Genomic DNA, 57,671 nt, shown 5'->3' with positions numbered 1-57,671 from the left:
CACGGCGGGGGTCACCCACGACGCCCAGGGCGCCGTACCGGACTCGCCGCCGGTCTCGATCAGTTCCTGCGCCTCGTCCAGGGCCCGCCGGCAGCCCACGGCGTCCCCCAGCGCGGCGTGCGCCCTGGCCTGCCGGCTCGCCAGCAGTGCCTGCCCGGGCCCGGGGGCGTGGTCCTGGGTGCCCTTGCGGGCGATCTGGATCAGCCGCAGCGCCTCCCGGCCCTGGCCGCTCCAGGCGAACCGGTAGCTCAGGCAGGAGATGACGTACGCGGCCAGCGCGCGGTCCCCGGCGATCCGGGCGGAGCGCAGCGCGGCCAGGAGGTGGCGTTCGCTCTGGCCCGCCATGTCGAGGTCGGCGGCCATCCAGCCGACGACCTGGGCGAGTTCGGCGGCGGTGCGGTGCAGCCGCAGCCCGGTCGCGCGGCCGTAGCTGCACTCGGCGATGAGCTTGCGGGTCCACCGCAGCTCCTGCACGGCCCAGTCCATGACCAGTTCCCCGGCGCGCTCGTCGGCGAGCCGGCGCAGTTGGTCACTGCGGTCCTCCAGCACCGTCAGGATGCCGGGGTCGACCTCCTCGCCGCGCAGCCGGCAGGTCAGGGGCGGGTCGCTGCCCACGAGCCAGTCCACGGCGGTGGCGACCATGTCCTGCGCGGGCAGCGGGGCCGGGTCCGGGCCGGCCGGACGCTGCCGTGGAACAGGAGCCTTTTCGGCCACCGGAGCCGGGAACCTGTCCGGCCAGAGATCACGGACCGTGACCGGCTCCCCGAGCTTTTCGGTCAGAATTCTCGCCACGATTTCGGGAAGTTGCCGCCGCGGCAGGGAGCCTTTGAGCCAATTGTAGGGAGCCTTGTCGCTGATCGTGCCCCCGCCGCACACCCGGTTGATCTCACGGGCGAGCCGGTCCGGGGACCAGGACAGCCTTTTCAGGCAGGCGGACAACGTTATGGAGTCGCTCACGGCAGCCTCGTCCCGCCGCTTAATACGTGCATGCCCGGGAGAATCCGTTGGCTCTGCTCATACCGGTCGGACACACCGCTGTGCACAAAACCCCTCCAGCGCTCGCGAACGAAGCACTGGGCAGCCTAACCGGAGGCCGACAGCCGCAGATCACCACCAGCTGAAAATTATCGCAAAGTCGCTTTGCGTTATGTGCACGGCAATCCCGCAACCAACCGGAAGTGTGCTATAGGGCCAGGGCCTCATCCCCTTCCGTGCGGGGCGTGGCCGCGGGCGTCGTCCGCCCGGGGCGCGGCACGAGCAGCCGCCGGTACAGGAGGATCCCGGCGCCCAGGACGGCGGCGGCGAACACGAAGGGCGCGCCGAACGACCCGGTCACCTCCGCCAGCCAGCCGGTCAACACCACGCCCGCCGTGGTGGCGGCGGCGTTGGCGAAGTTCATCAGCCCGCCGGCCGCGCCCACCGCGCCGGGCGGCGCCAGCAGGCCGGGCAGGCTCCAGGCCGCCGGCGCGGCGACCGCGAGCCCGCCGAGGGAGAGCGCCATCCAGCCCACCGCGGCCGGGACGCTGGGCGCCGTACCCGCGAAGCCGACGGTCGCGCCCACCGCGAGGCCGCAGGTCAGCACGGTCCTGCGGACCTTCATCGGGTCGCGTCCGGCCCGTACGAGGCGGTCGGCCAGCCAGCCGCCGAGGGCGAGTTCGGCGACGGTGGCCACGATCCAGGGGACCGCCGAGTAGAGGCCGGAGCCCAGGGTGCGGGTGCCGAACTGCCGCTGGAAGAACTCCGGCATCCAGGTCAGGACGACGTTGATGGCATAGCCGTAGCAGGCGAAGCCGAGCGCCATCGTCCACATCCGGCCGGAGCGCAGCACCGGGCGCAGGACGGAGCCGCGCGGCCGGTCGGCGACGCGCGCGCCGCCGGCCGCCAGGTGCGCGCGCTCGGCGGCGCCCAGCCGGGGGTGTTCGGCCGGGTCCCGGTAGCGCCACCACCACACCGCGGCGAACAGCAGGCTGAGCACGCCGGTGAACTGGAACCCGGCCCGCCAGCCCCAGGTGCCGACCACGAGGGCGAGCACCGGCAGCCCGATGACGTTGGCCAGTTTCGTGGCCCCGTCGAAGAGGGCGGTGGCGCGCCCGCGTTCGGCGGTGGGGAACCAGGTGGCGGTGGCCTTCGCGGCGCTGAGCATGAAGGGCCCCTCGGCGACGCCCAGCAGCAGCCGTGAGACGAGGATCAGGCCGAGGCCCCCGGCGACCGCGAGCAGCAGGCTGGCCACGCCCCACAGCGTCACCGCGACGCGGTTGAGCCACTTGACGCCGATCCGGTCCACCAGCGCGCCGGCCGGCAGCTGCACCAGCCCGTACGACCAGCTGAACGCCGCGAGGACGACGCCCAACTGGCTCAGGCTCCACCCGAACTCGTCGGCGAGCTGCGGCGCCGCGACGGACAGCACCGTACGGTCCGCGAAGTTGACGAGCAGACCGCCCGCCAGAAGCGCGCCGATGCCCCACCGGGCACGTCCGAGGGAAGACACCGGGCTCCTTTCACCGGCCGCCGGTGGCGCACAGGACGACGTTGGCGCGGAACAGCCGGCGGGGCTCCTCCTGGCGGATCTGCCGCACGCCGATCAGGCCGCGGTAGGCGCCGCCGGTGCCGACCGCGTGCAGGCTCTGCCACTGGCCGGACCATACGGCGGTGGAGTCCATCCAGCCGGTGGTGACGACCGTGCCGTCCAGGAACTCGATCTCCTCGCGGTAGTAGGACAGCACATGGCCGTCCCGGGGGTGCTCGAACACCTTCCAGCCGCCGCCGGTGATGGTGCCGACGGTGGTTCCGGCGGCGTCGGTGAGGCGGTCCACGTGGGTGTTCCGGTCGCCGACCGTGGGCCCCGTCGCGGTGGCGGCGTGGAAGGTGATGTCCGCGTGCTCGGCGAGCCCGGTCCGTACGACGCAGCCCGTACCGCCCTCGGTCTGCCCGACGTCCGGCAGCGGGCCGTCGAGCGCGGCCAGGCACCGCGGGCACATCGCGGGAATGCCGGGGACCGGCAGCGGACTGGGGGTCGGGGTCATATCTCCCTCGTTTCACGGGTCGGTTCGGTCGGGCACGCATTTCGGCCGGGCGGCCGGTATTCAGCCGGAGTCCGGAGCACCGGGATTCTCCGAACGTGGTTCCTCGGAATTACCCGCAACGCTCGTCCGCACGCCGGACACATGCGTACGACAGCTCCGCCGACCGGCCCGAACAGCGCCCGGACATCGGGAAGGAGAATACTGGACGCCACCCGGGAAAAGAGATCGGCGGATCCATCGCAAATGCTGTGCCGCCCCCTTACCACTGTCAACCGTTCGAAGTCGGACGAGAATACGCGAAGCGGGAATTCGGCCGATCGTTCACGCCGTTCCCGGGACCTCCTTGTGGGTTCGCCCCCGGAATCCGAGGAGCCACATCGCCGCGATTCCGGCGGCCAGGGTGATGACGCCCGCGAGGAGGAAAACGGCGTCCAGTCCGTGGGCGTACGCCGTGCCCGAGGCCGGGCCGCCGTCCGGCACGTACTGGTGGAAGACGGTGCCCAGCAGGGCGATGCCCAGGGCGAGGCCGAGCTGGCGGGCGCTGTTGGCGGCCGCGGCGGCGACGCCGCTGTGCGCGGCGGGCGCGGCGGACATGGCGACGGCCGGCAGGACCGGCGAGACGAGTCCCGCGCCGACCCCGGTGATCACCAGTCCGGGCAGCAGCGCCGGCCAGGACGAGCCGGGCCCCACCGTCAGCAGTGCGAGGTTGCCCAGGCCGACCACCACGGAGCCGCCGCCGAGGGTCCAGCGGGCGGGGATGCGGTGCAGGGCGCTGCCGACCAGGGCGGAGGTGGCGAAGAAGGCGGCCGGCTGGACGGTGATGACCAGGGAGGTGGCGAAGGAGCTGAGTCCCACGCCGTTCTGGAGCCAGAGGGAGAGCACGGGCAGGAAGCCGAACGCGGCCAGGTAGTAGCCGCAGGCGGCGAGGAGCATGCCGTCGAAGGCGGGCTTGCGGAACAGTTCCAGCGGCAGCATCGGGTGGGTGACGGCCCGCTCCACCAGGACGAAGACGACGAGCAGGACGGCGCCGACGGCGAAGCCGAGCAGGGTGGTGGGGTCCGTCCAGCCCGCCTCGCCGCCGCGGATGAAGCCGAAGGTGACGCCGATCGCGGCCAGGGTGAAGGTCACGATCCCCGCCCAGTCGACGCGGGTGGGCCGGCTGGTGTCGTCGGCCAGCACCTTCACGGACAGGGCGATGGTGGCGGCGCAGACCGGCACGGCACCGTAGAAGATCCACTGCCAGGACAGGAACTGGGTGAGCATGCCGCCCGCGACATTGCCGATGCCGGCCGCCGCGCCGGCGACCGCGCCCCAGACGGCGAACGCCGTGGCCCGGTCGCGTCCGGTGTAGGTGAGGCCGATCAGCGGCAGCAGCGTGGCGAACATGGCGGCGCCCGCGACGCCCTGGACCGCGCGGGCGGCGATGAGCACCCCGACGTCCGGGGCCAGGCCGCAGGCGAGGGTGGCGGCGGTGAAGACGGTCAGCCCGATGACGTACAGGCGCTTGCGTCCCAGGTTGTCGCCGAGGGAGCCCATGCCGAGCAGCAGGCCGGCGAGGGCGAGGGTGTAGACGTCGATGATCCACTGGAGCGATCCGAAGCCCGCGTGCAGATCTCGCGCCATCTGCGGCAGCGCCACCGTCACGATCGTCGCGTAGACGAGGAGCATGAAGGTGCCCAGGCAGGTGGCGACCAGGGGGAGCCAGGTGCCGGGGGTGGAGCGGGGAGCCGCGGAGGTCTGTGCGGGCGTGGGCGCCGGGGGTGCTTCTCCGACGGCAACGGGGCGCCCGTCGGCCAGTGGTGAGTCCATGGGATCACTCTGCTGTAATGGTCTTATGCAGCTGAACCCTTACGGGGAGGACCCCGTCCGCTTCGTGACCGACCTTGCCAACTCCCCGCCCGCCAGCGCCTCCGAGCTGGCCGAACGCTGCGAGGCGGCGGGCATGGTGCTCGACCGGCCGGCGACGGACGACGACCTCGCCGAGGCACTGGACTTCCTCGCCCGGTGGGCCGAGGTCGTCGACGCCCCCACGGACGAGCGGCGCGCCGCCCTCCTCAACACGCTGCTCGCCGACGCGTCCACCCACCCCCGGCTCACCGACCACGCCGACGGCGGCTGGCACATCCACTACCGCGAGGACGGCCTCGGGGCCGCGGGCATCCTGCGGGCGGTGGCCAGCGTCGGCACCGCGCTGCACCTGACCGGTCTGGGCATGCACCGGCTGGGCCGCTGCGCGCTGGCCGAATGCCCCAACGCCTACGCGGACTTCACCCGCGCCGGGCGGCAGCGGTACTGCTCGCACGCCTGCGCCAACCGCGACGCGGTACGCCGCCACCGCGCCAAGCGCGCGGCCTGAGAATCCCGGCGGGCGGCGGCACCGACATCGCCGCCGCCCGCCGGGGTCCGGTCAGCCTTCCCGCCCGTCCAGCTCGGCCGCCAGCCGCGCCGGCGTGGCGTGCGCGAGCACATCGCGGACGGACACCTGCGTCCGCAGCACCTCGGCCAGGCGGTTGGCGATACGGGTGGCGAGCAGCGAGTGCCCGCCGAGTTCGAAGAAGTCGTCGTGCACGCCGACGGGTTCGTACTCCAGGAACTCCTCCCAGAGCGCGACGACTTGCTTCTCCGTCTCGCTGTCCGGGGCCGCGTACGCCGTCCGCAGGCCGCCGGGCCGGGCGGTCCGCGCCTGCCCCTGCGGCCGCGCGGGGGGCCGCTCCTCCGCACCGCTCCCCCGCGCCCGCTGTCCGCCGCCGCGCGGCTCGATCCAGTACCGCTCACGGGCGAACGGGTACCCCGGCAGCGCGACCCGCCGCCGCGGGACCCGGTGCAGCGCGCGCCAGTCCACCCCGGCGCCCGCGAGCCACAGGTCGCCGACGCCGGAGAGCAGGGTGACCCGTTCGCTCTCCGCCTCCGTGGGCCGTGGCATCGTACGGGTGACGGTGAGTCCCTTCCGCGCCCCGAGCGCCGCTCTGGCCAGCGAGGACAGGGTGGTGCCCGGCCCGACCTCGACCAGGGCGCAGCGGCCCGCGGGCAGGGCGGTGCGCAGCGCGTCGGCGAACCGTACGGGGCGGCGGATGTGTTCGCCCCAGTAGGCGGGGTCGGTGGCCTGCTCCGCCGTGATGGCGGCGCCCGTGACGCCGGAGGCGAAGGGCAGCCGTGGCGCCGCCGGGCGCGCGGTCCGTACGGCCTCGGTGAACGGCGCGACGGCCGGTTCCATCATCGGCGAGTGGAAGGCGTGCGAGGTGTGCAGCGGCCGGGCGGACATGCCCGCGGCGGCGAGGCGTCCGGCCAGTTCGGCGACGAGCGGGGCGGGGCCCGAGGCCACGCACAGTTCGGGCGCGTTGACGGCCGCGATGCCGACGCCGTCCACGAGCAGTTCGCGCAGCCGCTCCTCCGGGGCCTGCACCGACAGCATCGCCCCGGCCGGGCGCGCGGCCATCAGCCGGCCGCGCAGCGCCACCAGCCGCAGCGCCTCCTCCACGGTGAACACGCCCGCGAGGCAGGCGGCGACGTACTCCCCGAGGCTGTGGCCCACCATGCCGTCCGGCGCGATGCCCCAGGAGGCCAGCAGCCGGGCGAGCGCGTACTCGACGGTGAACAGCGCGGGCTGCGCCACCTCGGTCGCCGTCAGCCGCTCCGCCGGGGCGTCCAGGTCCAGCAGCAACCCCCTGACGTCGAAGCCCAGTTCGTCGCGCAGCACCTCGGCGCAGTGATCGAGGTGCTCGGCGAAGACCGGCTCCGCTGCGTGCAGTTCGCGGCCCATGCCCGGATACTGGGCGCCCTGGCCGGGGAACAGGAACACCGTCCTGAGCCGTCCGGTGCCGCTCTCCCCCGTGTGTTCGGCGTACGGCCCGCTCCCCGCGCGGAGGAGGGTGCGCCGGTGCCGCATCGGTGACCGGCCGGTTTGCAGCGTGTACGCCGCGTCCGCGAGATCCGGGGCGCCGGGCTCGGCGAGCCGGGCGGTCAGCCGTCGCGTCGCCGCGTCCAGCGCCTCGGGGCTCTTCGCCGACAGTACGAGCAGTTGCGGCGCGTCGGCCGCGGCCCCGTCGGCGACGGCCGTGGAGCGCGGCGCCTCTTCCAGGATCACGTGTGCGTTGGTCCCGCCGATGCCGAAGGCGCTGACCCCGATGCGGCGCGGGAACTCCGCCGCATCCCACTCCCGCAGCGCCGCGTCGACCCGGAACGGCGTCGCCGCGAAGTCGATCCGCGGGTTGGGCTCCGCGAAGTGCACCGTGGGCGCGAGCTGCCGGTGGCGCAGTTGGAGGACCGCCTTGATGAACCCGGCGATGCCCGCCGCCGACTCCAGGTGCCCGATGTTGCCCTTGACCGACCCGACGGAGCAGAAGCCGCTCTCGTCGGTGGAGTCCCGGAACGCCCGGGTGAGCGCCTTGATCTCGATCGGGTCGCCGATCGGGGTGGCCGTGCCGTGCGCCTCGACGGCCGTGACGCTGCGCGCGGGCACACCCGCGGTCCGCAGCGCCTCGCGGACCACCCGCTCCTGCCCGGCGACCCCGGGCGCGGTGAAGCCGACCTTGTCCGTACCGTCGTTGTTGACGGCGGATCCCTTGACGACGGCCAGGACCCGGTCGCCGTCGGTCAGCGCGTCGGCGAGCCGCTTGAGGACGACCACGCCGACGCCGTTGCCGAAGACGGTGCCCGCGCCGCGCGCGTCGAAGGGGCGGCAGTGGCCGTCCGGGGAGTGCACCATGCCGCGCTCGGCGAGGTAGCCCGCGCGCTGCGGCACCCGGACGCAGACCCCGCCGGCGAGCACCACGTCGCACTCGTCCACGAGCAGCGCCTTGATGCCCTCGTGCACCGCGACCAGCGAGGTCGAGCAGGCGGTCTGCACGCTGACCGCGGGCCCGGTGAAGCCGAGGCGGTGCGCGGTGCGGGTGGCGAGGTAGTCCTTGTCGTTGTGGATCTGCTGCTCGAACACGTCCGCGTCGAGCACGACGCGCCGGCCGCCCAGCAGGTTCGACATCCAGTACGCGGGCATGTTGGCCCCCGCGAAGATCCCGCCGCGGCGGACCGACGCCGGATCCAGGGCGGCGTCCTCCAGGGCGTGCCAGGAGCACTCCAGGAAGAGCCGCTGCTGCGGGTCGAGCAGGGCGGCCTCGCGCGCGCTGAAGCCGAAGAACCGGGCGTCGAACAGGTCGTGGCCGTCCAGGAGCGAGGCGACGCGGACGTAGTCGTCCCGCTCGAACAGCTCCCGCTCGATGCCCTCGGCCGACAGCTCGTCCTCGCTCAGCGCGGTGATCGACTCCACGCCGTCGCGCAGATTGGCCCAGAACGCGTCGAGGTCCGGGGCGCCGGGGAAGCGCCCCGCCATGCCGATGACCGCGACGTCCCGGGCGGCGGGCGTCATCGGGCGGCTCCGGGCGCGGGCCGTGCGGGCACCGCCGGGCCGGTCAGCGCGTGCCGGGCGATGTCGTACGACGTGCCGCCGTCCAGGGCGAGTTCCGCGCAGATCCGGCCGAAGAGCGGGACGAGCTTGAACGCCCAGCCGGCGACCGAGACGACCACGTTCTCGCCGCCGTCCACCAGGCCCGCGGCCGTGCCCAGGTAGAACTGCCGCGCCGGGTCGCCGGGCAGCACGGCCAGGCAGGTGGAGGTGCCGGTGGGCTCCGGGTCCACCCACGGCATGTGCGCGCGGACCCAGTCGGTGACCCGCTCGACGTGCCGCGGGTCCGGGACGCCGGTGGCCCGGCTCGCGTGCTCCAGGGCGTTGACCTCGAAGTCGGGGCCGAGGCGCACCTCGTCGGAGGTGGACCAGGGGTTGGGCGGGAAGCCGTAGAAGAGGTTGGTGTCCTCCTCGGTGGGCTTCTGGAAGGCGAACCAGAACGGCCGCGGTACGGAGGCGTCCCGCTGCCGCAGGGTGACCAGCGCCATCTCGTACGCGTGCAGGTCCAGCCCGCCGCCGCCCCAGGGGGTGATGAGGTCGTTGGCCTGCGAGCCGTTGGCGAGGACGACCTTGGCGGCCCGGTAGGCGGCCCGGTCGGTGCGGACCGTCACCCCGTCGCGGTCCGGCGTGGTCTCCCGTACGGCCTCGTTGCCGCGCAGCACCGCGCCGTGCTCCTGGGAGAGCTGGAACAGCGCGGCGAGGGTGCCCCGTACGTCGATGGCGCCGCCGTCGCGCTGGAGGAACCCCTCGAAGTGGCCGGGCAGCCCGGTGAAGCCGTAGCGCTTCTCGATGTCCCGGGCGGTCAGCCACTCGTACGCCACGGACATCTCGTCCATGGCCCGCGCGGTGTCCGCGATGTGCCCCTCGTTGGTCTCCACCCCGGTGTCGCCGAACCACAGGCTGCCCAGCTCGTGGATCAGTCTGCGGCCGGTCAGCCGCTCCAGCTCCGCCCACATCGGGCGGGTCTGCAACGTCAGCGCGAAGATGTCCTTCTGGGTGTACTGCACCCGCCAGTGGCGTTCGGCGCCGCTCGATCCGGCGCGCTCGTTCATGAAGCCGTATTGGTCCAGTACGAGGACCCGGTGCCCGCCGCGCCGGGCCGCGTGCCAGGCGGTGGACAGGCCGACCGGCCCGCCGCCGACGACGATCAGGTCATAGGTCTCGATGCCGCTCATGGACACAGCTCCTTAGGTGTACTGCCCGGTGGCATGCGGAAGCGCTCCGACGAGCGCGGAGATCACGGCCTGCCGGCCGTCCCGGAGGTAGAAGTGACCGCCGGGGAAGTGCAGCTGCTCGAAGGGGCCGGTGGTGAAGTCGCGCCAGCGGGCGACGTCCTCCGGGGAGACCGCCGGGTCGTCGCGCCCGCACAGGGCGGTCAGCGCGGCGGCGACGGGTTCGCCGTCGAAGGGCGCGTAGCCGTCCAGCATCCGGTAGTCGGCGCGCGTCGACGCGGCGACGAACGCCTTGAGTTCGGGGCTGCGGCGGACGTCGGAGACGGCGCCGCCGAGCCGCTCCACCACCTCCAGGACCCCGTCGTCGTCCCGTTCGTGGACGTCCTGGGGCGGCAGTTCGCCGGGCGCGTACTGGCCGGAGACGACCAGCCGGTCCGGTCCGGGCAGGCCCAGCCGCTCCCAGTGGCGGGCCACTTCGTAGGCGACCAGGGCGCCCATGCTGTGCCCGAAGAAGGTGACCGGGCCGCCGCCGAGTTCGGCGGTCAGCTGCGCGGAGACGCCCTCCACGACCTCCTCCACGGTCTCGGCGAAGGGCTCCTGGAGCCGGTCCTCGCGGCCGGGGTACTGGACCACCAGCAGTTCGGTGGCGGGCGGCAGCGTCTCCCGCCACGGCCGGAAGAAGGCGGCGCCGCCGCCCGCGTGCGGGAAGCAGACCAGGTGGTGGCCGGCGGGCTCGGCGCCGGGGAGGCGCTTGACCCAGGCGGAGCGGGCCGTGTCGCTCATCGCGTGCGTGCTCCTTGCGGTGGTGGGGTGGGGGCGTACCGGACCGGCGACCCGGTCCGGGAGTCAGGTCCCGGCGGCGAGCCGGGCGGCGATGTCCTCGCGCAGCGCGGCCTTGTCGATCTTTCCGATGCCGGTCAGCGGCAGCGCGGCCACGATTTCCAGCCGTTCGGGGAACTTGTAGCGGGCCAGTCCGCGGTCCTCCAGGAACCGCCGTACCGCGCGCAGGTCCAGGTCCTCCCCCGCCGCTGCCGCACCGGCGGCGGGCACCGCGTAGAGGCACACCGCCTCGCCGTACAGCGGATGCGGCATGGCGACGCCTGCCGCGTCGGCGATGCCCGGGTGCTGCCGGGCGATCTGTTCCAGTTCCTCGGCGGAGATCTTCTCGCCGCCGCGGTTGATGACGTCCCGCACCCGGCCCTCGACCAGGACGTTGCCCCGCGCGTCGAGGCGGACCAGGTCGCCGGTGCGGTAGAAGCCGTCGGCGGTGAAGGAGGAGGCCGTGGCGTCGGCGTTGCGGTAATAGCCGGCGACGGTGTACGGGCCGCGGGTCAGCAGCTCCCCCATCTCCCCGGCCGCCACTTCGGCGCCGTCCGCGTCCACGACCCGGACCTCGTCGAGGGGGGACGCGGGGGCGCCCTGGGTGCCGTCGGCCGTCGCCACGGGATCGTCCAGGCGGGTGTAGCAGAGCAGGCCCTCGCTCATGCCGTAGCACTGCTGGACCGTGGCGCCCAGGACCTCGCGCAGCCCGGCGGCCATGTCGGCGGACGGCCGGGCGCCGCCCACCTGGATCACCTCCAGGCTCGACAGGTCGTACGTCCGCTCGCGGGCCGCGGCGATCCACTGGAGGGCCAGTGTCGGCACCAGGGTGCTGTGGGTGACCCGCTCGCGTTCGATCAGCTCCAGGGCGCGCCGGGGGCTGGCGGGCGTGGTCAGGACGGCCGTGCCGCCCGCGGACAGGGTGCCCAGCAGGCCGGGGCAGTTCATGACGAAGCCGTGTTCGGCGGGCATCACGACGAGGTTGACGGTGCGCTCGGTGACCCCGGCGAGGACGGTCGCCGTCCGGATCATGTAGCCGTAGCCCTCGTGGGTGCGGGCGATGGCCTTGGGAAGGCCGGTGGTGCCGCTGGAGAGCAGGAAGACGGCGGCGTCGTGGGGCGCGGCGCCGGGCGCCTCGGGCGGGGGCGGCACCGGGCCGCTCGCGCCGGGCTCCGGGCGGCACAGCTCGGTGAGATCCACCCATGTGCCGTCGGCGTCGCCCGGGTCCGCGCCGCGGACCAGCAGGTGGCGCAGGCCCGGGTGCCGGGCGGCGAGGCCGCGGGCGGTGGCGAGCGCGTCGGACCTGCGGGTGCCGCGTTCGACGGCCAGCGCGACCGGGCGGGTGACGGAGACGATGTGGTCGAGTTCGTGGGCGCGGAACGCCGGGAGGACGAGGACCGGCGGGGCGCCGATCTCCAGCAGGGCGAGCACCAGCACGACGTATTCGGTGCTGTTGGACAGCTGCACGCCCACCCGGTCGCCGGGGCCGATGCCGAGCCCGCGCAGCCGTCCGGCGGCGGCCCGTACGGCGTGGCCGAGTTCCCCGTACGTCGTCCGGCGCTCGCCGTCGACCACGGCGCAGCGGTCCGGGGCGGTGCGGCAACGTTCGGCGATGCGGGCGCCGACGAGTTCGTCCGTCCACACGCCCGCGGCCCGGTAGCGGGCGGCGCGTCCGGGATCGATGGCGGGGACCATCGGGTCGAGCGGGGCGCGGGCGGTGGGGGCGGCGGGGGCCGTTCGGCCGGTCACGGTCATGACGGGCTCCCGGCGGGGGCGATGCGGTCGGCCAGCTGGCCGAGCGTGTAGTCCTCCTGGTCCCACAGGTCGATCTCCACACCGAACCGCTTCTTCAGTTCCAGCTGGAGGTCCGTCGTCTCGACGGAGTCCAGCCCCAGTTCGGCGCGCAGCCTGACGTCCGGGCCCGCCTCGTCGAGCAGGGCCGCGTCCAGCCCTATGTCCGACAGGGCCCGCAGGACCTCGTTCATGGACACAACCGACTCCTTCGCTGCCTTCGATTTCCTTGGGGCGCGCCGCCGGGCAGGTTCCTCCGCACGGCCGGCGCCCCGGTTCCACGCCGTACGCCGCTCCCGCGCCGTACCGCCCCGTCACTCCGCCGGTTCGCGGCGGGCCAGGCTCTCGGCGAACTCCGCCCACAGCCGCCCGCAGGCACGGGCCGTCTCCGCCAGCGCCGGGAGGCAGTGCGGCGGAACCTCGGCGGCCAGCCGGTCGCCGTCGGCGAGCACGGCTTCCTGGGCGATCAGCAGCCGCAGCAGGGCCCGGCCGGTGTTCGTGGACCGCAGCGCGACGTCCTGCCGCAGGAACGGCAGCCGCTCCAGGGGGACTTCGCCCGGGGCGCCGCGGCGGCGGGCGCCACCGGGTTCCGCCACGGCGTCGGCGGTGCGGCTGTGCACCTCGATCCGCCGGACGGCCGCGGCGGCCTCGCCCTGCTGTACGGGCAGCAGGTCCCGGCCGTTGCGCAGGCGCCGGCTGACGTCCTGCGCGGTACCCAGGGAGATTCCGGCCCGCCGCGCGACCTCCCGCAAGGGCGCCGTGGGGTTCTCGCGGAGGATCCGCCCGGCGCGCAGCCGTCCTTCGGCCGTACTGGCCGGGCGCACCCGGCCGTCCCGCCCGAGCCGCGCGGTGTTCAACCGCGGACCGTCCGCGCTCGAACGCCGGCGCAGCCCGGCGATGGTCTTCGCGGACAGCCCGGCGACCTCCGCCAGCGACCGGTCCGAGCAGTAGGGGAAGTCCCGCAGGATGCGCCGGGCCGCGGCCTTGCGGTCCGCCGTGGTCAGCGGCAGCCCGTGCGCGGCGTTGGCCCGTACGGCGTGCACGAACCCCTCCTGTTCCGTGCCCCGGAAGAGCTCCGCGCTGATCTCGGACCCGCCGCGCAGGATCACCGCCCGGACCCGGTGGGCGCCGTCGAGCACCCGCATCGTGGCGCGGTGCACGAAGATCGGCGGCAGCCCGGCCGGGTCCGCCTCGGCGAGGGCCCGTACGTGCGCCACGTCGCAGCCCGCGAGCCGCGGCGAGCCCGACAGGTCCAGCGCGCTGATACGTACGGTCACCGGCTCGCGCCGGGCCGGGGGCGGCGCCGGCAGGTGGGTGCGCACGTCGTCGCCCGCCGGCCCGGCGGCGGGCCCGGGCGGCGGCCCGGCCGGCAGTCCCTCTTCCCAGGGCATCGGTCGTCCTTTCCCCCTCGCGCTCCCCGCCGCTACCGGCCGAGGTGCGCCGTGGCCGACGCCAGCGGGGCCGCGGCGCCGCCGTTCAGCTCGGCCAGCGACTCGTCCAGGGCGTCGACGAGGTAGTCCACCTGGGAGGGCGTGAGCCGGGGGTGGCAGGGCAGGTTGAGGTGCTGGTCGAACCACAGGCGTTCGGCGACCGGGCACTCGCCGCGCAGGTGGCCGCGGTGGCGCCACTCGGGCAGCAGGTGCTGCGGGAAGTAGCGCAGCTGGATCTCGACTCCCCTGCGGTCGAGACCCAGTACGAGCTGGTCGCGCAGTTCCTGGCGGTCGGCGAAGCAGGTGTAGAGGTGGTGGGCGTGCACGCTGTGCGCGGGCGCCGACTGGGCCCGCACGAACGGGTAGCGGGAGATCACCTCGTCCAGCCGGGCGGCGATCGCGCGCCGGGTGGCGCCGGTGGCCGCCAGCCGGCCGAGCTGGACCTGCCCGACGGCCGCGGCGGCCTCCGACATCGTCGCGTTCGTCCCGGCCCGGCGCAGCCGCCGTACGGAGTCGCTGTAGACGGGCGTGGCGTACTTCATCCACGGCAGGACGATCGGCTCGACCGTGTCGCTCAGGTCGGACCGGACGATCTCGGCGTCGATGTCGTTGGAGCGCAGCCGGTCCAGCCGTACGGCCCAGTCGTCCCGGTCGCAGGTGACCATGCCGCCCTCGCCGAGGGTGGTGATGTTCTTGGCGTTCTGGAAGCTGAAGGTGGCGATGTCGGCCAGGGCCCCGGGGGCCCGTCCCCGGTAACGGGCCCCCAGCGCGTGCGCGCAGTCCTCCAGGACGAGGAAGCCGTGCCGTCGGGCCAGCGCCATGATGGCGTCCATCTCGGCCGGGCAGCCGCCGTAGTGCACCAGCAGCAGGGCCTTGGTGCGCGGGGTGACCAGCGCTTCGACGGCGGACGCGTCGATGTTGAGGGTGTCCGGGTCGATGTCGCAGAACCGGACCCGTACGTCGTAGTCGAGCAGCGGCTGCACGGTCGCCTGATAGGTCTGCGGGGTGGCGATGACCTCGTCGCCGGGCTCCAGGTCGAGCATGCGGATGGCCAGCTCCAGGGCGACCGTTCCGCTGGTCACGGAGATCGCGTGCGTGCTGCCGACCGTCTCGGCGAAGGAGCGCTCGAAACGTTCCCGCCGGCCGCCCATCGACAGCGGCGTGTCCTCGTGGATGAGTTCCCTCAGTACGGACACCTCGGCCTCGGCCAAGATGCTGCCCCGCTTGCCCCAGGGCACGACATAGCTCCGGTCCATCAGATCCCCCAGCTCGTCTCGTGCACGGCGGTCGGTTGCCGCATTCCATGACAGTCGAGGGCCGGGGGTTAATGAAGGGTCAGCGGAGGTCAGTAAGGTCAGTTAGGTCAGAACGGCGGGCCGCTGCCGGGCGGGGACGGTCAGCGCGCGGAGCGGGCGTCTCGGGGTGGCCGACCTCCGCGCCTGCGGGGGAACTGACCGAGCGCTGACCGCTGACCGCGGGTGAGCGGAGCGGGCGGCGCGGAGGTGCCCGCCGGGGAGTGGCGGGCACGCGGGCGGAGTTGGCGCGCGGTCAGCGGCGTCCGGATCGCCGGCTTTGCCGCGGAGTTCGGCACACGGTCAGCGGCGCCGGATCACCGGCCGCCGCCACCCCCGGTCGTCGGCAGATAGCGCGGCGCCTTCCAGGCATCCAGCCGGTGCTCCACCGCGGCCCCCAGGGCCAGCAGCGCGGCGTCCTGATGGTTCCCGGCGGTCAGGAGCACGCCGACGGGCAGTTCGCCCACGGAGCCGGCCGGCACGGACAGTGACGGGTAACCGGCCACGGCCGCGGGCGTGGAGGACGGGATCACGTCGTTGTCACCCCGCGCGCAGTCGGTCGTCCAGGCGGGCGGGTTCGTGGGGGCGGCGATGGCGTCCAGCCGGTGTGCGGCCAGGGTCTCGTCGATGGAGCGCCGGGAGAGATCCTTCAGCTCGGCGCGCATCGCCCGGTACTTGGGGTCCGTGGTGGGCGGCGCGGCGAGCGCCTGCTCGAACAGCTCCTGGCCGGGGAAGCAGGTCCGCTCGGCCGGGTGGCTCCGGGTGAACTCGATGAGCCCGGCGAGGTCGCGGGGGCCCTCGCGGGTGGCGAGGTAGGCGTCGATGTCCCGGTGGAACTCGCTCAGCAGGGCCGGGAACTCCAGCTCGGCGAGGCGCTTCTGGTACGGCGGTGTCACCTCGACGACCTGGGCTCCCGCCGCGCGCAGCTTCGCCGCCGTACGGGTCATGACGGCGTCCACCTCGGGGCCGAGTTCCGGCAGCCGCCACAGCCCGATCCGCTTGCCGCGCAGCCCGCCGGCACTCCCGGTCCCGTCCCCGCCTTTGGAGGAGGCCCCGTACCGCGTGCTGTCGCCGCTGAGCGCCGCGAGGGTGAGCGCCACATCGGTCACGTTGCGGGCCATCGGCCCCGCGGTGTCCTGCTCGGCGGAGATCGGTACCACGCCGTCCCCGCTGACCACCCCGAGGCTGGGCTTGAGGCCGGCCACCCCGTTCATCCCGGCCGGGCACACGATCGAGCCGTCCGTCTCGGTGCCGATCGCCACCTGCGACAGCGACGCGGCGAGCGCGGCGGCCGAACCGGAGGACGAGCCGCACGGGTTGCGGTCCAGCACGTACGGGTTGCGGGTCTGCCCGCCGACCGCCGACCACCCCGATGTCGGCTTGGTGGAACGGAAGTTGGCCCACTCCGACAGATTGGTCTTGCCGAGGATCACCGCGCCGGCCTGGCGCAGCCGGGTCACCAGCGTGGCGTCTTGGGCCGGCGGCCTGCCGGCGAGTGCGAGCGAGCCCGCCGTCGAGAGCAGGCCGCGGGTGTTCACGTTGTCCTTGACCAGGACGGGGATGCCGTCCAGCGGCCCGAGCGTGTCGCCGCGCCGGTGCCGGGCGTCGCTGGCGGCGGCCTGGCGCAGGGCGGTCGGGTCGGTCCGCAGCACCGCGTTGATCTTCGGATCGACGGCCTCGATGCGGCGCAGATACGCGCGGGTCAGGGCGGCGGACGTCAGGGAACCGTCCTCCATGCGGTCCTGCAGCTCCGGAATCGTCACGGTGTCGAGATCGACTCCGAGCGCGGTGGCCGGACCGGCGGGCGGCGCAGCGCCGCCGCCCGGCACGGCGGCCTCCGCGCGCGGCTCCGGTATGCCCGTGACCAGAGAACCCGTGACCAGCACGGCCATCAGTGCGGCAATTCTCCTCTTCACCATGAGGGGTAGCGGACTACACGCCGCACACCCGGCGCAAGGGCCGGGGCACGTCCACACGCCTCACTCGTGCCACTGCGCTCGCCTCCGCCTTCTCCGTGGGCCCGGCGGAGCGAGCGCTCCGGCACAGCGTCGGTGTCCCGGATCAGCCGTCGCGGCTCACCGTCTTGTGGATCCAGCCCGCGTAGGCGGGCGCGCTGGTGTAGAGCCCCGGGCCCTCGCTGCATCGCACGCCCGGGGCGCCCGGGCCCGAGGTGACGCCGATGAGTTGCCAGCGTCCCTTCCGGTCCCGCCGGATCTGGGGGCCGCCCGAGTCACCGTGGCACGCCATGGCCTTCGGCACCTGGCTGACCGTGCACAGGCGGGTGCTGTTCGCGTAACCCGGCGCGCACTCGGAGACCGCCGCCCTGCGTGTGTCGAGTTCCTGGAGCCGGTTGGGGAAGACTCCCTTGGCGGGATCGGGGGCGGTGTCGTCGACGGTGCCGAAGCCCAGCAGCCGGGTCGGAGTGCCGGGCCGCCCCGGGGTGCCGGCGATGCGAATGGGCTTCTCGGAGACCGCGCGGTCCAGGCGGATCAGAGCGATGTCGTCGCGGTTGGCAACGATGTTCTCGCCGTTCTTGTAGCCCGGGTGGGACACCGTCTGCGCGATGGACCGCACCGTGCCCCCGGACCTCTTCCACTCGCTGCCGATCCGGACGGTGCCGTCCAGCGTGACGAGCCTCGGGTCCACGCAGTGCGCCGCGGTGAGCACCCACTTCGCGTCGATCAGCGATCCCCCGCAGACCCCCTGGAAAGTGGGGTCGTCCACACCCGTCACCGGGATCGACACCATGAACGGGTAGCGCTGCGTGGAATTCCCGCCGTTGACGATGGCTTCGGCGCTGCCGGACATCATGGCGGCGCACGCCGCGCCCGCCAGGGCCACCGCGGCGGTGCGCGCCACCGTGCGGCGTGAGGACTTCAGGCTGAACACTGGTTCTCCGATCGGACGAGCGTCTGCGACACGCTCAGCCTCCGCCATCAAGGGGAAGTGATCCATCCGGTTGTCAGGCCTGTCCGGGGTTCGGTCAGCGACCCGTCCGGGGTAGGGAAAACCCCCGGTCGTCGCGCTGGACGGGCTGCCTCCCGCCCACCGGACCTGTCCCGGGCGGGCCGGGTGGCGGCACCGCTGACCGGCCCGCCCGGAACACGCCCTACCAGGTGTCCACGTCACCGCACTCCCACAGTTCGGTACGGTGCGCGGCCACCAGGGCGCCGATGCGGCGCAGCGCGGCGTCGGCGGGCCGCGGGTCGAGCCGACGGCCGTCGCGCAGGCGCAGGGCCACATGGCCGTCGGCGGCCTCCTTGGCGCCGACGACGGCTTGGTACGGGACGAGGCGGGCCTCCCGGATGCGGGCGCCCAGGCTGCCGCGTTCCGGCCCGGCGAGCCGGGCGCGCAGCCCGAGGCGGGCGCAGCGCTCGGCGACGGCCTCGGCCCCGCCCACCTCGCTCTCGGAGACCGGCAGGATCACCAGCTGGGTGGGCGCGAGCCAGGCGGGGAAGGCGCCGCCGTGCTCCTCGACGAGGTGGGCGACGGCGCGCTCCACGCTGCCGATGATGCTGCGGTGGACCATGACCGGGCGGTGCCGGGCGCCGTCCGGGCCGATGTAGTGCAGGTCGAACCGTTCGGGCTGGTGGAAGTCGACCTGGACGGTGGAGAGGGTCGACTCCCGTCCGGCGCTGTCGGTCACCTGGACGTCGATCTTCGGCCCGTAGAACGCCGCCTCCCCCTCGCCCTCCTCGTAGGGCAGGCCGGAGCGGTCGAGGACCTCGGTCAGCAGGGCGGTGGACCGCTCCCACAACGCGGGCGCGGCGACGTACTTGCCGCCCGGGCCCGGCAGCGAGAGCCGGTACCGGGACGCCCGGATGCCGAGCGCCTCATAGGCCCGCCGGATCATGCCGAGGGCGGCCCGCGCCTCCTCGGCGACCTGGTCCAGGGTGCAGAAGATGTGCGCGTCGTTGAGCTGGATCGCCCGTACGCGGCTCAGCCCGCCGAGCACCCCGGACAGCTCGGCGCGGTACATGCCGCCCAGTTCGGCCATCCGCAGGGGCAGTTCGCGGTAACTGTGGGCGCGGGAGCGGTAGATCACCGCGTGGTGCGGGCACAGGCTCGGGCGCAGCACCACCTGCTCGCCGCCGAGGTCCATCGGGGGGAACATGTCCTTGTGGTAGTGCGACCAGTGGCCGGACCGCTCGTACAGCTCGCGTTTGCCGAGCACCGGCGAGTACACGTGCTGGTAGCCCGCCCGGCGTTCGGCGTCGCGGATGTACTCCTCCAGGGTGTGCCGTACGGTCGCGCCGTCGGGCAGCCAGTACGGCAGTCCGGAGCCGATCAGCGGGTCGCTGCCGAACAGGCCGAGTTCGCGGCCGAGCCTGCGGTGGTCGTACATGGTGGTCTCCTCGCGTGCGAGGGCGGGTGACCGGACGGCGAAGCCCCGGGGCACCCGCCCCGGGGCTTCGACTGGATCATGCGTCAGCGCGCCGGGACCGCCTCCGGCGTCGTCGTCATTCCGGCGCGCTTCATGCGGCTGACCGTAGCGGACGGGCCCCTGCGGGCGGTACGGGTTTTCCCGCGGCCGCCGTGGCCCGCCGCCCCGGGGGCGGGGCGGCCGTCAGCGCAGCCGCCGTACGAAGACGTCGCTCGCCCCGTTGGTGTCGCCCGGCACCAGATCGGCGCCGGCGCCGGTGAACGCCACCAGCCGGCCGCGGCGGTCGGGCGACACCCCGTGGGCCCCCTCGGCGGGCGGCGCGCCGTCCGGTGTCGAGGCGAGCCGGGTGACCCGGCCGCTGCGCAGGTCGCGGGCGAACACGTCCCAGGTGCCGTTGGTGTCGTCCGGTACCAGGTCGGGGGCGTTGGTGGTGAAGAAGGCGGTCCGGTTGTCGGCGCTGACGCCCGCGCCCGTCACACTGCCCGTCGGGCGGCCGCCGTCCGGCCGCGCGGCCAGCCGTGCGTACGCGCCCGTGCGCAGGTCACGGGAGTAGAAGCCCCACCACCCGGACTCGTCGCCCGGCAGCAGCGCGTCGCTGGTGTCGAAGAGGAGGTACCGGCCGTCCGGCGAGAAGTGCAGGCCGTACTGGACGCGGGCCGGGATGCCGTTCAAGTTGTAAGCGCCCGCCCTGGTCCCGCCGGTCCGCAGGTCGTGCACGCCGAACGTCACGTACGGCGGCCGCGGCCTGGCGATGCCCGGCGCGCCCTGCGGCCAGGGGAACAGGTTCCTCGCCTCGGTCGTGAAGGCCACCTGCCGCCCGTCGGCGCTGATGACGGCGTTGTCGGAGGCCGCGTCGGCCTGTGTGCCGTCACTGGCGACGCTGACGCGCCGCGTGGCCCCGGTCCGCCGGTCGCGGACGAAGACGTCCGCCCGGCCGTTGGTGTCCCTGGGCACCAGGTCGTCGCGGAGCGAGGTGAAGGCGAGGAAGCGCCCGTCGGCGCTGATCGAGGGCAGGAAGCTGCGCCCGGCGCCCGGGTCGCCGTCGTGCCGGGTGATCAGCTCGGTGGTGCCCTTCCGGCGGTCGCGGAGGAAGACGTCCATGCCGCCGCCGGAGTCGCTCGGGTCGAGGGTGTGCGACGGCGAGTCGAAGGCGACGTACCGGCCGTCGGCGCTCACCGTGTGCGCGTAACCGGGTTCGTATCCCGGCGAGCCGTCCGGGTTCGCGCTGACGAGGTCCACCCGCCCGGTGCGCAGGTCCTTGGCGTACAGCTGGATGCCGGTCCCCTCGGGCGTGCCCGGTACGAGGTTGCGGGCCCGGCTGGTGAAGACGACGACGCGTCCGTTCGCGCTGAGCACGGCGCCGGAGGAGTCACCGTCGGCCTGGGCTCCGGCGGCGCTGACGCTGACCCGCTGCACGCTCCGCCCGGCCGTACCGGTGCCCGTGCCGAGGGCGGACGCGGCGGGCAGCGTCGTGACCCAGACCGTTGCCAGCACCGCCGGAACAGTGGTCCATCGCCGCACGATTCACTCCCCAGCCCCATGGACACCGGACGGAACAGCGCCAGCCAACTGCACCGCGGCATCCCGGACAACGGCGGAACCGGCCATGCCGCGGCCCGTGCCGGTCGTTCCGGTACGGGCCGGGCGGGCCTGGCGGGTCCGGCAGGCCAGGCAGACCCGGGTCAACTCCCCAGGCCGGTGGGGCCGCTCCAGTAGGAGTAGTCGGAACGCTCCAGATTGGGGCTGAATTCGACCTCTATCTTGTCGGCGGCTTTCGGCGGCAGGGAGAAGTGGTACCGGCCGACGACCGTCTGGCCCGGCTCGACGTATCCGGTGATGAGCTTCTGCCGGCCGCTGCTGTCGATCACCAGTTCCGCCTGGGCCCCGTCGGCGTCCTTGACGTGGGGCAGGCCCGCGTCCGTCGCGGCCCGCCGGGTCCCGGTGTTGACGACCGTGACCGTCACCTCGATCGCCTTGTTGCCCTTGGCGTGCCCGAACACCACGCGTCCGGGGGTGTGCCGCTCCGGCTTGGCGACGGTGACCTTCAGTCCGTCCGGGAAGGAGTACGTCCCGCCGAACGCCAGATGGCGGGCCTTCTCCTCCCGCTCGGCCTTCTCCGCTTCCTGCCGGGCCTTCTCCCGCTCCGCCTCCACGGAGGCCTCCACCTTCTTGACCTGCGCACGCGTGTCGTCGACGGCCTTCTTCGCCAGCACGGCGACGAAGATCCCGCAGGCGATCGAGGCCACCAGGCCGAGGGCGCCCAGGACCGTGCCGACCGTCGCCATCGTCCCGTTCGTCGCCAGGCCCTTGCGGTGACGGCGCATCCCGATGATGCCGAAGATCACGGCCAGCAGGCCCGGCAGCCAGGTCATCCAGAACAGGAAGACGAACACGCCGAGCACCAGGCTGACGATGCCGAGCACCAGGGCCGTGATGCCCATGCCGTTGCGCGGCGGCCGGGCCGCCAGCAGCGGGTCCATCGGGTACGGCGACCAGGGGGCGGACGCCGGGTCCGGGGCCGGTCCGGGCGACGGGGGACGCCACGGGTCGCGGGCCTCGGCCGCCGGCTCCTCGGGCTTCGGGCCGTCCGGCGGAGGGGAGACGCTCATATGCAGTCCTCGCATTCAGATGGAAGAAGACAAACAATCGACATTGCCGGTCGTGCTGTTCGCGCCGTGATCAGGCCGGTGCCCGGCCGCTCACCGCGCCCCGCAGCGCCGCGTCCCGGATGCCGCAGAAGGCCTTCGCCGGGTCCTCGAAGTAGCGCCACGGCAGCGCGTCCACGCAGCCGTCCACGTCCCGGAACTGGATCATGGCCGCCTCGTACCGTTCCTGCCGGGTCAGGAAGTACGCCAGTAGATGGCGGGCCTCCGCGAGCCTCGGGTGGTCCGGCCGTGCCGCCGCGACATCCGCCAGCGCCGCGTCGGTCATGCCCCTGACCTCCGGCCAGCCGAACGCCTCGGACGGCGCGTCGTCGTGGTGGTGCTCGAACCAGGCGATCAGCCGGATGACCGACAGCAGGCTGCCGGGCGGCGCCGACGCCGCGGCCTGCCCGGCGAAGTCGCGGGCCGTCTCGGCGGAGCCGTGCCACTTCGCGCACCAGTACTGGAGCGCGTGTGCGTGGGCCTCGTAGTGGTACGGGGCGCGGGCGGTGACCTCGCTCCACAGCGCGAGCATCGCCTCGTGCGGGGCGTTCAGGCCCTTGTAGAGCGGGATCTCCTTGAGATACGGCGTGGGGTCGCCCGGCAGGGCCAGTTTCCGCGCCCGCTCGAAGTCCTCCCGGGCTTCCCCCAGCACCCGGAGGAACCCGGCGGCCTGCTCGCCGGTGACGTGCTCGGCAAAGGCTCCGGTCCGGATCTCCCAGGCCAACGCCACCTGCGCGGCGGCCCGTACGACCGCCGCGTCCGGGTCGTCCGGGCGCGCGGCCTGCCAGGCCCGCAGCCAGGCGTCGTCCCGGGCCGCCCGGTCGGCGACGACGTCCACCAGGTAGGAGCGGCGCTCCCAGTCCGTACCGGCGGCGGCGATCGCCTGGGCGGCGGGCTGCCATTCGCCCCGGGCGAGGGCCGCTTCCACGGCGTCCGCTTCGGGGTCCGGGAAGGACCGGTTCGTGTTCTGCTGCTCCCGCGGCACCAGGTCGGCACCGGCCGCCGCGGCGAGCTTCGACGTACGCCTGCGCTTCACCAGCCAGACGACGAGCGAGACCACGAGGATGGTCAGGGGGATGATTCCGTGCATGAAGTGGTGTGTTCCGTTCGGGGGTTGGGGGGTCGAAGTTCAGGGGTGCGCGCACAGCGGGGTGGTCGTGCGGCGGGGTGGTCGCGTGGCGGGGCGATGTGCGGGGGCGTGCAGGTGTCGGCGCGCCGGTCCCTCCGATGAGCGGAGGAAGCCGGTATCAGTGCGCGAGGAGAGCCCGTAGCGGCGCCGTGTCCGGATCGTCCGCGAGAGCCGCCCGCACGGCCGCCGCCAGCGGCTCCGTCAGGTCCCGCCCCGCCGGCAGCCGCAGCCGTGGCGGTGTGGACCAGGAGAGCGCCCAGCGGGCCCCGGCCGCTTCCACCAGGGCCAGCTCGGCCAGTGACCGCGAACCGTATTCCAGTGCCGGCCGCAGGAACTCGCGCGCCGCCCGGCCGCTCGCCCGCGCCGCCTCCGGCGACTTGGGCAAGTGGTCCGCGACCTGCCACAGCCGTCCCGCGTCGGTCGCGTCCAGCAGGGCCGCCAGGTCCCGCGCGGCACCGGTCGCGGTCGCGCCACCCGCGGAGTCCGCGGGCTCCCGGTCGTCCTGCGGCTGTGTACGCGCCGGCTTCGCGCCCGCCTCCGCCAGTGCCGTGCGCAGCGCCTCCGCGCCCGCCTCCGCCAGCGCGTGCGCCGCCCGGTGGATCAGCTCCGGCCAGTCGGCCCGCTCCATGGCCAGCGCCTCCGGCGTGAGGAGAACGCGTTCCACCTCGGCCAGCACCCGTCCGGCCTCGTGCAGCAACGCCAGCGCGGGCCGCGCCGGATCCGCCGCCCGGCCGTCGTCGGGCATCGCTTCGATCAGCCGGATCCGCTCGGCCACCGGCGGGTGCGAGTCGTACGGCGTGCCGTGGCCGGGACCCGGTTCGCCGCGCAACTCCGCCATGTCGGACCGCAGCTCCGGGTCGGCGAGCAGGTGCCGCAGGCCGCCGCAGACCTCACCGGGCGGCGGGAGCAGGGCCGCGCGGGTGCCCAGCGCGACGTACTCGTTCAGGTAGAAGTCGTGGACGGCGTCCAGCACCGCGATCTCGCGCAGCGCCGACGCGGTGGCGTCCCGGCCCGCGACGCGGGCGGCCACGCGGTCGGCGGCGAGTTCCTGCCCACGGCCGACGCTGCTCGTGGCGCGCAGATAGAACCGTGCGTACGCCTGGAACGGCCGGGCCATCGAGCCGTAACCGAACCCGGTCCGCCCGCCACCCCCCAGGTCGATGCTCCTGCCCTTGCGCACCGCCTCGCCGGCCGGCCGCCCCTGCCGCGCCCACGCCCGGTCCCTGAGCTTGCGCCGCGGCGCCTGGAAACCCTCGACCGTGCGCAGCACGCTGTCCCGGCCGCGCAGGGTGACACCGGCGAGCCGGGTGTCCGCGTTGCCGTAGTGGCCCAGCTCGTGGGCGATCACCGAATGCAGCTGCGGTTCGGTCAGGCCGATCAGCAGCGGCACCCCGAGGTACAGACGGCGGCGCCCCGGCAGCAGGCCCAGCAGCCGGGTGTCCTCGCGGACGGCCGCGTTGACCTCCTCGGTGAGGAGGATCGCGTCGGGGGCGCGGGTGCCGGTGCGCTCGGCGAGCGAGCGGACGGCGCGCCACAGCTCGGGCTGCTCATCGCCGGTGACGGCCAGGCCGTCCGTCTCGGGTGCGTCGTGTCCGTCCCCGCGCTTCCTGTTGCCGCCGGCCGTGCCGAGGGTGAAGACGCCGCGCAGGACCGGGAGGCCCAGCAGGACGCAGAGGACCGTGACCGTGAGCGCGGCCGCGGGCGACGCCCAGGCCCAGGCCGCGAGTCCGGCGCCGGTGAGCAGGGCCAGTACGGCGAGGGCGAGCACGTAGAAGCCGGCCAGCAGGACCAGTGCACGCAGCGCGCGCAGAGATGTGCCCACAGGGCAGAGTCCCCCCACAAACAGAAAAACGGAGCGAGAGGATCATATGTGCGATTTGAGTGACGCACGCACCCTTTTCCGTAGGCGGACGGCGGGCCGGGCGGACGAGGCATGCCAGGGTCATGCCAAGGCGCGGACGGCCGCGGGCTAATCTGCGGTGATCGACTTTCCGGTCGGCGTGCCCGGCACGCGCGTCTCCACCCAACGAGGGAACCCTTCATGACCACGCCTCCCCCACCGCACCACGGCGGCTACCCCCCGTACGGCCACCCCGCACAACCGCCGCAGGGTCCGCCGCCGCAGGGCCAGCCGTACGCGCAGGCGCCGTATCAACAGCCCCCGCAGCCGCAGCCGCCGTACGGCCAAGCGCCGTACGGCCAGGTACCCAACGGCCAAGCACCGTACGGCCATGCACCGTACGGCCAGATGCCCAACCACCAGGCGCCCGACATTCAGAGGCCCAACGTTCAGGCGCCCAACGGCCCCGGTGGGCGTCCGCCGCGGCAGGTGCGTATCCCCGGGATCGTGCGGGCGCTCATCGTTCTGCTGATCTTCGGTGGGATCGGTGCGTGGGTGGTGCTGCACCAGGACGAGTACAACGCCGAGAGCAGGAAGCGGCCCAAGGCCGACCCGCAGAGCGTCTCGGCCGCGAAGGTCGGCGACTGTCTCCAGCAGACGGGCGGTACGGACCGGGAACCGGAGCTGAAGATCATCGACTGTGGCAAGCCGGCGGCCAAGTACAAGGTGGCCAAGGTCGGCGCGGGCACCGGCTGCGAGCCCGGACAGGCCTACTACCGGATGCTCGGCAAGCACGACCGCGAACTCATGAGCCTGTGCATGACGCACATCGACGCCAACCGGTGACCTCGTACGCTCATGCCATGACGCTGCGCAAGCCCATCGGGAGCCACTCCAGCCCCGACACCGACGTCGTCGACACGGACGCCGACTCCACCATCGACGCCGTCACCGATGTCGACACCGGCTTCACCATCGACACCGACGCGATGCTCGCCGACCTGAGAACGCTCGTCGAGACCGAGTCCCCGTCACGCGACCTCGACGCCCTGGCGGCATCGGCACGCGCGGTCGCCGCCGTTCTCGAAAACCGCCTCGGCGGGCGGGCCACCCTCATCGGGAGCGAAGCCGGACCGCACGTCCACTGGTCGGGCGGCGGCGACCCGAAGGTATTGCTCCTGGGCCATCACGACACGGTCTTTCCGCTCGGCACCCTGGCCCGCCGCCCGTTCGGAACGGAGCACGGGCGGGCGACCGGGCCCGGCGTCTTCGACATGCTGGGCGGCCTGGTCCAGGCGATCCACGCCGTGGCGTCGCTCGACGACCGGTCGGGCGTCGAATTCCTGGTGACCGCCGACGAGGAGGTCGGCTCCCACTCCTCCCGCGGCCTCATCGAGGAGCGGGCCCGGGCCTGCGGCGCGGTCCTCGTCATGGAGGGCGCCGGTGACGGCGGAGCCCTGAAGACCGCCCGGAAGGGCTGCGGCACCTTCCACGTCACCGTCACGGGCCGGGCCTCGCACGCGGGCCTGGAGCCCGCGGCAGGCGTCAACGCCCTGGTCGAAGCGGCCCACCAGGTGCTGGACATCGCGGCGCTCGGCCGCCCCGGCATCGGTACGACGGTCACCCCCACCGTCGCGTCCGCCGGCACCCTGGACAACGTCGTCCCCGCGGAAGCGACCATCACCGTGGACGTACGGGTCGAGACGGCCGACGAGAAGGAGCGCGTCGAGACGGCCTTCGCGGCGCTGTCGCCCCACCTGGACGAAGCGGAGATCACCGTACGAGGCGGAATCGGCCGCCCACCGATGCCCGAATCCGCCTCGGCCGGACTCTTCGCGCTCGCACAGCGGTTGTCCCCCGGCATCGAAGGAGTGGCGGTCGGCGGCGGCAGCGACGGCAACTTCACGGCCGCTCTGGGCATACCGACACTCGACGGCCTCGGCGCGGTGGGCGGCGGCGCCCACGCCGACCACGAGTACGTGCTGATCGAGTCCATGGCCGGGCGGGCGCGCCTGGTCGCGGAACTGGTGCGGGCGATCCGCTCCACACGCGGCGACCACGATCAGGGCGGTCCGTACCAGGACGGTCCGTACCAGGGCGCCTGACCGAGGGCCACACGCCGCGCTTCGGCTGCGGCTTCGCCGGCGGTACGTGGGAACGCGACGAGCCGATCACCAATCAGACCCTGTGCGCCCGCAGCGTCCCCACCACCGTTTGCGCCCCGCCGGCAGCCACTGCTTGAGCACGTCGAAAAACCAGGTGCGAACGGGCACATTTGCCTTCGTATACTCGTGCGGACGCTCAGCTGCACAGAGGAGGTGGACAGTGAAGCTTGCCGAAGCACTGGCGGAACGCGCGGAGGCGACGCGGCGTGTGGAACAGCTGCGTGCGCGCGTCGTCAGCAGCGCGCGGTACCAGGAAGGCGAAACGCCCGCCGAGGACGCGGCCGAACTCCTGGCCGAGGCGGACGAGGTGCTGGCCACCCTGGAGACGCTGATCCGGCGCATCAACCGCACCAACGCCGCCGTGGACATGGGCCGGCACGGCACGCTCACCGACGCGCTCGCGCGCCGGGACGTGCTGCGGCTGCGTCATTCGATGGTCACCTCGGCCGCGGACGCGGCGGCGGGGACGGGCGAGCGCGGGTACGGGCGGCAGCTCCGGTCCGAGCTGATGATGCTGCCCGCGCTGCCGGTCGCGGAACTGCGGCGGCAGGCGGACCTCATCGCGCGGGAGATCCGGGAGATCGACGTGGCGATCCAGCGGACGAACTGGGAGGTCGATCTGCTGGACTGAGCAGGTGGTCGGCAGCGGATGCCGAATGTGGAGCAGGTAGCCGTCACGGAGGCGTGCACACACCGAGAGCCGGCGGTCTTCCGGTTCACTCCTGGTGCGTGGAGAGCAACGCCGGGGTTCGATTCCCCGCTGACCGTGCAGCTCAGCATCGCGTACAGGTAAGGGTGCACACCGCACAGCACATCACCACGTGCAGATCCGGGGCGGCGAGGGCGGGTTCGGGGTTTCCACATCGGTTCGTACGGGTGGGTGTGCGTGGATGTGCCGTACGCGGATGGCGTGCCGCGCTGGGCTACCGCACGTGCCGGGGCGCCCCTTTCCCACCCGGTGCGCCCCCTCCCGCCGGGTCCCCCCGTTCACTCCCCCGCCGCGCTCCCCTGCTCGCCCTGCCGCACCCTCCGGTTACGCGCCCCCACCACCAGCCCCGTGGCCACGCCCGTCGCCGCGAGTGCTGCCGGGGCCATCCAGCCGCGGTTGAAGATGTGGCCGAGGGCGTGGTCGAGGGAGAGCCTGCCGGGGCCCGCGATGCCGAGGCCGGTGGCTGTCAGGCCCAGGTAGGCCGGGTGTTCGTAGCCGCCGTCCTGCGCGAAGAAGCCGTTGGGCCGGTGTACGGCGGCGGCACCCGCCATCGCTCCCGCGGCGGCCGCACCGGCGGCGGGGGTCGCCAGGCCCAGGGCCAGCAGTACGCCGCTGCCGACTTCGGTGAGCCCCGCGAGCGTCGCGCTCGCCTTGCCCGGCGCGTAGCCGACGGACTCCATGAACTGGCCGGTTCCCTCGATTCCGCCGCCGCCGAACCAGCCGAACAGCTTCTGCGCGCCGTGTGCGGCCAGCACGCCGCCGGCGCCCGCCCGGAGCAGCAGCAGGCCGAGATCTCGTCGGTCGAAACAGGTCACGGTGACTCCCGGAGCAGCTGGCAGGGTCGGTCCCCTCCGCGTGCCCATCGTCGCTCCCCCGACGCGTCGCGGCCTCGCACACTCGGCCATTCAGGTGAGGGGCCGAGGCGGGCTGGGTCACCCGGCTCCCCAGCCGCCGTCCAGCGGTACGGATGCACCGTTGACGTAGCCGGCGTGCGGCGAGCACAGCCAGAGCGCGGCCGCGGCGACCTCTTCGGGCTCCAGTAGGCGCTTGATCGGTGACCGGGCCAGCAGCACGTCGTTGAGGACGTCCGCGGCGTCGATTCCGTGCGCGGCGGCCTGGTCGCGGATCTGCTGCTCGACCAACGGCGTACGGACGTAGCCGGGGTTGATGCAGTTGCTGGTCACGCCGTGCTCCGCGCCCTCGATGGCCGTGACCTTGCTCAGCCCCTCCAGGGCGTGCTTCGCGGTGACGTAGGCGGACTTGTAGGCGCTCGCCCGCCGCCCGTGGACGCTGGAGATGTTCACGACCCTGCCCCAGCCGTTGGCGTACATGTACGGCAGCGTGCGACGCAGCAGGAGGAACGGTGCGGTGACCATCACCTGCTGCATCAGCGCGAACCGCTCCGGCGGGAATGCGGTCAGCGGAGCCACGTGCTGGAATCCGGCGTTGTTGACGAGGATGTCGGCCTCGGCCGGCAGCAGTTCGATCGCGGCGGGATCGGCCAGGTCCACGACATGCGCCCGGCCGCCGATTTCCGCGGCGACGTCGATGGCGTCGGAGGGAAACGAGGTGCGGGCCGGCGTGGTGGGAATCATGGGTGAGAACGGTAAGGGCAGCACGGCTCGGTGCCTATGTGTGGTGGGTCACGGCCCGTGGTCCACGGTGGCGAGTTCGCGCCAGTGGCCGGGAACTCGCTGTCCGTACGGGCAGAACCGGGGGAACCCACCGTCCACGGAGACCGGATAAGTGGGACTAATAAGGTCTGGTGGCGCTGGGAAGGGTACGGATAGCGTGTTGCGTTTTGTTGTGATCCAAAGGATGTGCGGTCCAGGGGTCTGTGGTCCAGAGGATCTGTGTGCTTTCAGAGAATTGGTGTTCGCGCTCCGTCAGTAGGCCGGGAGCAGCGCGGGCCCGTCGTACGGCCGCCCATGGGTTACGTCTTCTTTCCCCCACGGGCCTCGCTGCGCCGGGCAGCGTGAACAGGACCGTCTTCCGGCAGGGTTGCCGACGCGCTCGCCCGCTACGGGGTTCTCCGCGCAAGCCACGTCCGGGCGGCTTCGGCGTGCGCGTGGTGCGCGTCCTCGGTGTCCGGTACGACAAAGGGGGATTCCGTATGTCCGGTGTCGTCGTCATCAATCCGGTGAAGTCCGGTGTCAAGTACAAGAAGGCGGTGCGGGCCAGAGGGCACCGGCTCATTTCGGTGTACTCCTTCAATGCGGAGCTGCTGGAGAAACGCTGGCCGTCCCATGCGGACGGCGACGACATCTCGCTCTACGCACGGGACCTCGAAAGCGTGCTGGACCAGCTGAAGCCGTACCGCGACGATGTCCGTGCGGTCCTTTCCGGCAATGATTCCTCCGTCGATCTGGCCGACCAGCTGGCCCATGTGCTCGGCCTCCCCGGGAACTGCGTGGAACTGGCCCGGGCCCGCAATCACAAGGACGTCATGCGCCGGGTCGCCGAGCAGGCGGGGCTGCGCATTCCCCGGTACCGGCTGGTCGGTTCGATCGCCGGCATTCCCGCCGCCGCTCGTGAGGTCGGGTTCCCGGCCATCGCGAAACACACCTCCGGCGGCGGCTCCCACGGCGCCGCGCTGCTGGCCGGCGAAGCGGCGCTGACCGGTCTCCACCGGCTGGAGACCTTCGACCACTTCCGCGAGCCGGTCCGCAGCTGGCTGGTGGAACAGTACGTCCGCGGCCGGGAGATCGCGGTCAACACCATGAGCTACGACGGGGAACACCACATCATCGATATGTGGTTCTACTCCCAGCCCGGCGACGCGGACTACGACTTCCCTTACTGGAACAACCTCCAGATCGGCCGGGACGACCCGGACTGGGACCGGGTGGCCGCCTTCACGCACGAGGTCCTGGACACCTTCGGCATCCGGATCGGGCCCGGCCACACGGAAGTGAAATGCAACGCGGACGGTGTGTTCCTGATCGAGGTGGCGGCGCGGCTGGGCGGTGGGCCGTTCACCGATCTCTGGCTGGCACACAGCGACTTCAACCCGTACTACGCCGATATCGACTGCCACATGGGCCGGCGCCCGGAGGCATGGGGCGAGGACATCGTGTTCGACGCCGCTTTCGGCGCGATCGCCGTCCGCAACGAAGGCGGTCCGGGAATCCTGCGTGAGATCAAAGGCCTGGACGCGTTCGCCGCCGGCCCGGGCGTGGAGAAGGTTCTGATCGCCTACGCGCCGGGTGACTGGGTCCCCACCACGGACAGTACGACCAATATCCCGCTGGGCGCCTGGGTCTGCGGCGCGACCCCGGCGCAGGTCCGGGAACGGCTGCACCACTTGCGCGAGGTGGTGGAGCTGGACATCGACCGGTCGGTGGACGGTTCCGTCCATGCTTGACTTCCGCAGCGACACCGTCACCCGGCCCGGTCCCGGAATGCTCGACGCCATGCTCAAGGCGGAAGTCGGCGACTGCGGTTACGGCGAGGACACGGCCACCAACGCGCTGGAGGCCTTCTGTGCCGAACTGCTCGGCATGGACGACGCGGTCTTTCTCAGCTCCGGCACCCTGAGCAACCAGGTGGCGCTGCGCCTGCACACCCGGCCGGGGGACGAGGTGATCCTCGACCAGTCGTACCACCTGAACACCTATGAGAGCGGATTCTGCGCCCAGTTCGCGCAGGTGGCCCTCAACACCATCGAATCGGGCGACGGCATCGTCACCGCGGACCGTATCGACGAGGCGCTCGACAAGAAACGCAGGCTGTGGTGGTGCGCGCCGCCCACGCTGCTCGGCCTGGAGAACACCGTCAACCACCACGCCGGAAAGGCGCTGACCCCCGGCCAGATCGCACGTCCGGCGGCGTACGCCCACAGCAAGGGCATGCGGGTCCATCTCGACGGCGCGCGCCTTTTCAACGCCTGTGCGGCCAAGGGAGTGCGGGCGACGGCGTTCACGGCCGAAGTCGACACCGTCTCCCTGTGTTTCTCGAAGGGGCTCGGGGCGCCTTACGGAAGCGTCCTCGCCGGCCGGGCCGACGTCATGGGCGAGGCCCGGCTGCATCGCAAGCTGTTCGGGGCGGAGGTCCGCCAGCCCGGTTTCATGGCGGCGGCGGCCCTGTACGGGCTCCGGCACAACGCCGGCCGGCTCGGCGTGGACCACCGGCTGGCGCGTTACCTCGCCGCCGGGCTCACCGCGCTCGGACTGCGGCTGACCACGGCACGCCCCGACACCAACATCATCGTGGTGGACACCCGGGAACTGCCCGTCGGTGCCCCCGCTCTCGCGGAGCGATTCCTGCGGCACGGCCTTCTCGTCAGCGTGCTGACGGAGCGATTCCTGCGCTTCGTGACCCACCTGGACGTCTCGCGCCCGGACGCCGACACCGCGCTTTGCATCGTCGCCGATGTGCTGCGGGCCCTGCGGAAGGAACCCGCCGCCGGGAGGAAAGGAGCCCTGACCCATTGAGCCCTGTTCATGTGACAGAGGTACCCACCCGAACGGAGGGGAGCGGACGGTGACGCCGACGAGAACGCTGGTGGTGCTGTCCGGGGGCATCGACTCCGTCGTCCTCGCGCACGCCTGCGCGGCCGAGGGCAGAGAGCTGTCGGCCATCGCCTTCGACTACGGACAACGCCACCGCAAGGAACTGCGGTACGCCGAGCGGGCCGCACGGAAGCTCGGCATCGAACTGGTCGTCGCCGACCTCGGCGGCTATTCCCGGCTGATGCGCGGCTTCTCCCTGACGGACGCCGAGGTCGCGGTCCCCGACGAGCACTACACACGTACGGGGAGCGTCAATGTCGTCCCGAACCGCAACCCGGTCTTCATGACGGTCGCCTACGCCCATGCCGTACTGACCGGGGCGCAGGAAATGTGTCTCGGATTCCTCGCCGAGGACGCCGCCACCGCACCCGACACTTCGCCGCGCTTCCTCACGGCGTTCAACGCGATGGAGGCACGGGCCGTTGCAGGGCTCGCCGATCCGCCGCCGCGGGTGACGGCCCCGCTGCTCACCCTGCGTAAGCCCGAGGTCCTGCGCCTTGGCGCCGGACTGGGCGTCGACTGGCGGGACACCTGGACCTGTTTCAAGGGCAATGAACTCCATTGCGGGACGTGCGCGTCCTGTCACGACCGCCGTCACGCCTTCACCGAGGCGGAGCTGACCGACCCGACCCGGTACGAGAGGTGAACACCGCTGCCGGTAAGAGCCGGGAGCACCCGGGAGAACCGGGCGGACACCGGAAAGGACGCGAACACCTCCATGTACGTGATCTCCAAGGAATTCCACTTCTCCGCGAGCCACCGGCTCGCCTCCCTGCCGCCGGGGCACCAGTGCGCCCGGATGCACGGCCACAACTATCAGGTGGTCCTCGAACTCCGCTGTGACGACACGGAGCTCACCGAGGCCGGATTCGTCCGTGACTTCGGTGAACTCGACGAGTTCAAGAAGTGGCTCGACGCCACCTTCGACCACCGCCACCTCAACGACGCCGTCCCGGGGATGAATCCGTCCGCCGAGAACCTGGCCTGGTGGGTGTATCACCAGTGGATCGGCCGGCTGCCCGAGCTGAGCTGTGTACGGGTGTCGGAGACGCCCCGTACCTGGGCCGCCTACCGTGGGAAATGAGCGCGGCGCGATGAGGACACGGGAAACGCGGTCGGAACGGAAGATCGTCGTCAATGAGATCTTCGGGCCGACGGTCCAGGGCGAGGGCCCGTCCATGGGGCGGAGCTGTTCCTTCGTCCGGCTCGGCGGGTGCAATCTGACGTGTACGTGGTGCGATACGCCGTACACCTGGGACTGGACCGGGCAGAGCGACGCGGGCACGGCGTACGACGCGAAGGCCGAATTGCATGCGATGCACGTCACGGATGTGGTGGAGCGGCTTCTGGCCACCCACGTCCGGCTCGTCGTCGTCTCCGGCGGCGAACCGCTCCAGCAGCAGCGCACCGTGGCCCGCCTCTGCCGTCTGCTGGGCGAGAGCGGGGTGTCCGTCGAGATCGAGACCAACGGCACCCTTTCCCCGTCGGACGAGTTGGTGGCGGCGCGGCCCCGTTTCAATGTCTCGCCCAAATTGCGGCACAGCGGTATGGGCCCGGAACGCACGGTGGTGCCGGAGGCGCTGCGCGCCCTGAACGCCACCCGCGGCGCCGTCTTCAAATTCGTCTGCCGGGACCTGGACGACCTCGGCGAGGTGGCGGACATCGTCGCGCGGCACGGCCTGGAATCCGTCTGGATCATGCCGGAGGGACAGGACCAGGAAACGCTGTCCGACCGGCTGGCCTTGCTCGCCGACGCCGTCGTGGCGCGGCGCTGGAACATCTCGACCCGTATCCATGTGCACGCATGGGGCAATCGCAGGGGGGTGTGACGATGAAAATCGTCCGGCAGGAACAGGAAACGGCCGAGGCGTCGGTCGATGTCGGACGGCTCGAAGAGCTGGCGCGGCAGATTCTCGTCGAGATCGGTGAGGACCCCACCCGTGCGGGGCTGCTCGAAACGCCACGGCGCTATGCCCGGTGGTGGAAGGAGTTCGTGGAGTACGACGCCGGGAAGGTGGACACTCTGTTCGAGAGCAGCACGCTGGGGCAGACGGTCATGGTCTCGGGCATGACCGTGTGGTCGTTGTGCGAACACCATCTGCTGCCGTTCAGCTGTGACCTGGCGGTGGCGTACAAATCCGGTGGGATGCTGCTCGGGCTGTCGAAGTTCGCCCGTATCGCGCACAAGCACGCACACAAATTGCAGGTGCAGGAACGCCTCGTGAGCGATATCGCGGACGAGATCGCCGACATCACCGGGACGGACGATCTGGCGGTGGTGGGACGGGGGGAACATCTCTGTATGACCATGCGGGGCATCCGCACGCCGTCGACCATGTCGTCCTCCGTTTTCCGCGGTGTGTTCGAGAAGTCGGAGCATGCCCGGGCGGAGATCTTCGCCCAGCTCGGCGCGAAGTGACGTGCGCAGTGACCTGCGCGGTGACGGTGGGCGGCCCGCGCCCCGACCGTGGCGGCACTGCCGTACGGCGGGCACCGGCGCACCGACGATCGAGGAGACCTCCTGTTGGCGACGGACCTGGCGCGCAAGTACCGGCTGCTCTTCGCGGTGCCCGGCCTCCGTCTGTCGGCGGTCGCCGCCCTGACCGGCAAGTTCCAGCCGGGCATGTATCCGGTGGCCCTGCTCGCCCTGGCGTCGGACCGTCTCGACTACAGCGACGCCACCCTGGTGGTCGCCGCCGCGTCGTTCGGCGCGATGACCACACCGCTGCGGGGCAGGCTGCTCGACCGGTATCCGTACACCGCGGTGCTGTGGCCGCTGCTCGTCCTGCACCTCGGCTCGCTGCTGCTGTTCGTCGCCGCGGCGCGGGCCCGCACCGGGACCGGCGTGCTGGTCTGCCTGTCCGTGCTGGCGTCCGTCAGCATGCCGCCCATCGGCACCCTCACCCGTGTGATGTGGCGGAAGGTGGTCCCGGATGACCTGCGGACGACCGCGCTGGCCCTGGACTCCGTCCTGGCGGACTTCGGTTTCATGGTCGGCCCGGTCGCGGCGGTCGCCCTGGCGCGCAGCATCACGCCGGACGCCGCACTGCTGGCCTGCGGGCTGCTGGTGGCCGTGGCGGTGCCGCTGGGCCTGCGCGGTGCCGGCGCCCGGGCCCCCAAGGAGGCGCCGCCGCGCAGGCATTGGGCAGGGCCGTTGTGCTCGTCGGCGCTGCGCCGGGTCTTCAGCGTCGCGTTCTGCTTCTTCCTCGGGGTGAACATCATGGAGGTCTCGCTGGCCTCCTACGGGCACAAGGGCGAGGTGACGCTGGCCGGCGGGGCGCTGCTGAGCCTCATCGCGATGGCCAGCATGGCGGGCGCCGCGCTGCTCGGCGGCCTGCCCGCCCGGGCCGCCCGGCGCCTGATGCGGCCCACCGTGCCACTGGGCGGAAACGCGGTGTGCCTCCTGCTCCTGGCGGCCGCGGGTTTCGTCCATCCTCTCCTCGTTCCGCCGGCCTGTCTGCCCGTCGGCTTCTGCCTGGGGCCGTGCTTCGCCTCCGTATACGGCACGGCCGCGGACCACGCGGGCAAGGGCGAGGAGGCCGAGACCCAGTCGTGGGTGGCCGCGGCGATGATGGCGGGCGGCGCGCTCGGCGCGGCAGTCGGCGGCTGGGCCCTGGCACACGGCGGGCTGACCGGGGCCCTGCTGCTGGCCTCGGCGGCCTGGGCGGCCGGTGCCGTCTGCGGAGCGCGCGTCCCGCGTCTGCGCCCGGCCGTGGAGGGTGCCCGCGTCCCCTCGGGGGCGTCGGCCGACTGAGGCGGCCGTCCGTACCGTACGGCCGTGTCTCACGCTCCGGGCACCAGTCCCATGGTGAGGACCGCCGACCAGATCTGCCGCGCCAGGGTCCCGGTCGGCAGGGTCCCGTCGAGTTCCAGGTCGCAGGCGTGGCGTGCGGGTTCGACGTGCCGGTCGTGGGCGTCGCGGCGGTGGCGGAGGTAGTTGCGCAGCAGGACGTCGAGGGGGAATCCGTCGCGCAGGCACTTGCGCTGGATCTTCCGTACCAGCCGGAGGTCGGCCGGAACGTCGACGAAGACATGGAAGCGCGCGCACGCCGCCTGGGGCACCAGGCGGCAGGCGAACAGACCGTCGAGGATGACCACCGAGTGGGCGGCCAGCGCCGCGTCCGTGTCGAGGGCCAGTCGCCCCATGTCCAACGACCGGGGATCGCCGAAGTCCAGGTGCGGTACGCCGTTCTCGTCGAGGAACCACACACCCCTGTCCGGTGTGCGGAAGTAGTAGTCGTCGGCGTGCAGCACCCGCACGGAGTCGCACGGTGTGGTGACCGCCAGTTCGGCCGCCAGCGTCGTCTTCCCCGCGCCGGAGCCCCCGGTCAGCGTCAGCAGCATGGTTCGTCCTCTCCCCTGACGGCAGGCCGAGGAGCACCCACGACGCGGCGGGCGGCGGGCGTCCGCCGCGCTTGATCCGTGCACGCCAAGACCTGCTTTAATGATCGCTCTTTGCCGAGACACCGCTGCCGGCGGCCGGCGCGCCCTGTGTTCGTTGCCGAGCCCCGGGCCGGCCCGGTCGAGGCGGCACCAACGGGGAGCTTCTTGTGACACGACGTGGAGTCCAGGCCGGGATCATGGTGGGAGCGGCACTCCTGCTCGCCGCCTGCGGGGGCGGTGCCGATACGGCCGGGGGCGCCGAGGCCGCAGGGGACGGGGGCGGCGCGTCCGGTGGTGAGGTGAAGAAGGCGTCACTGGCCCAGCCCGGCGCTCTGACGGCGGCCTTCTGCCACCCGGTCCCCAGCGGCGGTGACGGCGGCAAGGTGTACGGGCTCACGCTCCGCTCGTACTCCGCGAAGAACGGCGCGGTCGTCGCCGAGCGCAGCACCGTCCTGCCGCGCGGCGTGGAACCGACGGCCGTGTGCGCGAAGGCCGGTCCCGCCAAGGGGGCGGGCCTGGCGTTCAACAAGGACCTGACGCAGGTGGCGGGCATCGCCCGGGCCGGCACCGTGGACCGGGCCGCCGCCTTCGACCTGACCACGGGCAAGGAAGTCGCTCCGCCCGACCCGGACGCGTTCACCAAGCGCGCGAAGAACACCGACGCCGTCTTCCACCCGGTCACGGGCAGGCTCTGGTACAACGAGCAGCCCCACGGCTTCCGGTCGAGCGACCCGGTCGTCTCGCGCGACACGAAGGCGGGCGTCGCGAGCGAGCAGCGCGTTCCGTACGAGAAGATCCCGTCCCTCCTCAAGCAGGACGGGCCGACGGCGGCCACGGTCCTGGCCACGAGCGGAGTGCACGGACGTGCCGTTCCGTCCGGCGGGGTGGTGGCCACGGGCGCGCAGTCCGGGGGCGTCCGTCTGAAGCGGGTCGCGGACAAGGGCTGGTCCGGCGCGGACGCCTTCCTCACCGACCTGGAGACCAAGGGCCTGGGCGAGGACGGGCCCGACTGCGCCCCGTCGTTCTGGCGCGACGCCACCACCCTGGTCTGCGAGTTCAAGCAGATCACCGTCACCGCCGACTACAAGAAGGTGGTGAGGACCGAGGATCTGGTCCCGGAGAACGACCGGGTCGGCCTGCCGCCGGTGCCCTCCCCCGACGGCAAGGGCTTCGCGTTCCTCTCGAAGGGGGAGGGCGGGCAGTGGGCGCTGTTCCGCGGGAGCTTCACGGGCGGTGGCCGGCCGGTGAAGGTCGCGAACGTGGACCAGCCCCTCGACGGCGCGGACAAGCACCGTACGTCCCTGGTCCGCTGGAACTGACGGCCGCACGGCGCTCCCCGGAGGACCTCCGGGAAGCCGAAGGCCTGGGTCATGACCCCGGCCGGGATCATGACCCAGGCTCTACCCTTCCGCGGCGAGCGACGTGACGAGGTCGGAGGCGGCCAGGAGGCGCACCTCCCCGGCGTCCAGCCCGGCGGGGTGCAGCGCGAACACCTCCGCCTGCCCGGTCAACGGCAGGTCGCCGCGCAGCAGATACGCCAGCCGGGCCCGGCCGAGGTCCGGGGTTTCGGCGCCTGTTTCTCCGGTGGGGGTACGGACCTCGCCGGAGCTCCGGCCCGCACCGTCGTCCGTCGCCGGGGTCCCGATCCGGCCGGCGAACTCCGCCGTCTCCTCGCCGTCGCGACGCCGGTAGGTGCTCGCCGAACCGTCGTGATGGCGCACCACGACGGTGCGCGCGCGGGCGGCGGCCTGCCAGGTGGCCAGTTCGCCGAGGCCGACCCGGGCGCCGGAGGCGAACAGGCCCGTCAGGCCCTCGCCGAGGGTGGCCAGGGCGTCCGCGTGGCGGTGCACGGCGTGGTGGGTGCCGGTGACGCCCTTGACCACGTCGAGCCAGCGCATCGTACGGCCCGCCACGTCCAGGATCATCGGCACCGCGGTGCGGGCCCGGCCCGTCAGGTCGAAGCGCTGTTCCACCTGGCGCGGGTCGAACACCGGGCCCTCCTCCCCCGGCCGGTCGCGGACCATCAGCCCGGCGAACGCCTCGTCCAGGTCCTCGAACGCGACGTTGTTGTAGGAGAAGACCACGGCCACCGCATAGCGGACGCCGGCCGCCGCCAGCCGGTCCAGGTCGAGGTCCACGAACTCCGCCGCGCCCTGCGGCGCCGGTGCGCTGGTCAGGTCGCCGGAGTGCACCGCGGCGTCCTTACGGAACCGCAGGTCGGTGTAGTCGCAGGTGCCGGTGTGCTGCCAGTCGGCGGTGTACAGCGCCACGCTCAGGTCCAGGTCGGTGCGGCCGGAAGCCGCGCTCTCCATCCAGTGCAGGAACAGGCGTACCGTACGTCCTTCGGGCACCGGCAGTTCGCTGCCGCGCGGCAGGGTGACGAGGGCCCGCGAGGCGGTGCGCTCCGCGAACGGCGCGATGACGCCGGTGAGTCCGGCGTCCACGACCGCCAGTTCCACCGGCGGCCGGGCGGCGGCGCGGCGCAGTATCTCGCCGGTCAGGACGGTCACCGTACGGGCGACGGCGTCCGCCGGCAGCGGGCCGCGCTCGTCCGCGACGATGTGCGCCTTCGCGTTGCCGCCCTTGGGGAAGAAGACGCGGTCGTGCTGCCCGGGAGCCGTACGGGTCCGGATCTCGCCGAGGGCGGAGAGCAGCACCTCCGGGGACACCTTCCGTACGGCCTTGTCCAGCGCGGTCAGCACCTCGCCGACGCGGTCGCCGTTCGCGGCCGCCAGCCGCAGCAAGTGGTCCAGGCGGCGCAGCAGTTCGCCGGGGCGCTGGGCGAGCAGGGCGACCGCGGTGGGCACGTCCCGGCCCGCCAGCGCGGCTTCGACCCGGGCCGGCCAGTGCGGGAGCCGGACCCGGTCGCCGGAGACGTCGGCGTACGGCAGGGACCGCGCTGCCGCGCGCAGCCGCTCGGACAGGGCGTCGTCGGTGAGCCGGGTCTCGCGCAGTACGGCGACGGCGAGCGCGGCCCGCGGACAGCGCTGAACGTATTCGAAGGGGTGCAGGCGCTCGGCGGCGTGCTTCCACGCCGTCGGGTGGCGGCGCATGTCCTCTACGGCCAGGGCTGGTTCGAGCCGGTCGAGTACGGACAGCAGGGCGCGGCGCAGCGGGCGCGGGACCTGGGTGAAGCGGGGGACGTCGGCCAGGCCGGCGTCGCCGCCGGAGCGCACCATGAGCAGCCGCAGCACATCGGTCGCGGTGTCGATCAGGGCGGTGGCCGCGGGGAGCGTCACGGCGTGCGCGGCCGGGTCGGCGAGCAGCCAGGCCAGGAGCCGGGCCTTGGTCTCGCGGCCGGGGACGGTGCGCGGCAGCCAGGTCAGGTCGGTGCGGTCCCGGGTGTCCAGAAGAGTCAGGAGGTCGTCGGTGTCCTGCGGGCTCAGCGCTCCGGTGCGGGCGAGGAGGGCGCTCAACTCGCGGCCCGCGTCGGCCGTACGGGCGGTGAGGCCGCCGCCGTGAGCCAGGACGCGCAGGCGCTCGGGCAGGGCGCGGCCGGGGTCGGCGGCCGGGCGCGGTTCCTGCGGGCTCAGGAACGGGTCGTCGGCGTCGAGGCGGCGGTGGCAGACCGGGCAGCCGGAGAAGTCCTTGCCGTCGAAGCACATACGGCACACCAGGTGGGCGCAGGGCGCGAGGGCGTGCACGGTGCCGTCCTTGCCGCACAGGACACACGGCAGGCGTGGCTTCTGGAAGAGGAGGGTCAGCACGCGGTCGACGTAGAAGGCGCCGGTGTCCGTGTGGGTGGTCAGCGGGAAGCCGCGGAAGAGCGGGGCGTGGTCGCGGTCCGCGCCGAGGGCGTGGTCGAGGTCCGCCAGCAGGGCGCGGCCCGCCGTGGTCAGCGCCCGGGTGTCCAGTACGGCCAGGGCCTGACGCAGGTCGGCCGACAGCAGGTAACCGCGTTCCAGGAGGTCGGCCTCCAGCAGCGAGACACCGGCGAGTCCGTCCACCGTCGGCCGTGCCGCGTCCCCGGCCGCGGGCAGGTAGACCGCGCCGCGACGGGACAAGAGCACGGCCGCCAGGCCGCGGCGCCCGTCGGTACGGGTCGAGCTGATGGTGAGCGTCATGGCCTTCCTCCCCCGCCCGGCGGGAACGCCGGGCTTGGCGTGACGCCGGTTCGTACGGACCGCCGTCACGCGAATTCTGTGAAATACGCGCGCGAGACGGGCCCGGCTGCCGGTTGTTTCTGCCGCTGCGCGCCCGGTGAACGTATCAAGCCCGTGAAGTCGCTGCATCCGCATGGTGTTACGGGTCCAGGCGCGGGAAGAGCTGCTGGTCAGCGGCGGTTGGCCGCGCTCAAGGCGGCGTCACGGAAAAGACGTTGAAGCGGGGCGGAAAGTGAGCGCACTCATTTTTCGAGAGAGGAAAGTGAGAAGGAAGCACGCTGCGGAGCCGCCCCGCGTGGCACACATTAGCAAGCGCCGGGGAATCGGCGTAGCGGATTTACGGGCGGGGAGTCGTGGTCGCGGCCCGCACCACAGCGCCTCAGTGACCTACCTAACTGCCACAGCAGCTTGCCTAAAGCCTTTAGGCAACCGCATACTCGGTTGCGCCGAACGAAAGGAAGCCCATGGCACGCGTAGGGCTGACCCCGGAACGTCTGACCCGGGCGGGCGCCGAACTGGCCGACGAGGTCGGCTTCGACCAGGTGACCGTCTCGGCGCTGGCCAGACGGTTCGACGTGAAGGTCGCGAGCCTGTACTCACACGTCAGGAACTCGCACGACCTCAAGACCCGGATCGCCCTCCTCGCCTTGGAGGAACTCGCCGACCGGGCCGCCGACGCCCTGGCCGGGCGGGCGGGCAAGGACGCCCTGACCGCCTTGGCGAACGTCTACCGCGACTACGCCCGGGAGCACCCCGGCCGCTATGCCGCGGCGCAGCTCAGGCTGGACCCGGCGACGGCTGCCGCCAGCGCGGGCGTGCGGCACGCGCAGATGACGCGGGCCCTGCTGCGCGGTTACGACCTGTCGGAGCCGGACCAGACGCATGCCGTACGGCTGCTGGGCAGCGTTTTCCACGGGTACGTGAGCCTGGAACTGGGCGGCGGCTTCAGCCACAGCGCTCCCGACACGCAGGAGACCTGGTCACGGGTCCTGGACGCGCTCGACGCCCTGCTGCGGAACTGGCCCGCGGCCTGACGGGGCCGGGCGCGCACCGCGTACCTCCTCCGCCTCACCCCACCTACAGGTAAAGGTCATGCACACCAACCACGACTGGATCACCACCCCCATCACCGCCGACCTCCTGCGCGGCGCCCTCGACGTGGAGCGCACCGAGCACGGCGTGCTGCCGCACCGGCTGCCCGCGTGGGCCCGCGCCCAGAACGTCGACGGACAACTGGCCATGGCCGAGTCGCAGCCGTCGGGCGTGCGGCTGGTCTTCCGTACCCGGGCCACCGCCGTCGAGCTGGACACGCTGCCCACCAAGCGGGTGTACGTGGGCGCCCCGCCCCGGCCGGACGGCGTGTACGACCTGATCGTCGACGGCCGCCCGGCAGGCCGGGCGGATGTGCCGGACCGCGGCAACACCCTGACCATCGACATGGTCGCCGGGACCGCCGAGCAGCGGCCCGGCCCGCCCGGCACCGTCCGCTTCACCGGCCTGGCCGACGGCGCCAAGGACGTCGAGATCTGGCTGCCGCACAACGAGACCACCGAGCTCCTCGCCCTGCGCACCGACGCTCCCGTCGAGCCCGTGCCGGACCGGGGGCGCCGGGTGTGGCTGCACCACGGCAGCTCGATCAGCCACGGCTCGGACGCGGCGAGCCCCACCACGACCTGGCCGGCGCTCGCCGCGTCCCTCGGCGGCGTCGAGCTGGTCAATCTGGGGCTGGGCGGCAGCGCCCTGCTCGACCCGTTCACCGCCCGTACGATGCGGGACACCCCGGCCGACCTGATCAGCGTCAAGATCGGCATCAACCTGGTCAACGCCGACCTGATGCGGCTGCGGGCCTTCACCCCCGCCGTCCACGGCTTCCTCGACACGATCCGGGACGGCCACCCCACCGCGCCGCTGCTGGTCGTCTCCCCCATCCTGTGCCCGATCCACGAGGACACCCCCGGCCCCTGCGCCCCGGACTTCTCCTCCGTCAGCTCCGGCCGGCTGCGGTTCCGGGCCACGGGCGATCCGGCAGAGGTCGCGAGCGGGAAGCTGACGCTGGGCGTGATCCGGGACGAGCTGGCCCGGATCGTGGCGCAGCGGGCGGCCCAGGACCCGAACCTGCACTACCTGGACGGCCGCGAACTCTACGGCGCGGCGGACGCGGCCGAACTGCCGCTGCCCGACGACCTCCACCCGGACGCCGCCACCCACCGCCGTATCGGCGAGCGCTTCGCCGGGCTGGCCTTCAGCGGCGAGGGTGCCTTCGCGGACGGCCGGGCCGCCTGAGGCGGGGGCCGCCCGTCGGCCCCGCGCTCACGCCTGGTGGGAGGCGAACAGGCCGAGCAGCCGCTCCAGTGCCCGGTCGCCGAACATCAGCTCCAGGTTGGCCGCGGACTCGGCGGCGGACGCCTCGCTGCGCGGGAAGAGGGCCTGCTCGTAGGCGGCGAGGGCGGCTTCGGTGTCGCCGGGGTGGGCGGCGAGGGCCCGGCCGAGTTCGGCGCCGTCCAGCATGGCGAGGTTGGCGCCCTCGCCCGCGAACGGGGACATCAGGTGGGCGGCGTCGCCGAGCAGGGTGACGCCGGGGGTGCGGTCCCAGCGGTGGCCCACGGGCAGGGCGTGGATGTGCCGCGGTACGAGCGGCCCGTCGGCGTCGGCGACCAGGGCCCGCAGCCGGTCGTCCCAGCCGTCGAAGTGGGCCAGTACCGCCTTCTTGGCGGTGTCGGTGGCGGTGAAGTCGATGGCGTCGAGCCACTCGGGGCCGGTCTTCAGCGCGGTGTAGACGTGCAGACTGCCGTCGGACTCGCGGTGGGCGAGGAAGCCCTTCCCGTCGCCGAGGCTGAAGAAGGAGCCGCCGCCGACGAGGGCGGCACTGTCCGGGTGCCGGGTGTCGGCGTCCAGCAGGTCGGATTCGACGAAGGAGATGCCGGTGTAGGCGGGGGTGGCCGGGGAGACCAGCGGCCGGATCCGGGACCAGGCGCCGTCGGCGCCGACGAGCAGGCCGGTGGTGCGGACCGTGCCGTCGGCGAGCGTCACCTCGTGCCGTCCGCCGCCCAGCGCGCGGGCGCCGGTGACCTTGCTCCCCCAGCGGACGGCGCCCTCGGGCAGCGAGTCCAGCAGCAGGTCGCGGAGCTGCCCGCGGTCCACCTCGGGCCGGGTGCCGTCGCCCTCGTCCACCTCCTCCATCCGTACGGTGCCGTGCGGATCGACGATGCGCGTCGCCTCGCCGCCCGGGAGGACGAGCGCGCGGAACCGCTCGTGGAGGTCGGCGGCGCGCAGGGCCGCCTGCCCCGCGTCGTCGTGGATGTCGAGCATGCCGCCCTGGGTACGGACGTGCCGGTCGGCCTCGCCTTCGAGGACGACCGCGTCGATGCCGTGCACGTGCAGGACCCGGGCCAGGGTCAGACCGCCGAGGCCGGCGCCGATGACCGTGACGGGGTGGCGCGTGGTGCGCATGGTGGTTCCTCGTTTCGGTGGTGGCGGGCGAAAGGGCCCGGAAGCGTTCAGGACGGTCGGGGCGTGGCCGCCGCGCCGTTGACGACCATGCGGAACATCCAGGCCAGTCGCTGTTCGGGAGTTCCGGAGAACAGGTCGTCGCCGAGGTCGGCGATGCGTGGGTACGTGTCGGGCGAGGCCTGTCGCAACGCGCCGACCAGCGCGTTGTGCTCCTCCTCCGCGCCCGGGGCGCGGTCGCGGGCGGACTGCTCGGCCGCGGTGGCGGTGGCCACCTGGAGCAGGACGTCCACGCCCCAGGCCGCCCGCCCACCGGGGACGCCGCCCTCGTGCAGCAGGGCGAGGACCGCCTCGACCAGCGCCAGGTAGTTGGGACCGCAGGGGCGGGCGACCAGCGCGGAGTGCGCGAGGCTCGGGTACTGGAACAGGGTGCGCGTGTACGAGCCGAGGAGGTCCACCAGCCGCTCGCGCCAGTCACCGGGCGCACGGGCCGGTCCGAGGTCCACCGCGCCGAGGAGTTCCTCCAGGATCGCGGCGTGCAGTTCGGCCGTGTTGGCGACGTAGACGTACAGCGACGCGGGGCCGGTGTCGAGTTCCTCGGCCAGGCGGCGCATCGTCACCCGCTGCAACCCTTCCGACCGCATCAGGGCCACGGCGGTGGCCACGATGCCTTCGTAGGTGAGGGCGGGCTTGGCGGGCCGCTCGCGACGGCTGGCTGGGGTCACGTCACCACGGTAACGAACATGTTCGTCACGAACAAGTTCGTTCCGCCCGCGCCTCGGTCCACGCCGGAAAAATCACGGTGCGGCGCACCGCAACCGGCGACTAGGTTGACGACCGTGATCGATTCGATGTCCGCATTCCGCGCGCTGCTGCGCGCCGACGGCGAGCGTGCCGGGTGGCAGCCCGTGACGGGCGGCGAGTCAGGGGCCGCCGTCTTCCGGTCGGCCGACGGTTCGCGCTACGCCAAGTGCGTCCCCGCCGGTCAGGCGGCCGCGCTGGAGGCGGAGCGGGACCGGGTGAGCTGGCTGGCCGCCCAGGGCATTCCCGGGCCGCGCGTTCTCGACTGGCGCGTCGGCGCCGCCGGGGCCGGGCTGGTGACCAGCGCCGTCGAAGGGATTCCCGCCGACCGGGCGTCGGCCTCGACGCTGCGGACGGCGTGGGAGGCGATCGCGGACGCCGTGCGGCAGCTGCACGAACTGCCTCCGGAGCACTGCCCGTTCACGCGCGGTCTCGGCGAAATGGTCTCCATGGCCCGCGATGTCGTCGCGCGGGGAGCGGTCGATCCCGACTTCCTCCCCGAGGCGCAGCGGCACACGCCCCCTGAGGAACTGCTCGCGCGCCTCACCCCGCAGATCGGCCGGCGTCTCGCGCAGGAGTCCGCGCAGACCGTCGTCTGCCACGGGGACCTGTGCCTGCCCAACATCATCCTCGATCCGGACACCCCGGCCGTGGCGGGCTTCATCGACCTCGGCCGCCTCGGACGCGCCGATCCGTACGCCGACCTCGCGCTCCTCTTCGCCACCGCCCGCGAGACGTGGGGCGACGACGAACGGCGGTCAGTGGCCGCGGAGGAGGAGTTCGCGGCCCGGTACGGCATCGCCCTCGACCGGGACCGCGAGCGGTTCTACCTGCATCTCGACCCCCTTACCTGGGGGTGAGACCGCTGTCCGCCGGCGCGGCGCAGTGCCAGAGCCGCCAGGGCTTCCGGAGCGCCCTGCTGCCCCCGGATGCCGGGGAAGGCGTTGATGTCCACGATGAGCGGGGAGCCGTCGCCCGCGTCGATGACGTCCACGCCGTAGACGTCCAGCGCGAAGACCTCACCGGCCCGGCGCACGATGCCCGGCCGGCCGGGCGGCAGGTCGGCGAGGGCGAGCGGCAGCGTGGGCCCGCGGCCTTCCGGCGAGAGTTCCGAGCGGCGCAGGGCGGCGAAGAGCCGGTCCCCCACCGCCCACAGCTTGTGGTCCCAGCCGCTGTTCGGGACGAAGTCCTGCACCACCACCGGCTCGTGCGGGTGCGCGGCGGCGAGCGCGCGCAGCTGTCCGTCGTCGTCGACGCGGGCCACCAGGTCGTGCTTGCGGCTGTGCCGGCTCTTGACCACCACCGGGCCGGGGAGCCGCGGCCCGTCGGCCAGTTCGGCGAGCGTGGCGAAGGTACGGGTGTCCGCGAAGGGGAGGCCGGCTCGCCGGGCGTACTCCGCCATCGCCGTACGGTCCTGGAGCAGTGCGGTCGCCGCGGCCGAATTCACCACGGGAGCGCCGCTTTCCTCCAGGGCACGGGCGAGGGCGAGGGCTTGCGGCGTGCGGGCTTTGAGCAGGTAGACATCGGCGCGCGGTGCGGGATCGGGGTCCTGCCCCGCCGTTTCCGGATCCAGCGTCAGCACGTCGTGCTCGGGGGTGAGCAGGGCGGTGGTGGCGGCCAGCAGCGGGTGTCCGGGGTCGCACGTGATCAGGCCGATCCTCACGCGCCCTCCCCCGCCGCCGCGGGAACGTGCGCGGGGGCCGCGGCCCGCACGGCAGCCGAGTCCTGCGCGGGAGCTGCGGCCTGCGCGGGAAGAGTGATCTCCACGGCGCCCGTGCCGGGGACGGGATCGGGATGCGCCCGGCCCGCTGGCGACGATCCGCCGACCGCGCCGTACTGTTCCACCGCGCCGTGCTGTTCCACAGCGCCGCACCGCCCCGTCGGGCCGCCGGCGGCTGCCTCCTGTCCGGCGCGCGCCAGCCCCAGTACGGCCCGTGCCACCCGCGCCACCGCGTCCGGCACCTTCCGGAAGCTGGGGAAGTCGTTCACGTCGACGACCACCGGGCCGTCGGGCCCCAGCAGGACGTCCACGCCGTACAGGTCGAGGCCGTACACCGCCCCCACCTGGTCCGCGACGGCTGCCACCTCGGCCGGCAGCGGCACGCGGCGTTCGCGTACCGCGTGTTCCGGGTGGAGCGGGGAGCGTCGCTCGGTGGCGTACAGCTCGCCGCCGACGCAGTACACCTTGATGTCGATGCCCGAATTGGGCACGTACGGCTGGGCTATGAGCATGCCTTCCCGCGCCAGTTCGGGGGCCATCGCGGCCAGCCGGTCCGGCGACGCGACCAGGTGCACGGCCCGGCCCGAGCTGCCGTCGGCGGGCTTGACGACCAGCGGGTACTCCGACGCGGGCAGCTCCGCCAGCAGTTCGGGCCGGGCCGCGGCGTAGGTACGGGGCAGCGGCAGCCCCCGGGCCCGGCCGATCGCCGCGGCCAGCGCCTTGTCCCGTACGCCCCGTATGGACCGGGCGTCGTTGACCGTCGTCATCCCGGCCGAGGCCGCCGCTTCGAGCAGGGTGAGCCCGGGCCCGCCGGAGACCGTCTTGAGCACCCACGCGTCGTGGGTGCCCGCCCGTACCGCCTCGGTCATGTGCAGCAGGGAACCGCCCGGCCGCAGCACGTCCACCTGGTGGCCCCAAGCGGTCAGTTGACGGATCACCTCGTTCGGCATCCCGTCGTGACGGTAGTTTTCCTCCACCAGGAAGCAGAGCCTCATCGATCTTCCTTGTAGTCCGCCGAGCCGGCCCGGCGCGTTGCGAGACCACAGGATGTCATGCGCCGCCCGGGGCGCTCGCCCCGGCGCCCGGCTGATCCGCCGCGCCGGTCGCGGGACGGTCGTCGGACGCTCCGTTTCCGGGGCCGTGCGGCCCGCCGTCGGCGGCGGGCCCGGAGGACACCGACCCTGGCAAGTCCGAGGGGCTCAGGACGGGCTGCCGGGTGCGGGCTCGTCACGCGCGTGCCCGTCCTGCGTCTGCCCGTCACGCGCCCGCGCGTCGTGCATCTGCGCGTCGTGCTCGGCGCACAGGCAGCCGACGCCCTTCCCGATCCACTCGCGGCCGGCCCACTCCGGGTGGCGCCGGATCATCAGGTCCGCGATCTCGTCGGCGATCGTCTGCCCGTCGGCCGCCGAGTCCCGGCGGACCCATGTCTCGTACCGCAGCTCGGCGAGGTAGTCGCGCGCGTCGGTGAGGAGTCGCGGGCCGCCGATCCCGCCGTGGCCCGGCACCACGGTCCGCGGGCGCCGGGCCGCCAGCCGCTCCACGACCGCGAGCCAGCGGGTGCCGGAGACGTCGGTGTCGTGCGGCGGGAACCACGGGAAGACCGCGAACCGGCCCGCTTCCACGAGGTCGCCGGTGAACAGCACGTCCGCGTCGGGCACCTCGATCACCTGGTCGCCCCTGCTGTGTGCCCGGCCGGTGGCCCGCAGCCGCACCGTCCGGCCGCCCAGGTCCAGGTCGTACGACCGGTCGTAGACGATGTCGGGCCGGACCGGCCGGACCCCCTCCAGATGACGCGCCACCGACTCGCCGAGCCGCCGGAACATCTCCAGATAGCCGGGGCCCTTCGTCTCCAGGTCCGCGGCCAGGTCCCGGTTGGCCAGGAAGGTCGCGGCGCCGGTGAAGGCCTGCGCGCCGAAGGCGTGCTCGGGGTGGAAGTGCGTCGTCGTCAGATAGATCCTGCGGCCCCGGGCGTGGTCCGCCGCGAACTCCAGGACCCGCTCCGCGTTGCGGGGTCCCAGGCCGGTCTCCACGACCAGGACGGCGTCCCGGCCGCCGATGATCCCGATGTTCGGTACGAGCTGCACGCCCCGGTCGGGGACGACCACCAGGTCGTCGGCGATCTCCCGGGCCCCGGCGACGTGCACGACCGGATCCGGCCCGGCGTGCCGGATCGCTTCCGGTGCCCCGGCCGCCGTTCCCGCTCCCGCTCCCGCGGCCACCTCTGCCATGTCGACTCCTCAGCGCTGCGACGATCTCGGTCCGCCGCCCCGTACGGCGGCGGATCCGGTACGCCGTCGAGTCCACCGCCCGCGCTCCGCTGCGTCCAACACCGATCGCGCCGGCCCGATACCGCGCCGGTATCGTTGCTGGATGGAGCTACGCCTGCTGCGCTATTTCGCGGCCGTCGCCGAGGAACGCCACTTCGGCCGGGCCGCCGCGCGGCTGCACATGACCCAGCCGCCGCTGAGCCGTGCCATCCGGCAGCTGGAGGCCGACCTCGGCTGCACGCTCCTCGACCGCTCCCCCACGGGGGTCTCCCTGACCGCTGCCGGGGCCGTGCTGCACGACGAGGCCCGTACGCTGCTGGCGCAGGCCGACCGGGCGCGGGTGCGGGTGGCCGCGGCGGCGGGTACGGCCACCCTGACGGTCGGCACCCTCGCCGACAGCGTCGAGGAGGCCGGAGCGTGCCTGGCCGCCGCGTACCGGGACCGTCACCCCCACGTACGGATCCGCATCCGCGAGGCCGACCTGAGCGACCCGACCGCCGGGCTGCGCGCCGGACTGGTCGATGTGGCCCTGACCCGCGCGCCGTTCGAGGACTCCGGCCTGACCACCCGCGTCCTGCGCGCGGACCCGGTCGGCGTGGTCCTGCGCGCGGACGACCCGCTGGCCGGGCGCGACAGTCTCGCTCTCGACGAGCTCGGCGACCGCCGGTGGTTCCGGCTGCCCGAGGGCACCGATCCCGTCTGGAACGCCTACTGGGCCCGGCGGCCGGACAGCGTCCGGTGCGCGGGCCCCGTCGTGCGGACCGTTCACGAATGCCTCCAGTCCGTGCTGTGGAGCGGCACCGTGGGGCTGGCCCCGCTGGTCCGCTCCCTGCCCGACGGACTCACCGTCGTACCGTTGACCGGCATGCCGCCCAGCCGCCTCGTCATCGCGTGGCCCAGCGGGGACGCCGGTCCGCTCGTGCGTTCCTTCGTGCAGATCGCGGCCGGACTGTGGAACCGGAAGGGCGCGTAGGCACGGCACGGCGGTGCCGGTCGGGCACCGGCCGGTGCCCGACCGGCACCGTCCCCACGAGATTGTGCGGCCGAGATTCCACCCGGTACGCGTCGACGGCCGCGACGACCGTGCCGGCGGCCGGGAGGGAACCGGTGGCGGACACCGTTCCGGAGGGGCCGGCCGTACGCGCTGGCCTATTTCCGACCTTGTTCCGCTTCTGTCGTGAGCATGGCCCTATGACCTCGTAAGATGCCCTCGGTAGCGACTCGTCCAGGGGAGACAACGCTGATGGACTTCCGGCTGCTCGGGCCGGTGTCGGCCTTCTCGGGGGACGTGCAGATACCGCTCGGGCCCCCCAAACGCCGGGCCGTACTGGCGCTGTTGGTGCTGGCCGAAGGCACCCCCGTCAGTACCGAGCGCATCACCGAGGCGCTGTGGGACACCGAACCTCCGACGCACGCCCGGACCATCGTTTACGGCCATGTCTCCGCCCTGCGCGGCCTGCTGCACACGGAACCCGCGGCCCACGTCGCCACCGAGGGCGGCGGTTACACGCTGCACGCCCCGCCGGAGTCGGCGGACGTGTGGCGCTTCCGCGCGCTGGTGCGCCGGGCCTCGGACGGGCCTCCCGCCGAGGAGTCGGCCGCGCTGTTGCGCGAGGCCCTCGGCCTGTGGCGGGGCCAGGCGCTCGGCGGGGCGGGGGACACGCCGCTGATCGCCGCGGCGGCCGACCGGCTGACCGAGGAACGGCTCGCCGCGCTGGAGCAGTTCGCCGCGGCGCTGCGCGCGTGCGGCCAGGGCGCTCAGGCGCTGGCGCTGCTGCGGCCCGCCGCCGAACGTCATCCGCTGCGCGAGTCCCTGGTCGCGGCCGTCGTACGGTCGTTGCACGACGCCGACCGCCAGGCCGAGGCGCTCGACCTCTACCACCGTACGCAACGCCTGCTCGCCCAGGAGCTGGGCGTCGATCCCGGGGCCGCGCTGTCCGAGGCGTACCTCGCGATCCTGCACGCCCGGCCGGCCGAGCGGCCCGCCGAGCGGCCGGCCGCCGACCGGCCCGCCCCGGAAGAGCCCGGCACCGCGACCCGGCCCGAAGCTCCAGCGCCCCGGCCCGCCGCCCCGGACGCTCCCCCGCCACCCTGCCTGCTCCCGCGCGCCCCGGCCGGGTTCGTCGGCCGTGCGGAAGACCTCGACCGGCTCACCGAGACCCTGCGGTCGGGCAATCCGCCGCTGGGCGTGGTCACCGGCCCGGGCGGGGTCGGCAAGACCTCACTGGCGGTGCACTGGGCGTACGCGCACGCCGGTGACTTCCCCGACGGCATCCTCCACGCCGACCTGCACGCCACGGAACCGGACGGCACCGGCCCGCAACCCACCGGTGTCCTGCACGACTTCCTGCAAGCGCTCGGCGTCCCGGAGGAACGCCTGCCGGCGGACGCGCGCACCGCGGAACAGCTCTACCGCTCGCTGCTCACCGGCCGCCGCGTCCTCGTCCTGCTCGACAACGCCCGCGACTCGGCCCAGGTGCGTCCGCTGCTGCCCGGCACACCGGACTGCACCGTGCTGGTGACCAGCCGCAACCGGCTGGAGGGGCTGGCGGCCACCGACTGCGCCCGGCTGCTGCCGCTGGAGCGGCTGGCGCCGGAGGACGGCGTCCGGGTCCTGCGTACCGTCATCGGCGACCTGCGTGTGGCCGCCGAGCCCGCCGCGGCCGAGGAGCTGGCCGCGCTCTGCGACGGTCTGCCGCTGGCGCTGCGGCTGGCCGCCGCCCGGCTCGCCGCACGCCCCCGGCTGGCGCTGCGGGCGATGGCCGACGACCTGGTGGACGAACACCAGCGGCTCTCCCTGCTGTCCGGGGAGGACCTCGGCGTGGCGGCGACCCTGCGGCTGAGCGTGCAGCAGCTGCCGCCGGCCGGTGCGCTGCTGTTCCGGCAGCTGGCGCTGCACGTCGGCTCCGAACTCGACGGCGCCGCCGCGGCGGCGCTCAGCGGTCTGTCGCCCGCGGGGACACGCGCCGCCCTGGACGAACTGGCCGCCGCCCACCTCGTGGAGGAGCGGACCGGCGGCCGGTATCTGATGCACGACCTGACCCGGCTGTACGCCCGTTCCTGCGCGGACGGCGCCGACCCGGCGGGGCTGCACCGGCTGCTCGTGCACTACCTGGCCGCCGGCCAGGCCGCCGCGGCGGCGGCCGAACCCGGCAGTCAGCCCTGCGCGGCGCTGCCCCCGGGCGTGTCCCCGCCCGGCCCGCCTCCCGTCTTCACCACCCGTGCCGAAGCGATGTCCTGGTACGTCACCGAGCGCGCCAACCTCACCGCGGCCGTGGCCGCCGCGGCCGACGCGGGACACCCGGACCTGGCCTGGCGCATCGCCGTGCATCTGTGGCCGCTGGTCGTGCGGCAGGTGCACGACGGCTGGGAGCCGGCCCTCGAACGCGCCCTCGCCGCCGCCGCTCTGCTGGACGACCCGGACGCCGAGTCGCGGCTGTGCTCACTGCTCGGGTGGGTCCTCACGGAGAACGGGCAGCACACCGCGGCGCTGGAACACCTGCGCCGCGCGCCGGACCTGGCCGTACGGGCGAAGGATCCGCGCGGCCAGGTGATCGCCCTGATCAACTGGGCGGCCGCGCTGGAACACGTCGGCGACCTGTCCGGCGCCGGAACCCGGCGGGAACAGGCCGCGCGGATGGCGCACGCGCTCGGGCACCCGCACACCGAGACCCTGGCCCTCTACCACCTGGCGGCCCACTGCCTGACCGCCGGCCGCCCCGACGAGGCGCTGGCCCACGGCCTGCGGGCCCTGGAGATCGCCCCGGACCAGACGTCGGACGAGCGCCGGGTGCTGCTCCTCGACACCTGCGGCAAGGCCTGTCAGCTCCTCGGCCGTGACGGTGAGGCCCGCCGCTGTTTCGCGGAGGCGGCGGCCCTCGCCGGGCCCGTGGGGCCGGACGGGGAACCCCCGGTGGACCGCGAAGGCCTCGCGTCGGGCGGCAGGGGCGCGGCGGGCGGAAACCTCCGCGCCCTCGCGGGCTGAGGGGCCGCCGGACCGGCCGGCTGCCCCCACCCGCGGGTACGCCCCCGCCCCGCCGCGCCTGCCTCAGCGCACCGTGAAGGTCACCGAGGCGTTGTTGCCGGAGCCGCCCGACCACACGCACGAGTGGCCGCCGGGGGCGGTACAGCTGTAGGAGTTGCTGCCGACGTACGGGTTGTTCCACTTCACGCGGACCTCGCCGTAACCCGTCGCGTAGACGGCCTCTCCCTCGGTGCCCGTCGCGAAGCCGTCCGACTGCGACTGCCAGGACGCCGAGGAGTACGCGCCGATCGACTCGGCCGGGTAGGAGTTGGCCTGCCATTCGCCGTGCTGCAAGGTGGCCCAGGTCCGCGTCCAGTTGGCACCCGTCTGGTTGTTCAGCGTCACGTGCGTACTGCGCTGGGGCTTGGCCACCGACGCGGCCTGATGGCCCGCCGGCTGAGCCGCCGCGACACCGGCCCCGCCCGTCACGCCGGCCAGCAGCGCGGCGGCGCCCACCGTGGCCACCCGTCGTGCGAACCGCCCGCCCGCACGCCGCGAAGCGGTTCCGTTGCCCTCGCCGTTCCCGTGCATGTCCGTCTCCCTCTCGGCCGCGGACGCTTCCGCGATCCGCTATCCGGGTGTGTCCGGCCGTCCTGTCCGGGGCGGCCGACGGAAACGCTGCCGGACGCGCCTAACGGTCTTGGTGGCGCTGACCTAACGCCCGGGCGTTAGACGGCGGGTGCGGGAGCGGGTGCCGGTGCGGGGCGCGGTCGGCGGGAGGCGGCCGTCGGCGTCTCGGACATCGGATGGCGCAGTTCCGGCCATCCTGATTGGCCGGTTGTCCACGTGGTGACCGAAAGCGATGGGTTCGCGGTGACGGGAAACAAGGGGCACGACCCGGCCGCGCCGGTGCTGTCCAGTGGGTGAGACGGCCCCCCGCCGCGCCCCTCCGGACGCGCACGCCCCAGCTCCAGCAGGCGTCACAGGAACACCACAGGTCCTTCACAACCTCTACGGCGGACAAAGTCGGCGTACCTTCCGATCCGTGCCACAAGAGGACAAGCGGTATTGACCGAAGCCGGCTCACCGGGAGCCCCGCGCTGACCAAAACCATTCGTTGACACTCCATAAAGGAACTCTTTACCGTTACGCGCAAATCTCGGACCACTACCTCCTTTCACCTGATAGTGAGCGGTCAAAAGCCGTTCACCATTTGCACGTGCGCACGTCTTCTGAAGTTCGCCGGCCGGTTTCCCGTCCCTGAACGGCCTGAACACGCGACTCGAACGCAGCATTCAAGAAGAAGGAGCAACGGTGACCCCCGCACTCGCCGCACAGCAGACCCTCAGCCTGTCCGAGGCCGAAACACAGAAGCTCTGGCAGCTCTCCCGGCTCGCGGCCGGCGCTTCCGAGGCGTCTCCGCTGGCGCTTTCCGGCCTCCTTCTCGACCTGCCGAAATCCGTCCGCACCGCGTTGCTGGAATTCGCCGAGGGCAGCGGCGACTCCGGCTTCTTCCTGCTGCGCGGCGTGACCCTGGGGGATCTTCCCGCCACCCCCACCGTCCACCACTCGGGCGCCCTGCGCGGCCACCCCACCGACGGCACCCTGACCCTGGTGGCGGACCTGCTCGGCTCGCTCGTCGGCTACGAGGACGAGAAGGGCGGGGCCCTGATCCACGACGTGCACGCGGTGCCCGGCGAGGAGAAGCGGATCGAGAACAGCGGGTCGGTGGCCTTCGACTTCCACACGGAGAACGTCCACCACCCGCTGCGGCCCGACTACCTGGGCCTGCTGTGCCTGCGCCAGGACCACGAGGGCGTGGCGGCCACCCGCGTCGCCTCGGTGCGCGAGGCGGTCCGGCATCTGACGGCCGAGCAGGTGGCGGTCCTGCGCACCCCGCAGTTCTACAGCTCCTACCCGACCTCCTTCACCCGGGGCCGGACCGGCCCGGTGCCCCGTTCCGGCCCGCACCCCGCGATCTTCGGGCCGGAGCACCGGCCGTTCATGCGCTTCAACTCGCACACGACGCACGCCGCCGACGCCGGGGCGGCCGTGGCCCTCAAGGCGCTGGCCGAGGCGCTGGAGGCGGTCTGCCACAACGTCGTACTGGAGCCCGGTGACCTCGTCGTGGTCGACAACCACGTCGCGGCGCACGGCCGCAGCGCGTTCGTCCCGCGCTACGACGGCCGGGACCGCTGGCTGCGCCGGTTCTACTCCGTACGCTCCATCCTCGGCTGGACGCAGCACATGATGACCCGTCAGCGCGTCATCCCGACGATGGAGGACATCCAGGGCGTCCTCTGAGGCGCGCCCGCCCCTCCCCGCGTGATCGCGGCACCCCGCCGAGCGCGGCCGCCCCCACTGCGCGGCCCACCGCTCCGCATCCCTGCCCGCGCAGCCGCCCGGTCTGCGCGCCTTCTTTGACTGAGGACCGGAACACCGTGGATTTCTTCGACGTCATAGGGCTGCTCACCGCCGCCGTGGCCGCCGGATGGGTGGACGCCGTGGTCGGTGGGGGCGGGGTGCTGCTCATCCCCGTTCTGCTGCTCAGCTTCCCCCACCTGCCGCCGGCGACCGCGCTGGGCACCAACAAGATCGCCGCGATCACGGGGACGGCGACCGCCGCCGCCATGTACGCGCGGCGGACGGTGCTGGACCGCAAGATCCTCGTGCCGGCCGCCGCCTGCGCGGTACCGGCCGGGGCGCTCGGCGCCCTGTCCGCGGCGACCGTCCCCACCGCGTACTTCCGGCCGGTCATCATGGTCCTGCTGATCTCGGTGGCCCTGTTCGTGGCGCTGCGGCCGAACTTCGGCACCCAGCCACTGGCGCGCGAGGTGACCCGGCGGCGGCGCGTGGTCGCCGTACTCCTCGGCGGCTGTGTGGTCGGCTTCTACGACGGGCTGTTCGGGCCCGGCGTGGGCACCTTCCTCATCATTTCCTTCACCACGCTCCTGGCGACGCAGTTCCTGGAGAGCGCGGCGATGTCGAAAGTCATCAACGCCTCGTCCAACCTCGGCGCCCTGCTCGTCTTCGCGCTCCAGGGCCATGTGCTCTGGGCGCTGGGGCTCGGCATGGCCGTGGGCAATGTGACCGGCGCGATGATCGGTTCACGCATGGCCCTGAAAAAGGGGTCCGGATTCGTCCGCACCGTGCTGGTGCTCGTGGTGATCGGCATGGTGACGAAGATGGCGTTCGATCAGTTCGCGTGACAGCGCCACGTGCAAGGGGCCCCGTGCCACGCGTACGGGCCCCGCGCCACCCGTAATTCCGTACCACCGGCAATTCCGCACCGCCCGCGTTTCCGTACCACCGGCAATCCCGCACCGCCAGGAATTCCGTACCGCCGGCAATTCAGCACGTCCAGCACTTGACGGGAACGACGAGAGAACTCATCCGCCACACATGTGACGAGAGACCGGAGGCCAGCCTTGGACACCGTACGGAATCTCGATGAACTGCTCACCCTGCCGGATTTCGAGGCCGCCAGTGATCAGGTGCTCGACCGGGGCTGCCGGGCGTACGTGGCCGGCGGGGCCGGCACCGACCGCACCGTGCGCGCCAACATCGCGGCGTTCGACGACATCTGGCTCCGCCCGCGGGTCCTCGCCAGCACGACGACCGAGCCCCGCACCGAAGTGACCGTCCTCGGGCACCGCATGGCGATGCCCGTCCTGCTCGCTCCGACGAGCCCGCAGCGGCTGCTGCACGAGGACGCGGAGATCGCCACGTCCCTCGCCGCCGAGGCGGCCGGGATCGTGCCCGTCGTCAGCACCGACAGCCACGTCCCCTTCCCGGAGATCGCCAAGTCGTCCGGCGGGGCCTGCTGGTTCCAGCTGTACGCCTACCGGTCGCGGGACGACATCGCCGCGACGCTCGACATGGCCGAGGCCGCCGGTGCGTCGGCCATCGTGGTCACGGTCGACGCCAGCCACGCCGCACTGCGGGTGCACGCCCAGCGCGCCGGGTTCGCCACCCCGGGCCATGTGGACTTCGGGACGCTGCGTGCGCTCGGCATCCTGGAGGGCGAGGTGCCGGCCGGGGCCCGCATCGACCGGCTGGCGCTCAGCTGGGCCGACCTGCTGTGGATCCGCGAACGCACCCGGCTCCCGCTGCTCGTGAAGGGCGTGCTGCGGGCCGAGGACGCGCGCCGCTGCCTGGACAGCGGCGCGGACGGCGTCATCGTCTCCAACCACGGCGGGCGGCAGCTCGACGGGGCGGTGCCCAGCGTGATCGCCCTGGGCGAGGTGGCGGCCGCGGTCGCCGGCCGGTGCGCCGTGCTGGTCGACGGCGGCATCCGCTCCGGCGTCCACGTCGTCAAGGCCCTCGCCCTCGGCGCCGACGCGGTCTGCCTCGGCCGGCCGTACCTGTGGGGCCTGGGGCTCGCCGGGCGCGAGGGGGTCGAGGCGGTGCTGCGGCTGCTGCGCCGGGAGATCGAGGACACGCTCCGCCAGTTGGGCGCCGCGGACGTCGGCGAGCTGGGGCCGGACTTCGTGGCCGGGGCCGGCGCCGGGGCGGCCTGAGAAGTCCGCACCGCGGGCCGCACGCGGACATGCGCCCGTACTCGTTCCCCTGTCCGCGCTCGTGCCCGCGCCCGTACCTCGCCTCACGTACCCCGTGGGCAACTCGCCCCTTTCCCACCCCATACCAACATGAAGACGTTCCGAGAACGGAGACCCAC

The 57,671-nt window shown here is 73.2% G+C and carries 48 protein-coding genes (1 of these 48 cut by a window edge); 20 read left to right on the top strand and 28 right to left on the bottom strand.

All coding sequences use genetic code 11. The annotated features are described in order from the left end of the window. The 4 genes from CP973_RS19875 to CP973_RS19860 all read right to left on the bottom strand — a co-directional run. Nucleotides 1-957: the 5' portion of an NsdA family TPR-like regulatory protein gene (locus CP973_RS19875; protein WP_150242569.1), read on the bottom strand. Its footprint begins 351 nt before the window's first position; 957 of the gene's 1,308 nt are visible here — the first part of the coding sequence; its start codon is at nt 955-957; its stop codon lies off the left edge, out of view. A 226-nt stretch (nt 958-1,183) separates the two neighbouring features. Then, nucleotides 1,184-2,488: an MFS transporter gene (locus tag CP973_RS19870; protein ID WP_150242568.1), complete on the bottom strand. Its 1,305-nt coding sequence runs from the start codon at nt 2,486-2,488 to the stop codon at nt 1,184-1,186. 10 nt (nt 2,489-2,498) lie between these two features. Further along, nucleotides 2,499-3,023: an allene oxide cyclase barrel-like domain-containing protein gene (locus tag CP973_RS19865; protein ID WP_150242566.1), complete on the bottom strand. Its 525-nt coding sequence runs from the start codon at nt 3,021-3,023 to the stop codon at nt 2,499-2,501. A gap of 321 nt (nt 3,024-3,344) precedes the next feature. Further along, nucleotides 3,345-4,832: an MFS transporter gene (locus CP973_RS19860; RefSeq protein ID WP_244409613.1), complete on the bottom strand. Its 1,488-nt coding sequence runs from the start codon at nt 4,830-4,832 to the stop codon at nt 3,345-3,347. A 25-nt stretch (nt 4,833-4,857) separates the two neighbouring features. Here CP973_RS19860 and CP973_RS19855 point away from each other — a divergent pair, with 25 nt between their 5' ends. Continuing rightward, entirely contained in the window at nt 4,858-5,379 is a 522-nt protein-coding gene (locus tag CP973_RS19855; protein WP_150242564.1) for a CGNR zinc finger domain-containing protein, read from the top strand. Between the two features lie 51 nt (nt 5,380-5,430). Here CP973_RS19855 and CP973_RS19850 read toward each other — a convergent pair whose 3' ends face one another. The 14 genes from CP973_RS19850 to CP973_RS19785 all read right to left on the bottom strand — a co-directional run bounded on the left by CP973_RS19850 (nt 5,431) and on the right by CP973_RS19785 (nt 24,905). Further along, a complete protein-coding gene (locus tag CP973_RS19850) occupies nt 5,431-8,385 on the bottom strand; it encodes a type I polyketide synthase (RefSeq protein WP_150242562.1) in 2,955 nt (984 codons plus the stop codon). Then, nucleotides 8,382-9,596, bottom strand: coding sequence for an NAD(P)/FAD-dependent oxidoreductase (locus tag CP973_RS19845; RefSeq protein ID WP_150242560.1), 1,215 nt, complete (start codon nt 9,594-9,596; stop codon nt 8,382-8,384). The genes CP973_RS19850 and CP973_RS19845 overlap by 4 nt, the downstream gene beginning before the upstream one ends. A 12-nt stretch (nt 9,597-9,608) precedes the next feature. After that, nucleotides 9,609-10,376, bottom strand: coding sequence for a thioesterase II family protein (locus CP973_RS19840; protein WP_150242558.1), 768 nt, complete (start codon nt 10,374-10,376; stop codon nt 9,609-9,611). Between the two features lie 63 nt (nt 10,377-10,439). After that, complete coding sequence (locus CP973_RS19835; protein WP_150242556.1) at nt 10,440-12,167, bottom strand: (2,3-dihydroxybenzoyl)adenylate synthase; 1,728 nt, start codon at nt 12,165-12,167, stop codon at nt 10,440-10,442. Continuing rightward, complete coding sequence (locus tag CP973_RS19830; protein ID WP_150243790.1) at nt 12,164-12,397, bottom strand: acyl carrier protein; 234 nt, start codon at nt 12,395-12,397, stop codon at nt 12,164-12,166. Before CP973_RS19830 ends, CP973_RS19835 begins: the two co-directional genes overlap by 4 nt. 120 nt (nt 12,398-12,517) lie before the next feature. Then, a complete protein-coding gene (locus CP973_RS19825) occupies nt 12,518-13,594 on the bottom strand; it encodes a streptomycin biosynthesis protein (RefSeq protein ID WP_150242554.1) in 1,077 nt (358 codons plus the stop codon). Nucleotides 13,595-13,626: 32 nt separating this feature from the next. Next, nucleotides 13,627-14,889: a DegT/DnrJ/EryC1/StrS family aminotransferase gene (locus CP973_RS19820; protein WP_150242552.1), complete on the bottom strand. Its 1,263-nt coding sequence runs from the start codon at nt 14,887-14,889 to the stop codon at nt 13,627-13,629. A 353-nt stretch (nt 14,890-15,242) separates the two neighbouring features. Then, complete coding sequence (locus tag CP973_RS19815) at nt 15,243-16,844, bottom strand: amidase family protein (RefSeq protein WP_150242550.1); 1,602 nt, start codon at nt 16,842-16,844, stop codon at nt 15,243-15,245. 142 nt (nt 16,845-16,986) lie between these two features. Beyond that, entirely contained in the window at nt 16,987-17,814 is an 828-nt protein-coding gene (locus CP973_RS19810; protein WP_167538383.1) for a S1 family peptidase, read from the bottom strand. Nucleotides 17,815-18,034: 220 nt separating this feature from the next. Beyond that, nucleotides 18,035-19,324 (bottom strand): threonine--tRNA ligase, encoded by a 1,290-nt coding sequence (gene thrS, locus CP973_RS19805; protein ID WP_341874828.1) that lies wholly within the window; start codon nt 19,322-19,324, stop codon nt 18,035-18,037. A 168-nt stretch (nt 19,325-19,492) separates the two neighbouring features. Next, nucleotides 19,493-20,803: a TolB family protein gene (locus tag CP973_RS19800; RefSeq protein WP_150242544.1), complete on the bottom strand. Its 1,311-nt coding sequence runs from the start codon at nt 20,801-20,803 to the stop codon at nt 19,493-19,495. 188 nt (nt 20,804-20,991) lie between these two features. Next, nucleotides 20,992-21,918 carry a DUF4190 domain-containing protein gene (locus tag CP973_RS19795; RefSeq protein WP_150242542.1) on the bottom strand — a complete coding sequence of 309 codons (927 nt, stop codon included), beginning with the start codon at nt 21,916-21,918 and terminating at the stop codon, nt 20,992-20,994. A gap of 70 nt (nt 21,919-21,988) precedes the next feature. Next, on the bottom strand, nt 21,989-23,044 hold the full coding sequence (locus tag CP973_RS19790; protein WP_244409612.1) for a hypothetical protein: 1,056 nt from the start codon (nt 23,042-23,044) through the stop codon (nt 21,989-21,991). Nucleotides 23,045-23,201: 157 nt separating this feature from the next. Continuing rightward, complete coding sequence (locus CP973_RS19785; protein ID WP_150242540.1) at nt 23,202-24,905, bottom strand: M48 family metallopeptidase; 1,704 nt, start codon at nt 24,903-24,905, stop codon at nt 23,202-23,204. A 525-nt stretch (nt 24,906-25,430) separates the two neighbouring features. Between CP973_RS19785 and CP973_RS19780 the strand changes: the two genes are divergently transcribed. The 3 genes from CP973_RS19780 (at nt 25,431) to CP973_RS19770 (ending at nt 27,719) form a co-directional block, all read left to right on the top strand. Next, nucleotides 25,431-25,769 (top strand): LppU/SCO3897 family protein, encoded by a 339-nt coding sequence (locus CP973_RS19780; RefSeq protein ID WP_150242538.1) that lies wholly within the window; start codon nt 25,431-25,433, stop codon nt 25,767-25,769. A gap of 143 nt (nt 25,770-25,912) precedes the next feature. Further along, a complete protein-coding gene (locus CP973_RS19775) occupies nt 25,913-27,028 on the top strand; it encodes a M20 family metallopeptidase (RefSeq protein ID WP_244409903.1) in 1,116 nt (371 codons plus the stop codon). A 220-nt stretch (nt 27,029-27,248) separates the two neighbouring features. Beyond that, nucleotides 27,249-27,719 carry a DIP1984 family protein gene (locus tag CP973_RS19770; protein ID WP_150242535.1) on the top strand — a complete coding sequence of 157 codons (471 nt, stop codon included), beginning with the start codon at nt 27,249-27,251 and terminating at the stop codon, nt 27,717-27,719. A 356-nt stretch (nt 27,720-28,075) separates the two neighbouring features. On the opposite strand, the gene CP973_RS19765 is transcribed toward CP973_RS19770, so the two are convergent. Both CP973_RS19765 and CP973_RS19760 read right to left on the bottom strand, forming a co-directional pair. After that, nucleotides 28,076-28,612: a DoxX family protein gene (locus tag CP973_RS19765; protein ID WP_150242533.1), complete on the bottom strand. Its 537-nt coding sequence runs from the start codon at nt 28,610-28,612 to the stop codon at nt 28,076-28,078. Nucleotides 28,613-28,729: 117 nt separating this feature from the next. Beyond that, nucleotides 28,730-29,392, bottom strand: a complete 663-nt coding sequence (locus CP973_RS19760; RefSeq protein WP_244409611.1) for an SDR family oxidoreductase — start codon at nt 29,390-29,392, stop codon at nt 28,730-28,732. Between the two features lie 518 nt (nt 29,393-29,910). Between CP973_RS19760 and CP973_RS19755 the strand changes: the two genes are divergently transcribed. The 7 genes from CP973_RS19755 to CP973_RS19725 all read left to right on the top strand — a co-directional run bounded on the left by CP973_RS19755 (nt 29,911) and on the right by CP973_RS19725 (nt 36,062). Then, a complete protein-coding gene (locus tag CP973_RS19755) occupies nt 29,911-31,161 on the top strand; it encodes an ATP-grasp domain-containing protein (RefSeq protein ID WP_150242531.1) in 1,251 nt (416 codons plus the stop codon). Continuing rightward, entirely contained in the window at nt 31,154-32,230 is a 1,077-nt protein-coding gene (locus CP973_RS19750) for a threonine aldolase family protein (protein WP_150242530.1), read from the top strand. Before CP973_RS19755 ends, CP973_RS19750 begins: the two co-directional genes overlap by 8 nt. Nucleotides 32,231-32,279: 49 nt before the next feature. Continuing rightward, nucleotides 32,280-32,954, top strand: a complete 675-nt coding sequence (locus CP973_RS19745; RefSeq protein ID WP_150242528.1) for a 7-cyano-7-deazaguanine synthase — start codon at nt 32,280-32,282, stop codon at nt 32,952-32,954. Nucleotides 32,955-33,026: 72 nt separating this feature from the next. Next, nucleotides 33,027-33,392 carry a 6-pyruvoyl trahydropterin synthase family protein gene (locus CP973_RS19740; protein ID WP_150242526.1) on the top strand — a complete coding sequence of 122 codons (366 nt, stop codon included), beginning with the start codon at nt 33,027-33,029 and terminating at the stop codon, nt 33,390-33,392. A 10-nt stretch (nt 33,393-33,402) separates the two neighbouring features. After that, entirely contained in the window at nt 33,403-34,137 is a 735-nt protein-coding gene (locus CP973_RS19735; protein ID WP_150242524.1) for a 7-carboxy-7-deazaguanine synthase QueE, read from the top strand. A gap of 2 nt (nt 34,138-34,139) precedes the next feature. Beyond that, on the top strand, nt 34,140-34,727 hold the full coding sequence (folE, locus tag CP973_RS19730; RefSeq protein WP_150243786.1) for a GTP cyclohydrolase I: 588 nt from the start codon (nt 34,140-34,142) through the stop codon (nt 34,725-34,727). Nucleotides 34,728-34,832: 105 nt separating this feature from the next. Beyond that, nucleotides 34,833-36,062: an MFS transporter gene (locus CP973_RS19725; protein ID WP_150242521.1), complete on the top strand. Its 1,230-nt coding sequence runs from the start codon at nt 34,833-34,835 to the stop codon at nt 36,060-36,062. 29 nt (nt 36,063-36,091) lie between these two features. Here CP973_RS19725 and CP973_RS19720 read toward each other — a convergent pair whose 3' ends face one another. Then, the gene (locus CP973_RS19720) at nt 36,092-36,652 is read right to left on the bottom strand and encodes a uridine kinase family protein (protein ID WP_150242519.1); all 561 of its coding nucleotides are present in this window, start codon (nt 36,650-36,652) and stop codon (nt 36,092-36,094) included. Nucleotides 36,653-36,858: 206 nt separating this feature from the next. Here CP973_RS19720 and CP973_RS40440 point away from each other — a divergent pair, with 206 nt between their 5' ends. Next, the gene (locus CP973_RS40440; RefSeq protein ID WP_208853219.1) at nt 36,859-38,010 is read left to right on the top strand and encodes a hypothetical protein; all 1,152 of its coding nucleotides are present in this window, start codon (nt 36,859-36,861) and stop codon (nt 38,008-38,010) included. A gap of 81 nt (nt 38,011-38,091) precedes the next feature. Here the strand turns inward: CP973_RS40440 and CP973_RS19710 are convergent, their stop codons facing one another. Next, nucleotides 38,092-40,755 carry an MXAN_6230/SCO0854 family RING domain-containing protein gene (locus CP973_RS19710; RefSeq protein WP_150242517.1) on the bottom strand — a complete coding sequence of 888 codons (2,664 nt, stop codon included), beginning with the start codon at nt 40,753-40,755 and terminating at the stop codon, nt 38,092-38,094. Between the two features lie 503 nt (nt 40,756-41,258). Here CP973_RS19710 and CP973_RS19705 point away from each other — a divergent pair. Both CP973_RS19705 and CP973_RS19700 read left to right on the top strand, forming a co-directional pair. After that, a complete protein-coding gene (locus CP973_RS19705; RefSeq protein WP_150242515.1) occupies nt 41,259-41,828 on the top strand; it encodes a TetR/AcrR family transcriptional regulator in 570 nt (189 codons plus the stop codon). Nucleotides 41,829-41,886: 58 nt separating this feature from the next. Then, on the top strand, nt 41,887-43,077 hold the full coding sequence (locus tag CP973_RS19700; RefSeq protein ID WP_150242513.1) for a GDSL-type esterase/lipase family protein: 1,191 nt from the start codon (nt 41,887-41,889) through the stop codon (nt 43,075-43,077). Between the two features lie 27 nt (nt 43,078-43,104). Here the strand turns inward: CP973_RS19700 and CP973_RS19695 are convergent, their stop codons facing one another. Continuing rightward, nucleotides 43,105-44,244, bottom strand: a complete 1,140-nt coding sequence (locus CP973_RS19695; RefSeq protein ID WP_150242511.1) for an FAD-dependent oxidoreductase — start codon at nt 44,242-44,244, stop codon at nt 43,105-43,107. A 47-nt stretch (nt 44,245-44,291) separates the two neighbouring features. Further along, nucleotides 44,292-44,966, bottom strand: coding sequence for a TetR/AcrR family transcriptional regulator (locus CP973_RS19690; protein WP_150242509.1), 675 nt, complete (start codon nt 44,964-44,966; stop codon nt 44,292-44,294). Between the two features lie 126 nt (nt 44,967-45,092). Here CP973_RS19690 and CP973_RS19685 point away from each other — a divergent pair, with 126 nt between their 5' ends. Continuing rightward, complete coding sequence (locus CP973_RS19685; RefSeq protein WP_150243784.1) at nt 45,093-45,902, top strand: APH(3'') family aminoglycoside O-phosphotransferase; 810 nt, start codon at nt 45,093-45,095, stop codon at nt 45,900-45,902. Here the strand turns inward: CP973_RS19685 and CP973_RS19680 are convergent. The 3 genes from CP973_RS19680 to CP973_RS19670 form a co-directional block, all read right to left on the bottom strand. Next, a complete protein-coding gene (locus tag CP973_RS19680; protein ID WP_150242507.1) occupies nt 45,869-46,705 on the bottom strand; it encodes an ATP-grasp domain-containing protein in 837 nt (278 codons plus the stop codon). The two genes, CP973_RS19685 and CP973_RS19680, sit on opposite strands and share 34 nt — an antisense overlap. After that, nucleotides 46,702-47,757, bottom strand: coding sequence for an ATP-grasp domain-containing protein (locus CP973_RS19675; protein ID WP_150242505.1), 1,056 nt, complete (start codon nt 47,755-47,757; stop codon nt 46,702-46,704). The genes CP973_RS19680 and CP973_RS19675 overlap by 4 nt, the downstream gene beginning before the upstream one ends. Nucleotides 47,758-47,961: 204 nt before the next feature. Further along, entirely contained in the window at nt 47,962-48,990 is a 1,029-nt protein-coding gene (locus CP973_RS19670) for an MBL fold metallo-hydrolase (protein WP_150242503.1), read from the bottom strand. A gap of 142 nt (nt 48,991-49,132) precedes the next feature. Here CP973_RS19670 and CP973_RS19665 point away from each other — a divergent pair, with 142 nt between their 5' ends. Both CP973_RS19665 and CP973_RS19660 read left to right on the top strand, forming a co-directional pair. Further along, nucleotides 49,133-50,002 (top strand): LysR family transcriptional regulator, encoded by an 870-nt coding sequence (locus tag CP973_RS19665; protein ID WP_150242501.1) that lies wholly within the window; start codon nt 49,133-49,135, stop codon nt 50,000-50,002. 270 nt (nt 50,003-50,272) lie between these two features. Further along, nucleotides 50,273-53,014: an AfsR/SARP family transcriptional regulator gene (locus CP973_RS19660; RefSeq protein WP_167538382.1), complete on the top strand. Its 2,742-nt coding sequence runs from the start codon at nt 50,273-50,275 to the stop codon at nt 53,012-53,014. Nucleotides 53,015-53,077: 63 nt separating this feature from the next. Here CP973_RS19660 and CP973_RS19655 read toward each other — a convergent pair whose 3' ends face one another. After that, complete coding sequence (locus tag CP973_RS19655; protein ID WP_150242497.1) at nt 53,078-53,584, bottom strand: hypothetical protein; 507 nt, start codon at nt 53,582-53,584, stop codon at nt 53,078-53,080. Nucleotides 53,585-54,307: 723 nt separating this feature from the next. Between CP973_RS19655 and CP973_RS19650 the strand changes: the two genes are divergently transcribed. From CP973_RS19650 to CP973_RS19640, 3 genes are all read left to right on the top strand, one after another. Continuing rightward, entirely contained in the window at nt 54,308-55,297 is a 990-nt protein-coding gene (locus CP973_RS19650; RefSeq protein WP_150242495.1) for a TauD/TfdA family dioxygenase, read from the top strand. Nucleotides 55,298-55,434: 137 nt separating this feature from the next. Beyond that, the gene (locus CP973_RS19645) at nt 55,435-56,202 is read left to right on the top strand and encodes a TSUP family transporter (RefSeq protein WP_150242493.1); all 768 of its coding nucleotides are present in this window, start codon (nt 55,435-55,437) and stop codon (nt 56,200-56,202) included. A gap of 219 nt (nt 56,203-56,421) precedes the next feature. Then, complete coding sequence (locus CP973_RS19640; RefSeq protein ID WP_150242491.1) at nt 56,422-57,513, top strand: alpha-hydroxy acid oxidase; 1,092 nt, start codon at nt 56,422-56,424, stop codon at nt 57,511-57,513. The last annotated feature ends 158 nt before the right edge of the window (nt 57,514-57,671 follow it).

The organism is Streptomyces albofaciens JCM 4342, assembly GCF_008634025.1.
Lineage (GTDB): Bacteria > Actinomycetota > Actinomycetes > Streptomycetales > Streptomycetaceae > Streptomyces > Streptomyces albofaciens.
The sequence above is the reverse complement of the archived record's forward strand: the minus strand, read 5'-3'. Positions and strand labels throughout refer to the sequence as shown.

Bases quoted from the DNA above. Each gene is read 5' to 3' on its own strand.
- CP973_RS19660 (WP_167538382.1), top strand. From the start codon at position 50,273: ATGGACTTCCGGCTGCTCGGGCCGGTGTCGGCCTTCTCGGGGGACGTG.
- CP973_RS19740 (WP_150242526.1), top strand. From the start codon at position 33,027: ATGTACGTGATCTCCAAGGAATTCCACTTCTCCGCGAGCCACCGGCTC.
- CP973_RS19845 (WP_150242560.1), bottom strand. From the start codon at position 9,596: ATGAGCGGCATCGAGACCTATGACCTGATCGTCGTCGGCGGCGGGCCG.
- CP973_RS19840 (WP_150242558.1), bottom strand. From the start codon at position 10,376: ATGAGCGACACGGCCCGCTCCGCCTGGGTCAAGCGCCTCCCCGGCGCC.
- CP973_RS19855 (WP_150242564.1), top strand. From the start codon at position 4,858: ATGCAGCTGAACCCTTACGGGGAGGACCCCGTCCGCTTCGTGACCGAC.
- CP973_RS19775 (WP_244409903.1), top strand. From the start codon at position 25,913: ATGCTCGCCGACCTGAGAACGCTCGTCGAGACCGAGTCCCCGTCACGC.
- CP973_RS19860 (WP_244409613.1), bottom strand. From the start codon at position 4,832: ATGGACTCACCACTGGCCGACGGGCGCCCCGTTGCCGTCGGAGAAGCA.
- CP973_RS19655 (WP_150242497.1), bottom strand. From the start codon at position 53,584: ATGCACGGGAACGGCGAGGGCAACGGAACCGCTTCGCGGCGTGCGGGC.
- CP973_RS19720 (WP_150242519.1), bottom strand. From the start codon at position 36,652: ATGCTGCTGACGCTGACCGGGGGCTCCGGCGCGGGGAAGACGACGCTG.
- CP973_RS19750 (WP_150242530.1), top strand. From the start codon at position 31,154: ATGCTTGACTTCCGCAGCGACACCGTCACCCGGCCCGGTCCCGGAATG.
- CP973_RS19790 (WP_244409612.1), bottom strand. From the start codon at position 23,044: ATGCACGGAATCATCCCCCTGACCATCCTCGTGGTCTCGCTCGTCGTC.
- CP973_RS19830 (WP_150243790.1), bottom strand. From the start codon at position 12,397: ATGAACGAGGTCCTGCGGGCCCTGTCGGACATAGGGCTGGACGCGGCC.
- CP973_RS19675 (WP_150242505.1), bottom strand. From the start codon at position 47,757: ATGAGGCTCTGCTTCCTGGTGGAGGAAAACTACCGTCACGACGGGATG.
- CP973_RS19850 (WP_150242562.1), bottom strand. From the start codon at position 8,385: ATGACGCCCGCCGCCCGGGACGTCGCGGTCATCGGCATGGCGGGGCGC.
- folE (WP_150243786.1), top strand. From the start codon at position 34,140: ATGAAAATCGTCCGGCAGGAACAGGAAACGGCCGAGGCGTCGGTCGAT.
- CP973_RS19665 (WP_150242501.1), top strand. From the start codon at position 49,133: ATGGAGCTACGCCTGCTGCGCTATTTCGCGGCCGTCGCCGAGGAACGC.
- CP973_RS19705 (WP_150242515.1), top strand. From the start codon at position 41,259: ATGGCACGCGTAGGGCTGACCCCGGAACGTCTGACCCGGGCGGGCGCC.
- CP973_RS19760 (WP_244409611.1), bottom strand. From the start codon at position 29,392: ATGATTCCCACCACGCCGGCCCGCACCTCGTTTCCCTCCGACGCCATC.
- CP973_RS19835 (WP_150242556.1), bottom strand. From the start codon at position 12,167: ATGACCGTGACCGGCCGAACGGCCCCCGCCGCCCCCACCGCCCGCGCC.
- CP973_RS19865 (WP_150242566.1), bottom strand. From the start codon at position 3,023: ATGACCCCGACCCCCAGTCCGCTGCCGGTCCCCGGCATTCCCGCGATG.
- CP973_RS19710 (WP_150242517.1), bottom strand. From the start codon at position 40,755: ATGACGCTCACCATCAGCTCGACCCGTACCGACGGGCGCCGCGGCCTG.
- CP973_RS19735 (WP_150242524.1), top strand. From the start codon at position 33,403: ATGAGGACACGGGAAACGCGGTCGGAACGGAAGATCGTCGTCAATGAG.
- CP973_RS19695 (WP_150242511.1), bottom strand. From the start codon at position 44,244: ATGCGCACCACGCGCCACCCCGTCACGGTCATCGGCGCCGGCCTCGGC.
- CP973_RS19700 (WP_150242513.1), top strand. From the start codon at position 41,887: ATGCACACCAACCACGACTGGATCACCACCCCCATCACCGCCGACCTC.
- CP973_RS19820 (WP_150242552.1), bottom strand. From the start codon at position 14,889: ATGGACCGGAGCTATGTCGTGCCCTGGGGCAAGCGGGGCAGCATCTTG.
- CP973_RS19795 (WP_150242542.1), bottom strand. From the start codon at position 21,918: ATGAGCGTCTCCCCTCCGCCGGACGGCCCGAAGCCCGAGGAGCCGGCG.
- CP973_RS19755 (WP_150242531.1), top strand. From the start codon at position 29,911: ATGTCCGGTGTCGTCGTCATCAATCCGGTGAAGTCCGGTGTCAAGTAC.
- CP973_RS19685 (WP_150243784.1), top strand. From the start codon at position 45,093: ATGTCCGCATTCCGCGCGCTGCTGCGCGCCGACGGCGAGCGTGCCGGG.
- CP973_RS19670 (WP_150242503.1), bottom strand. From the start codon at position 48,990: ATGGCAGAGGTGGCCGCGGGAGCGGGAGCGGGAACGGCGGCCGGGGCA.
- CP973_RS19815 (WP_150242550.1), bottom strand. From the start codon at position 16,844: ATGGTGAAGAGGAGAATTGCCGCACTGATGGCCGTGCTGGTCACGGGT.
- CP973_RS19825 (WP_150242554.1), bottom strand. From the start codon at position 13,594: ATGCCCTGGGAAGAGGGACTGCCGGCCGGGCCGCCGCCCGGGCCCGCC.